This is a genomic window from Actinomadura formosensis, assembly GCF_050948385.1.
Lineage (GTDB): Bacteria > Actinomycetota > Actinomycetes > Streptosporangiales > Streptosporangiaceae > Spirillospora > Spirillospora formosensis.
The window spans coordinates 1,924,576-1,981,068 of sequence record NZ_CP192011.1; the positions used below are offsets into that span (position 1 = coordinate 1,924,576).

Annotated in this window: 50 protein-coding genes and 2 tRNA genes (2 of these 52 cut by a window edge); 27 read left to right on the forward strand and 25 right to left on the reverse strand. The window is 71.9% G+C overall.

Annotation, left to right across the window (positions count from 1 at the left end):
- Positions 1-243, forward strand: partial view of an NAD-dependent epimerase/dehydratase family protein gene (locus ACQP1N_RS09075; RefSeq protein ID WP_433230395.1) — the end only. The gene continues 840 nt to the left of window position 1, outside the view; the window shows 243 of its 1,083 coding nt (coding positions 841-1,083); its start codon lies beyond the left edge, outside the window; the stop codon is at positions 241-243.
- A 32-nt stretch (positions 244-275) separates the two neighbouring features.
- Here the strand turns inward: ACQP1N_RS09075 and ACQP1N_RS09080 are convergent, their stop codons facing one another.
- The gene (locus ACQP1N_RS09080; RefSeq protein ID WP_433230398.1) at positions 276-3,146 is read right to left on the reverse strand and encodes a UPF0182 family membrane protein; all 2,871 of its coding nucleotides are present in this window, start codon (positions 3,144-3,146) and stop codon (positions 276-278) included.
- Between the two features lie 176 nt (positions 3,147-3,322).
- Here ACQP1N_RS09080 and ACQP1N_RS09085 point away from each other — a divergent pair, with 176 nt between their 5' ends.
- From ACQP1N_RS09085 to ACQP1N_RS09105, 5 genes are all read left to right on the forward strand, one after another.
- Entirely contained in the window at positions 3,323-3,859 is a 537-nt protein-coding gene (locus tag ACQP1N_RS09085) for a PPA1309 family protein (protein ID WP_433230401.1), read from the forward strand.
- A 29-nt stretch (positions 3,860-3,888) separates the two neighbouring features.
- Positions 3,889-4,332 (forward strand): molybdenum cofactor biosynthesis protein MoaE, encoded by a 444-nt coding sequence (locus ACQP1N_RS09090; protein ID WP_433230403.1) that lies wholly within the window; start codon positions 3,889-3,891, stop codon positions 4,330-4,332.
- Positions 4,333-4,359: 27 nt separating this feature from the next.
- Entirely contained in the window at positions 4,360-5,409 is a 1,050-nt protein-coding gene (locus tag ACQP1N_RS09095) for a YlbL family protein (RefSeq protein ID WP_433230406.1), read from the forward strand.
- 48 nt (positions 5,410-5,457) lie between these two features.
- Positions 5,458-5,531, forward strand: a tRNA-Met gene (locus ACQP1N_RS09100).
- A gap of 275 nt (positions 5,532-5,806) precedes the next feature.
- Complete coding sequence (locus tag ACQP1N_RS09105; protein WP_433230408.1) at positions 5,807-7,384, forward strand: acyl-CoA synthetase; 1,578 nt, start codon at positions 5,807-5,809, stop codon at positions 7,382-7,384.
- Positions 7,385-7,423: 39 nt separating this feature from the next.
- Here ACQP1N_RS09105 and ACQP1N_RS09110 read toward each other — a convergent pair whose 3' ends face one another.
- The gene (locus tag ACQP1N_RS09110; protein WP_067807795.1) at positions 7,424-8,527 is read right to left on the reverse strand and encodes a PucR family transcriptional regulator; all 1,104 of its coding nucleotides are present in this window, start codon (positions 8,525-8,527) and stop codon (positions 7,424-7,426) included.
- 119 nt (positions 8,528-8,646) lie between these two features.
- Here ACQP1N_RS09110 and ACQP1N_RS09115 point away from each other — a divergent pair, with 119 nt between their 5' ends.
- From ACQP1N_RS09115 to ACQP1N_RS09145, 7 genes are all read left to right on the forward strand, one after another.
- Positions 8,647-9,555: a proline dehydrogenase family protein gene (locus ACQP1N_RS09115; RefSeq protein ID WP_067807792.1), complete on the forward strand. Its 909-nt coding sequence runs from the start codon at positions 8,647-8,649 to the stop codon at positions 9,553-9,555.
- A 15-nt stretch (positions 9,556-9,570) separates the two neighbouring features.
- Positions 9,571-11,202 carry an L-glutamate gamma-semialdehyde dehydrogenase gene (gene pruA, locus ACQP1N_RS09120; RefSeq protein WP_067807789.1) on the forward strand — a complete coding sequence of 544 codons (1,632 nt, stop codon included), beginning with the start codon at positions 9,571-9,573 and terminating at the stop codon, positions 11,200-11,202.
- A gap of 128 nt (positions 11,203-11,330) precedes the next feature.
- A tRNA-Met gene (locus ACQP1N_RS09125) sits at positions 11,331-11,404 on the forward strand.
- A 205-nt stretch (positions 11,405-11,609) separates the two neighbouring features.
- The gene (locus ACQP1N_RS09130) at positions 11,610-11,978 is read left to right on the forward strand and encodes a DUF3054 domain-containing protein (RefSeq protein ID WP_067806302.1); all 369 of its coding nucleotides are present in this window, start codon (positions 11,610-11,612) and stop codon (positions 11,976-11,978) included.
- A gap of 124 nt (positions 11,979-12,102) precedes the next feature.
- Positions 12,103-13,749: an AMP-binding protein gene (locus ACQP1N_RS09135; protein WP_067806300.1), complete on the forward strand. Its 1,647-nt coding sequence runs from the start codon at positions 12,103-12,105 to the stop codon at positions 13,747-13,749.
- A 56-nt stretch (positions 13,750-13,805) separates the two neighbouring features.
- Positions 13,806-16,796: an AMP-binding protein gene (locus ACQP1N_RS09140; protein WP_433230412.1), complete on the forward strand. Its 2,991-nt coding sequence runs from the start codon at positions 13,806-13,808 to the stop codon at positions 16,794-16,796.
- 108 nt (positions 16,797-16,904) lie between these two features.
- The gene (locus ACQP1N_RS09145) at positions 16,905-18,269 is read left to right on the forward strand and encodes a cytochrome P450 (protein ID WP_433230414.1); all 1,365 of its coding nucleotides are present in this window, start codon (positions 16,905-16,907) and stop codon (positions 18,267-18,269) included.
- Between the two features lie 54 nt (positions 18,270-18,323).
- Here ACQP1N_RS09145 and ACQP1N_RS09150 read toward each other — a convergent pair whose 3' ends face one another.
- Positions 18,324-19,184 (reverse strand): oxygenase MpaB family protein, encoded by an 861-nt coding sequence (locus tag ACQP1N_RS09150; protein WP_433232634.1) that lies wholly within the window; start codon positions 19,182-19,184, stop codon positions 18,324-18,326.
- A gap of 104 nt (positions 19,185-19,288) precedes the next feature.
- On the opposite strand from ACQP1N_RS09150, the gene ACQP1N_RS09155 reads away from it, so the two are divergent.
- Together ACQP1N_RS09155 and ACQP1N_RS09160 are read left to right on the forward strand one after the other, a co-directional pair.
- A complete protein-coding gene (locus ACQP1N_RS09155) occupies positions 19,289-19,924 on the forward strand; it encodes a TetR/AcrR family transcriptional regulator (protein ID WP_433230416.1) in 636 nt (211 codons plus the stop codon).
- Positions 19,925-20,001: 77 nt separating this feature from the next.
- A complete protein-coding gene (locus tag ACQP1N_RS09160; protein ID WP_433230418.1) occupies positions 20,002-21,468 on the forward strand; it encodes a carboxylesterase/lipase family protein in 1,467 nt (488 codons plus the stop codon).
- On the opposite strand, the gene lhgO is transcribed toward ACQP1N_RS09160, so the two are convergent.
- From lhgO to hisN, 3 genes are all read right to left on the reverse strand, one after another.
- Complete coding sequence (gene lhgO, locus ACQP1N_RS09165) at positions 21,465-22,652, reverse strand: L-2-hydroxyglutarate oxidase (protein ID WP_067806285.1); 1,188 nt, start codon at positions 22,650-22,652, stop codon at positions 21,465-21,467. The two genes, ACQP1N_RS09160 and lhgO, sit on opposite strands and share 4 nt — an antisense overlap.
- Before the next feature lie 63 nt (positions 22,653-22,715).
- A complete protein-coding gene (locus ACQP1N_RS09170; protein WP_067806283.1) occupies positions 22,716-22,907 on the reverse strand; it encodes a hypothetical protein in 192 nt (63 codons plus the stop codon).
- Positions 22,908-23,041: 134 nt separating this feature from the next.
- The gene (gene hisN, locus ACQP1N_RS09175) at positions 23,042-23,845 is read right to left on the reverse strand and encodes a histidinol-phosphatase (protein ID WP_067806280.1); all 804 of its coding nucleotides are present in this window, start codon (positions 23,843-23,845) and stop codon (positions 23,042-23,044) included.
- 132 nt (positions 23,846-23,977) lie between these two features.
- Between hisN and ACQP1N_RS09180 the strand changes: the two genes are divergently transcribed.
- On the forward strand, positions 23,978-24,817 hold the full coding sequence (locus ACQP1N_RS09180; RefSeq protein ID WP_067806277.1) for a hypothetical protein: 840 nt from the start codon (positions 23,978-23,980) through the stop codon (positions 24,815-24,817).
- A gap of 52 nt (positions 24,818-24,869) precedes the next feature.
- Here ACQP1N_RS09180 and ACQP1N_RS09185 read toward each other — a convergent pair whose 3' ends face one another.
- The 6 genes from ACQP1N_RS09185 to ACQP1N_RS09210 all read right to left on the reverse strand — a co-directional run bounded on the left by ACQP1N_RS09185 (position 24,870) and on the right by ACQP1N_RS09210 (position 31,271).
- Positions 24,870-26,441 carry a protein kinase domain-containing protein gene (locus ACQP1N_RS09185; protein ID WP_433230422.1) on the reverse strand — a complete coding sequence of 524 codons (1,572 nt, stop codon included), beginning with the start codon at positions 26,439-26,441 and terminating at the stop codon, positions 24,870-24,872.
- Between the two features lie 40 nt (positions 26,442-26,481).
- A complete protein-coding gene (gene rsgA, locus ACQP1N_RS09190) occupies positions 26,482-27,492 on the reverse strand; it encodes a ribosome small subunit-dependent GTPase A (RefSeq protein WP_433232637.1) in 1,011 nt (336 codons plus the stop codon).
- Positions 27,493-27,507: 15 nt separating this feature from the next.
- Positions 27,508-28,827 carry a 3-phosphoshikimate 1-carboxyvinyltransferase gene (gene aroA, locus ACQP1N_RS09195; RefSeq protein WP_433230425.1) on the reverse strand — a complete coding sequence of 440 codons (1,320 nt, stop codon included), beginning with the start codon at positions 28,825-28,827 and terminating at the stop codon, positions 27,508-27,510.
- Positions 28,828-28,854: 27 nt separating this feature from the next.
- Positions 28,855-29,577 (reverse strand): anti-sigma factor family protein, encoded by a 723-nt coding sequence (locus tag ACQP1N_RS09200; protein ID WP_433230428.1) that lies wholly within the window; start codon positions 29,575-29,577, stop codon positions 28,855-28,857.
- On the reverse strand, positions 29,574-30,182 hold the full coding sequence (locus tag ACQP1N_RS09205) for a sigma-70 family RNA polymerase sigma factor (protein WP_067794276.1): 609 nt from the start codon (positions 30,180-30,182) through the stop codon (positions 29,574-29,576). The genes ACQP1N_RS09200 and ACQP1N_RS09205 overlap by 4 nt, the downstream gene beginning before the upstream one ends.
- 111 nt (positions 30,183-30,293) lie before the next feature.
- A complete protein-coding gene (locus tag ACQP1N_RS09210) occupies positions 30,294-31,271 on the reverse strand; it encodes a DoxX family membrane protein (protein WP_433230431.1) in 978 nt (325 codons plus the stop codon).
- Here ACQP1N_RS09210 and ACQP1N_RS09215 point away from each other — a divergent pair.
- Together ACQP1N_RS09215 and ACQP1N_RS09220 are read left to right on the forward strand one after the other, a co-directional pair.
- Positions 31,270-32,154 carry an SOS response-associated peptidase gene (locus ACQP1N_RS09215; protein WP_242608732.1) on the forward strand — a complete coding sequence of 295 codons (885 nt, stop codon included), beginning with the start codon at positions 31,270-31,272 and terminating at the stop codon, positions 32,152-32,154. The two genes, ACQP1N_RS09210 and ACQP1N_RS09215, sit on opposite strands and share 2 nt — an antisense overlap.
- Positions 32,155-32,255: 101 nt before the next feature.
- Complete coding sequence (locus ACQP1N_RS09220) at positions 32,256-32,585, forward strand: TraR/DksA family transcriptional regulator (RefSeq protein WP_067794275.1); 330 nt, start codon at positions 32,256-32,258, stop codon at positions 32,583-32,585.
- On the opposite strand, the gene ACQP1N_RS09225 is transcribed toward ACQP1N_RS09220, so the two are convergent.
- Positions 32,582-33,379 carry a class I SAM-dependent methyltransferase gene (locus ACQP1N_RS09225; protein WP_306303154.1) on the reverse strand — a complete coding sequence of 266 codons (798 nt, stop codon included), beginning with the start codon at positions 33,377-33,379 and terminating at the stop codon, positions 32,582-32,584. The genes ACQP1N_RS09220 and ACQP1N_RS09225 overlap by 4 nt on opposite strands.
- 325 nt (positions 33,380-33,704) lie before the next feature.
- On the opposite strand from ACQP1N_RS09225, the gene ACQP1N_RS09230 reads away from it, so the two are divergent.
- From ACQP1N_RS09230 to ACQP1N_RS09250, 5 genes are all read left to right on the forward strand, one after another.
- Positions 33,705-34,310 (forward strand): sigma-70 family RNA polymerase sigma factor, encoded by a 606-nt coding sequence (locus ACQP1N_RS09230; RefSeq protein ID WP_067794288.1) that lies wholly within the window; start codon positions 33,705-33,707, stop codon positions 34,308-34,310.
- Complete coding sequence (rsrA, locus tag ACQP1N_RS09235; protein ID WP_067794274.1) at positions 34,307-34,603, forward strand: mycothiol system anti-sigma-R factor; 297 nt, start codon at positions 34,307-34,309, stop codon at positions 34,601-34,603. Before ACQP1N_RS09230 ends, rsrA begins: the two co-directional genes overlap by 4 nt.
- A gap of 21 nt (positions 34,604-34,624) precedes the next feature.
- The gene (locus ACQP1N_RS09240) at positions 34,625-35,551 is read left to right on the forward strand and encodes an NAD-dependent epimerase/dehydratase family protein (RefSeq protein ID WP_131732521.1); all 927 of its coding nucleotides are present in this window, start codon (positions 34,625-34,627) and stop codon (positions 35,549-35,551) included.
- 587 nt (positions 35,552-36,138) lie between these two features.
- A complete protein-coding gene (locus ACQP1N_RS09245) occupies positions 36,139-37,491 on the forward strand; it encodes an HD-GYP domain-containing protein (protein ID WP_067794273.1) in 1,353 nt (450 codons plus the stop codon).
- Positions 37,488-38,816, forward strand: a complete 1,329-nt coding sequence (locus ACQP1N_RS09250) for an HD-GYP domain-containing protein (RefSeq protein ID WP_433230437.1) — start codon at positions 37,488-37,490, stop codon at positions 38,814-38,816. The genes ACQP1N_RS09245 and ACQP1N_RS09250 overlap by 4 nt, the downstream gene beginning before the upstream one ends.
- A 10-nt stretch (positions 38,817-38,826) precedes the next feature.
- On the opposite strand, the gene ACQP1N_RS09255 is transcribed toward ACQP1N_RS09250, so the two are convergent.
- Genes ACQP1N_RS09255 through ACQP1N_RS09275 form a run of 5 tightly spaced genes read right to left on the reverse strand, consistent with a single transcriptional unit; the run spans position 38,827 to position 42,724 of the window.
- On the reverse strand, positions 38,827-40,020 hold the full coding sequence (locus tag ACQP1N_RS09255) for a cytochrome P450 (RefSeq protein ID WP_084262538.1): 1,194 nt from the start codon (positions 40,018-40,020) through the stop codon (positions 38,827-38,829).
- On the reverse strand, positions 40,017-40,613 hold the full coding sequence (locus tag ACQP1N_RS09260; RefSeq protein ID WP_067794272.1) for a GTP-binding protein: 597 nt from the start codon (positions 40,611-40,613) through the stop codon (positions 40,017-40,019). Before ACQP1N_RS09260 ends, ACQP1N_RS09255 begins: the two co-directional genes overlap by 4 nt.
- The gene (locus tag ACQP1N_RS09265; RefSeq protein ID WP_067794271.1) at positions 40,591-40,986 is read right to left on the reverse strand and encodes a DUF742 domain-containing protein; all 396 of its coding nucleotides are present in this window, start codon (positions 40,984-40,986) and stop codon (positions 40,591-40,593) included. Before ACQP1N_RS09265 ends, ACQP1N_RS09260 begins: the two co-directional genes overlap by 23 nt.
- Positions 40,983-41,417 (reverse strand): roadblock/LC7 domain-containing protein, encoded by a 435-nt coding sequence (locus ACQP1N_RS09270; protein ID WP_242608733.1) that lies wholly within the window; start codon positions 41,415-41,417, stop codon positions 40,983-40,985. The genes ACQP1N_RS09265 and ACQP1N_RS09270 overlap by 4 nt, the downstream gene beginning before the upstream one ends.
- Positions 41,414-42,724: an ATP-binding protein gene (locus ACQP1N_RS09275; protein ID WP_433230442.1), complete on the reverse strand. Its 1,311-nt coding sequence runs from the start codon at positions 42,722-42,724 to the stop codon at positions 41,414-41,416. The genes ACQP1N_RS09270 and ACQP1N_RS09275 overlap by 4 nt, the downstream gene beginning before the upstream one ends.
- A gap of 319 nt (positions 42,725-43,043) precedes the next feature.
- On the opposite strand from ACQP1N_RS09275, the gene ACQP1N_RS09280 reads away from it, so the two are divergent.
- Together ACQP1N_RS09280 and ACQP1N_RS09285 are read left to right on the forward strand one after the other, a co-directional pair.
- The gene (locus ACQP1N_RS09280; RefSeq protein WP_207393997.1) at positions 43,044-43,910 is read left to right on the forward strand and encodes a helix-turn-helix domain-containing protein; all 867 of its coding nucleotides are present in this window, start codon (positions 43,044-43,046) and stop codon (positions 43,908-43,910) included.
- 106 nt (positions 43,911-44,016) lie between these two features.
- Positions 44,017-44,994: a LysR family transcriptional regulator gene (locus ACQP1N_RS09285; protein WP_067794269.1), complete on the forward strand. Its 978-nt coding sequence runs from the start codon at positions 44,017-44,019 to the stop codon at positions 44,992-44,994.
- A gap of 54 nt (positions 44,995-45,048) precedes the next feature.
- Here ACQP1N_RS09285 and ACQP1N_RS09290 read toward each other — a convergent pair whose 3' ends face one another.
- Complete coding sequence (locus ACQP1N_RS09290; RefSeq protein WP_067794268.1) at positions 45,049-45,840, reverse strand: hypothetical protein; 792 nt, start codon at positions 45,838-45,840, stop codon at positions 45,049-45,051.
- Between the two features lies 1 nt (position 45,841).
- Positions 45,842-46,420: a papain-like cysteine protease family protein gene (locus tag ACQP1N_RS09295; protein ID WP_433230447.1), complete on the reverse strand. Its 579-nt coding sequence runs from the start codon at positions 46,418-46,420 to the stop codon at positions 45,842-45,844.
- A gap of 252 nt (positions 46,421-46,672) precedes the next feature.
- Between ACQP1N_RS09295 and ACQP1N_RS09300 the strand changes: the two genes are divergently transcribed.
- On the forward strand, positions 46,673-47,419 hold the full coding sequence (locus ACQP1N_RS09300; protein ID WP_433230449.1) for a hypothetical protein: 747 nt from the start codon (positions 46,673-46,675) through the stop codon (positions 47,417-47,419).
- Here the strand turns inward: ACQP1N_RS09300 and ACQP1N_RS09305 are convergent.
- The 5 genes from ACQP1N_RS09305 to ACQP1N_RS09325 form a co-directional block, all read right to left on the reverse strand.
- Positions 47,318-48,442: a phosphotransferase gene (locus tag ACQP1N_RS09305; protein ID WP_433230451.1), complete on the reverse strand. Its 1,125-nt coding sequence runs from the start codon at positions 48,440-48,442 to the stop codon at positions 47,318-47,320. The genes ACQP1N_RS09300 and ACQP1N_RS09305 overlap by 102 nt on opposite strands.
- 95 nt (positions 48,443-48,537) lie before the next feature.
- Positions 48,538-51,318, reverse strand: coding sequence for an ATP-binding protein (locus ACQP1N_RS09310; RefSeq protein ID WP_433230454.1), 2,781 nt, complete (start codon positions 51,316-51,318; stop codon positions 48,538-48,540).
- 165 nt (positions 51,319-51,483) lie between these two features.
- Positions 51,484-53,277, reverse strand: coding sequence for a choline/carnitine O-acyltransferase (locus tag ACQP1N_RS09315; protein WP_433230457.1), 1,794 nt, complete (start codon positions 53,275-53,277; stop codon positions 51,484-51,486).
- Positions 53,278-53,313: 36 nt separating this feature from the next.
- On the reverse strand, positions 53,314-54,147 hold the full coding sequence (locus ACQP1N_RS09320; RefSeq protein ID WP_433230459.1) for a class I SAM-dependent methyltransferase: 834 nt from the start codon (positions 54,145-54,147) through the stop codon (positions 53,314-53,316).
- A 9-nt stretch (positions 54,148-54,156) separates the two neighbouring features.
- Positions 54,157-55,020 (reverse strand): HalD/BesD family halogenase, encoded by an 864-nt coding sequence (locus tag ACQP1N_RS09325; RefSeq protein WP_433230461.1) that lies wholly within the window; start codon positions 55,018-55,020, stop codon positions 54,157-54,159.
- A gap of 392 nt (positions 55,021-55,412) precedes the next feature.
- On the opposite strand from ACQP1N_RS09325, the gene ACQP1N_RS09330 reads away from it, so the two are divergent.
- Positions 55,413-56,493: the 5' portion of a PP2C family protein-serine/threonine phosphatase gene (locus ACQP1N_RS09330; RefSeq protein ID WP_067794260.1), read on the forward strand. Its footprint extends 131 nt past the window's final position; 1,081 of the gene's 1,212 nt are visible here — the first part of the coding sequence; its start codon is at positions 55,413-55,415; the stop codon falls past the right edge of the window.

Genomic DNA, 56,493 nt, shown 5'->3' on the forward strand with positions numbered 1-56,493 from the left:
CTGCACTACGTCGCCTACCCGTGGGTCGTCGACTGCGCGCGGCTGCGCGCCGCCGGCTGGAAGCCGCTGTACGACAACGCCGCCGTGCTCCGCGTCCTGGTGGAGGAGACCGCGGGCCGGCACGCCGTCGTCGGCCGCCGCGTCGGCGGCAAGGAGGCCACGATGGCGACCGCCGCGGGCGCCACCGTCGCCGCGATCGGCGCGGCCGCCGCCATCCGGCGCGCCCGCCGGCGCCGCCGCTGAGCCGGGCCCGTCCCCGTACGGGGACGGGCCGGTCAGCCGGCCGGGGGATTCGTGCTCGGCGACGGGCTCGCCGACCCGGACGGTGCGGCCGACGGGGACGGCGACGGGCTCGGCGACGTCTTCGGCGCCGCCCGGCCCGCCGTCGCCAGCGCCGCCTGCGCGTCCTTGATCCGCTTCCAGGCGTCGCCCATGCCCGGGTAGTCGCCCTTCTTCTGGGCGTTCTCGTAGTCCGTCACGGCCTCGTTCAGGTCGCTGATCGCCTTCTGCGCCGCCGGGCTCAGCTGCCCGCCCGGCGTCGGCTGCGGCGAACCGGACTGCGCGGGCGAGCCCGCCCCGCCGAGGACCTGGTCCAGCGCGTCGTCGAAGGTTTCCGCGGCGGCGATGTTCTTGCCGTACTGGACCAGGACCTTCCCGAGAATCGGGTACGGCTGCTGCTCCTTGCCCCCCGCAGCCTTGGTGTACATCGGCTCGACGTACAGCAGGCTCCCGCCGAACGGGATCGTCAGCAGGTTGCCCGGCACGGTCTTCGTCCCGCCGAGCCGCAGGGCGTTGATGTCGCTCTTCACCTGCGAGTCGGTCTCGAACGAGTTCTGCACCTGGCCCGGGCCCGCCGGCTGCGCGTTCCGCGGCATCTGCAGGATCTGGATCTGCCCGTAGTCGCGTCCCGGGGTGGACCCCACCGCCATGAACGCCGCCAGCTGCGGGTTGCCGCGCGGGTTGAACACCGTCGTCAGCGAGAACGACGAGGCGTCCTGGCCGGGCATCCGCAGGCTCTGGTAGTAGGGCGGCTGCCGCTTGCCCTTCACCGTCGGGTCCTGCGGCACCTCCCAGAAGCCCTCGGCGTTGTAGAACGCCGACGGGTCGGTCACGTGGTAGTTGGTGAGGATCTTCCGCTGCACCTTGAACAGGTCCTGCGGGTAGCGGAAGTGGGACTCCAGCTCCGGCGGGATCGACGAACGCGGCTGGACGGTGTCCTTGAACACCTTCATCCACGTCTTCGTCACCGGGTCGTTCTCGTCCCACTGGTACAGGTGGACACTGCCGTCATAGGCGTCGACCGTGGCCTTCACGGAGTTCCGCATGTAGTTGATGTGGTCGTTCGCCTGCCGCGCCACCGCCGACCGCGTGTCGGTGATGGTGTCGCGGGTGGCCTCCCCGAGGCTCATCTGCTCCGAGTACGGGTAGCTGCTGGACGTCGTGTAGCCGTCCACGATCCACAGGATGCGGCCGTTCACCACCGCCGGGTACGGGTCGCCGTCCAGCGTCAGCCACGGCGCCGCCTTGTGCACCATCTCCCGCGGCGACCGGTCGTACATGATCTTGGCGCCCTTGTTGATCGCGCCCGACAGCAGCAGGTTCTTGTCCTGGAACTTGGTCGAGTACAGCAGCTTGCGGAAGAACGAATCGACGTAGACGCCGCCCTGCCCGTCATAGGTGCTGCTCCGCTGCCCCGCCTTGCTGTCGTCGGGATAGTTCAGCTCCTGCTGGCCGCGTCCGCCGACCACCGAGTACGCCGGCGGGCGCTCCCCGAAGTAGATCTCCGGCCGGGCCACCTTGATCTGCTGGTTCGAGGACGCCGGCATGTCCCGGGTGATGAAGTTCGGCTCCCGGGAGTCGAGCCGGTCACCGTACGCCGACACGAAGCCGTAGCCGTGCGTGTAGACCATGTGGTCCTTGATCCAGCTGCGCTGCCCCTCCGGCGCCCCGGACAGCTCGCGGAGCGCGACCACCGTGTCGACGAGCTCGCCGTTCACCGTGTAACGATCCATGTCCAGCGTGTCGGGGAACTTGTAGAACGGGCGGATCCGCTGAAGCTGCTGGAACGTCTCGCCCACCACATTCGGGTCGAGGACACGGACGCCGCTCTCCCTCAGCTTGGCGGCCTCCTCCCGGAGCTTCTTCTCGTCCGTCACGGGCGTCGACCCGTACGGGACGACCTTCGCCCCGTCCACGCCGTAGGCCGCGCGCGTGAACTTGATGTTGCGCTCGATGTACTGGCGCTCCTTGGCCAGCTCGTCCGGCTTCACCTGGAACTGCTGGATCAGCAGCGGATACACCCCGCCCAGCAGGATCGCCGACAGCACCAGCAGCGTGAACCCCACCCCGGGCAGCATCATCCCGCGCCGCAGCAGGTTGCCGAAGAACATCGCGGCGCACAGCAGCGCGATGACGGCGAGGATCGTCTTCGCCGGCAGCAGCGCGTTGACATCGGCGTAGGACGCGCCGGTCGCCACGCCGCGCTCCGAATGCACCAGGCCGTACCGGTCGAACCAGTACGCGACCGCCTTCAACAGGATGAACAGCCCGAACAGCACCGACAGGTGCGCCCGCGCGGGCGGGCTCGCCTTGTCGCCCGGCCCCTGCAGCCGCAGCCCCCCGTACAGGTAGTGCACGATCACCGCGGCCAGGATCGACAGGATCACCGTCGCGAAGATCACACCGAGCACGAGCCGCAGGAACGGATACGTGAAAACGTAGAACGAAACGTCCCGGTGGAACTGCGGATCCTTCACGTTGAACGGCGTCCGGTTCAGGAACGCCAGCCACACCGGCCACTGGCCCGCGACCGACGACCCCGTCAGCACCCCCAGCAGGCCCAGCAGCACACCGGAGATCAGCCGCCGCCGCGGATCGATCACCGAGCGGTACCGCTCCAGGCCCTGCTGCTCCACCGACAGCGGCCGGTACGCCGGACGCAGCCGGTACGCGATCACCACGTTCGCGCCCACCAGCAGCGTGATCAGCAGCCCCGCCCCGAAGAACAGGACGGCCTTCGCCTGCAGTTGCGTCGTGTAGACCGACGAAAAACGGATGGAGCGGTACCAGAGCAGGTTCGTGTATATCGCCGTGAAGACCAGGAACACGATCAGCAGCGCGGCCAGCGCCACCAGAACCGGCAGCACAAGCCGCGTCCGTCCGGTACCAAGCCGGCGCCCGAAAGCGGGAGTCCGGAAGGTCAAGTGGCCCCTCCGATCAAGATCTCGCCCACCGGCCGCCCGCCGGTGCTGTAGATGCAACTTACCGACAGGGAGGGGGGTTCCCGTCAGCACCTTGCGCCGATTGGGGGAAAGATGGTCCCGTGAGCCTTCTGGAAGAAGTCGTGCTGGACCTCGAACGTCATTCGGCCCAGGAGGGCTGGGACAGCGCGCCACGCCTCTACGCCCTCGTCCGGAGCACCGAACTCCGCCGCACGGAACCCGAACTCGCCGACCAGCTCGGCCTGACCTCCGACGCGGACACCCTCGCCGCCCTCGAACAACCCGCCCTCCCCGAAGAGGACGCCGTCGAGGACGCCCTCGCCTCCATCGCCTGGCCCGACACCGTCGAAGGCTGCGCCATCATCATGGAACGCGTCGTCCTCCCGCCCGAAGCCGAAGCGGACATCCCCGAGGACGAGGCCGAAGCCGCCGCCTACGCCGCATCCCACCCCAAGCGGGAAGACGTCCGCATGGTCGTCGGCGTCCTGCGCGACGGCGCCCGCCACTCCGCCCTCCGGCTCCGCCGGCACGACAGCGACGACGAAGTCCTCGCCGGGCCCGACCTCGTCCCCGCCCTCGCCGAAGCCCTCGCCGCCACCTTCGAACCCGACGAACCCGGAACCTCCCACGGCGAATAGGCCGCGCCCAGAGAGGTAGCCTGCGGAACGTGACCCAAAGCGTTGAAGCCGAGAACGTCATCCGGCTGATCGGCGTCCGCGACACCCCCCTGTCCGTCGACGAGGTGTACAACGCCGTCGGCGCCCCCGGCGCCGGCGGCATCGCCGTCTTCGCCGGAACCGTCCGCGACACCGACCACGCCCGTGCCGTCAGCGCCCTCGCCTACAGCGCCCACCCCACCGCCGAACGCGAACTCCGCGCCGTCATGGAGAAAGTCGCCGCCGACCTCCCCGTCCTCGGCCTCGCCGCCGTCCACCGCGTCGGCGACCTGGACATCGGCGACATCGCCGTCGTCGTCGCCGCGTCCTGCCCGCACCGCGCCGAAGCGTTCGCCGCCTGCCGGCGCCTCATCGACGACCTCAAAGCCACCGTCCCCATCTGGAAACACCAGACCTTCACCGACGGAGACGACGAGTGGGTCGGGGCCTGCTGAGCCCCCCGACCGCATAGAGTTTCCGACATGTCTCGTCGTGCCACCACGCTCACCGTCGCGAGCGTGCTCGTCCTCCTGCTCGCCGTCATCGGGTCCGTCATGAGCGTCCCCTACGTCGCGCTGATGCCCGGCCCCACGAGCAACACCCTCGGCACGAACGACAAAGGCCAACCCCTCATCCGCATCGAAGGGCGCCAAACCTACCCCGACCAGGGGCACCTCAACTTCACCACCGTCACCTACCGCGGCGGGCCCGGCGGCCGCATCGACCTCTTCACCGCCCTGCGCGGCTGGCTCGACGGCGACATCGCCGTCGTCCCCGAGGAGACGATCTTCCCCAAGAGCGAGTCGCCCAAAGAAGTCGACCAAGAGAACACACGCGCGATGCAGGACTCCCAGCAGAACGCCGAAGCCGCCGCCCTCCACGAACTCGGCGTCCCCGTCAGCACCCGCGTCATCGTCGACGGCGTCCAGAAAGGACGCCCCGCCGACGGCGTCCTGCGGCCCGGCGACGAGATCACCGCGCTCGACGGCACCGCCGTCACCAGCGTCTCCCAGGTCACCGGCCCCATGGCCAAGCGCAAAATCGGCGACACCGTCACCCTGACCTACAAGCGCGACGGCAAAGAGAACAAGGCCACCCTCAAGACCGTCGCCGACCCCACCGGCAAACGCGCCGTCGTCGGCATCGTCCTCTCCGAGCAGTACAAGTTCCCCTTCAAGATCGACATCAGCGTCGGCGACATCGGCGGCCCCTCCGCCGGCCTCATGTTCTCCCTCGCCATCTACGACAAACTCACCCCCGGCCCCCTCACCCAAGGCAAATTCATCGCCGGCACCGGCACCATCACCCCCGAAGGCGAAGTCGGCCCCATCGGCGGCATCCAGCAGAAAATGATCGCCGCCCGCAAAGCCGGCGCCACCGTCTTCCTCACCCCCCAGAAGAACTGCGCCGACGCCCTCGCCGCCCGCCCCGACGGCCTCCGCCTCGTCCGCGCCGACACCCTCCACGGCAGCATCCAAGCCATCAACGCCCTCAACACCGGCAAAGGCCAAGTCCCCGCCTGCACCAAATGACATCCCGTACCAACCACCCCTGCCGATGCCATAGACTTAACTCAACACCGCGGGGTGGAGCAGTTCGGTAGCTCGCTGGGCTCATAACCCAGAGGTCGCAGGTTCAAATCCTGCCCCCGCTACTGGTCCTAGGGTCCTCCTGGTCGCAGGCTTCGCCTGCTTCCCCAGGGGGACCCTTCGCATTTTGTCCGGGGGGCGACCCCCGGAGGCCCCCGTGCCTCCGCCATCCCCCGCCCGCCCGCCCCTGGGGCTCCGCCCCTAGACCCCCGACGCTGGGGCTGGGGTGGGGGGGTGTCCCTTGATCCCCCTTTTCGGGGGTGGTGGGGGGCTTGTCGTGTGTGCTTATGATCCGGCATTCACCGGTCTTACCTGGGGTTTTGTGGGGAAGGTGGCGGTTGTGGCTGAGTCGGTGGCTCGGGCTCGTCAGCACTCTGTGGGGGATCTGCTGCATCGGACGGCGCGGCGGTATCCGGCCAGGGTCGCCGTGGTCGACGGGGACCTGCGGGTCACGTACGCGGAGTTCGACGTCGCGGTCAACCGGGCCGCGCACGCGCTGGCGGCACGGGGACTCGGCAAGGGGGACCGGATCGCGCTGCTCAGCCATAACTGCTGGCAGTACGCGGTGCTGGCGTTCGCCACGGCCAAGCTCGGGGTGGTGCTCGTCCCGGTCAACTTCATGCTGAACGCCGACGAGATCGCCTACATCGTCGGGCATTCGGGGGCGTCCGGGATCATCGCGGAGGACGCGCTCGCGGCCACGGCCGAGAAGGCGCTCGCCACGGCCGGGGTCCGGGACGGTGTGCGCGGGTGGATCGGGCTCTCGGGCGCCGCGCCCGCCGAAGGGTGGGAGGACGTCGACCCCTGGTGGCGGGAAGGGCCCTCCTCGGCGCCTGACGTCCTCGTCGGGGACGACGACCCGCTGCGGCTCATGTACACGTCCGGCACCGAATCGCGGCCCAAGGGCGTCATGCTGACGAGCCGCTCGCTGATCAGCCAGTACGTGAGCTGCGTGATCGACGGGGAGATGAGCGCGGACGACGTCGAGGTCCACTCGCTGCCGATGTACCACTGCGCGCAGCTCGACTGCTTCTTCTCCGTCGACGTCTACCTGGGGGCCACCAGCATCATCCTGCCGGTGCCCGACCCGGCCGCGCTGCTGGAGACGATCGAACGGGAGAAGGTCACCAAGCTGTTCTGCCCGCCGACCGTCTGGATCTCCCTGCTGCACCACCCCGACTTCGACGAACGCGACCTGTCGAGCCTGCGGAAGGGGTACTACGGCGCCTCGCCGATGCCCGCGGAGGTCCTGCGGGAGCTGATGCGGCGGCTACCCGATGTGCGGTTGTGGAACTTCTACGGGCAGACCGAGATGGCGCCGCTCGCGACCATCCTGCGGCCCCACGAGCAACTGGAACGTGCCGGCGGCGCCGGGCGTGCGGCCATCAACGTCGAGACCATGCTCGTCGACGACGACGGGAACCCCGTGGCGGCGGGCGAGATCGGCGAGATCGTCCACCGCAGCCCGCACGCGACCCTGGGGTACTACCGCGACGAGGAGAAGACCGCCGAGGCGTTCCGGGGCGGCTGGTTCCACTCCGGTGACCTCGGGATCATGACCGAGGACGGCTATCTGTCCGTCGTCGACCGCAAGAAGGACATGATCAAGACCGGCGGCGAGAACGTCGCCAGCCGCGAGGTCGAAGAAGCCATCTACGAGCTGGAAGGCGTCGCCGAGGTGGCCGTCTTCGGGATCAGCCACCCCCACTGGATCGAGGCCGTCACCGCCGTGGTCGTCCCCAAGGCCGGCGTTGATCTGAGCGTTGCGGACGTGCATGCGCACGCTCGTGAACGGCTCGCCGGGTACAAACGCCCGAAGTACGTCGTGCTCGCCGACGCGCTGCCCAAGAACCCCAGCGGCAAGATCCTGAAGCGGGAACTCCGCGAGCACCATGCGGGACTGGCCGAGTCCCCGTGAGCGGTGGCCGGCCGTCGCGCTGAATGATCATGCTTCGGGTCAGCCGGTGTCCTGCTTGAGGTGGGGGGCGAGGGCTAGGGCCAGATGAAGGGTCAGGCGGTCCTGGCCGCTGGCCAGGGACAGGGACGTCAGTTCCTCTATGCGGCGCAGGCGGTGATAGAGGGTCTGGCGGTGGATGCTCAGGGTCTTGGCCGTCCGCTGGACGCTGCCTGCCAGGTCCAGGTAGGTGCGGGCCGTGTCGGTGAGATCCGGGTATTCGAGGAGGCGGTCGATCCCCCGGGTCCGGGTGGCCTGGATCAGGGCGTCGTCGCCGGCGGTGCGGAGAAGACGGAGGACGCCCAGCGACGTCCAGTCGCGGGTTTCGCCGGGGGCGGCGGTGCGGGCCGCCACGCGGGCGCGGAGCCAGCCTTCGTGGACGTCCTCCAGGGTCGGGCAAGGGGAGTACACACCTGCCCGGACGGAAACGTGGCGTTCCTCCAGGAGGCGGCGGGCCCTGGCGAGGGTCGTCGGGGTGGGGGTCGAGGCGGGGATCACGAGGATGTGGTCGCGTTGCCAGACCGTGGTCAGGACGGAGTGGGGGAGCTGCCAGGGGTTGAGTGGTTCCGGGCTCGGGGTGCGCAGGACGGCCACGGTGAGGGGTGTGTCGGGGGCCACGGCCTCGGCCACGTCGCTCGCCGCCCGGGTCCGGACGTCGGGGTGGGTGGAGAGCAGGCCGGCGACCTTCAGACCCAGGTCATCGCGTTCTCTGGCCTGGCGGGCCATGAGGAGGCCGGCCCGTTCGCAGAGGGGCATCGCGCGGGCCGCCTGAGCGTCCGTTATCCGCTGCTCGTCGTCCAGGAGCCACAGGTAGCCGTAGGTCACGTTGTTCCAGCGGACGGGCAGGCAGAGGCGGCCCAACTGGCCGAGGGACGTGTCGGCCGGGATGCGCACCGGGCCCGTCGCGCGCGCTATGCCGTGGCGTTCGAAGCGGGCGCGGACCGCGTCGGACGCGCGGCGGTGCAGGATCGAGTCCATCCGGACGGGATCGATGGTGTCGCCGTGGGCCGCGTAGGCGACGAGATGGAAATCGCGGTCCTCCAGGGTGGCGGGAGCACGGAGGAGATCGGCCGCCTGTTCCACGATCTCCTGGAGGTCCGGGGCCATGCGTCCTGCCTTCGTACATTCGTATGAAGTACCACGGGACTGAAAGTGGCATTTGACTATAGGGGGTACAGCGTGGCGCTTCTAACGTGCGGGGTGTTCCTTGACGTTGGAGGCTCCCTATGCTCAGCCCTGTTCTCCTCGCCGCCTCGCGCAGCGAGCGGATGCGCCATCTCGTCACGTCCGTGCCCCTGACCAGGGGAGTCGTCGACCGGTTCGTCGCCGGGGACGATCTGGAGGCCGCGATCGGGGTGACGCGGGACCTGCAGAACGCGGGGCTCAAGGTCACTCTCGACCACCTGGGCGAGGACACCCTGGAACCCGCGCAGGCCGAGGCGACCCGGGACGCCTATCTGCGGATGTTCGCGGCCTTCGAGGAGTACGGGCTCGCCGGCGGGGCGGACGCCTCGGTGAAGCTGTCGGCGCTGGGGCAGGCCCTGCCGGGAGACCTCGCACTTGACCATGCGCGGGAGATCTGCGACGCCGCCGGGCGGGTCGGCATGACCGTCACGCTCGACATGGAAGACCACACCACCGTTGACTCCACCCTGGAGATCCTCGGCAAGCTGCGGACGGACTTCCCCTGGGTGGGAGTCGCCATCCAGGCGATGTTGCGGCGCACCGAGGGCGACCTGCGTGACCTCGCAGGGGAGGGGTCGCGGGTCCGGCTGGTCAAGGGCGCCTATGCCGAGCCTGAGTCGGCGGCCTACCAGAGCAAGCCCGAGATCGACCGCGCCTACGTGCGGGGCCTCAAGCTGCTGATGAAGGGCGACGGCTACCCGATGATCGGCAGCCACGACCCGCGCATCATCGAGATCGCGCTGACACTGGCCGCGGGACGGTCGCCCGCGTCCTACGAGTTCCAGATGCTCTACGGAATCCGGACCGCAGAGCAGCGGCGGCTCGCCGAAGCCCACCAGATGCGCGTCTACGTCCCCTACGGGGCCGACTGGTACGGCTACTTCATGCGGCGCCTGGCCGAGCGGCCCGCCAACCTCGTCTTCTTTCTCCGTTCCTTCGTTTCCCGCTAGGAGGGTTTCCTTTCCATGGACGCCGTGACCAACGTTCCGCCGCCGACGAACGAGCCGGTGCGCGGGTATGCGCCGGGCAGCCCCGAGCGGGCCCGGCTGGAGGCGAAACTCGCCGAGCTGACCGCCGAGGCGCCGATCGACCTGCCCATGACGATCGGAGGCGAACGGCGCCTCGGCGGCGGCGCCAAGGTCGCCGTCGTGCAGCCGCACCGGCACGCGTCCGTCCTCGGCACCTTCGGGACCGCGACGCAGGACGACGCCCAAGACGCGATCCAGGCCGCGCTGAAGGCCGCGCCCGCCTGGCGGGCGCTGTCGTTCGACGACCGGGCCGCGATCTTCCTGCGCGCCGCCGACCTGCTCGCCGGGCCGTGGCGGGAGACGCTGCTGGCCGCGACGATGCTCGGGCAGTCCAAGACCGCCCAGCAGGCCGAGATCGACACCCCCTGCGAACTGGTCGACTTCTGGCGGTTCAACGTCCACTTCGCGCGGCGGATCCTCGCCGAGCAGCCGATCAGCAGCCCCGGCGTGTGGAACCGGTCCGACCACCGGCCGCTGGAGGGATTCGTCTACGCGATCACCCCGTTCAACTTCACCGCGATCGCCGCGAACCTGCCCACCGCCCCCGCCCTGATGGGCAACGTGGTGGTGTGGAAGCCGTCGCCGACGCAGACCTACTCCGCCGTGCTGCTCATGCGGCTGCTGGAAGAGGCCGGGCTGCCGCCGGGCGTCATCAACCTGGTGACCGGTGACGGGATCGCCGTGTCGGACGTGGCGCTCCAGCACCCCGACCTGGCCGGAATCCACTTCACGGGATCCACCGCGACGTTCCGGCACCTGTGGAAGACGGTCGGGAACAACATCGAGAAGTTCCGGAGCTACCCGCGGCTCGTGGGAGAGACGGGCGGCAAGGACTTCGTCGTCGCGCATCCGTCCGCCGACCCGGCCGTGCTCAAGACCGCGCTCGTGCGGGGCGCGTTCGAATACCAGGGGCAGAAGTGCTCCGCCGCGTCGCGCGCCTACATCCCGCGCTCCATCTGGGACGGGGGATTCAAGGAGGAACTGGTCGCCGAAGTCGACGGGCTCACCATGGGAGACGTCGCCGACCTGTCCAACTTCATCGGCGCCCTCATCGACGAGCGCGCGTTCGCCAAGAACAAGGCCGCGATCGACCGGGCCCACGCAGACCCGGACGTCGAAGTCGTCGCCGGCGGAACCTACGACGACTCGGCCGGATACTTCGTCCGGCCCACCCTGCTCGTGTCCGACGACCCCGAGAACGAAATCTTCCGGACCGAATACTTCGGCCCCATCCTCGGCATCCACGTCTACGAAGACGACCGGTACGAGGAAATGCTCGCGCAGATGGAGTCCGCGGCCGAATACGCGCTGACCGGCGCCGTCATCGCCAACGACCGGGCCGCCGCCGCGCACACCGCCGAAGTCCTCCGGTACGCGGCCGGCAACTTCTACATCAACGACAAGCCCACCGGTGCCGTCGTCGGGCAGCAGCCCTTCGGCGGAGGGCGCGCCTCCGGCACCAACGACAAGGCCGGCTCCGTGCTCAACCTGCTCCGCTGGACGTCGCCGCGCTCCATCAAGGAGACCTTCGTCCCGCCGACCGACTACCGGTACCCGCACATGCAGTAGCCGGCGAAGGCGCGGCACCTCCCCCGGAAGGCGCCGCCGGCCCCCGACGCCCGTGGCCGGAGAAAGCCCCGGCCACGGGCGAAAGGATTTGCCTAAGCCACCCCCGCCCAATACAGTTAACTCATCACCGCGGGGTGGAGCAGTTCGGTAGCTCGCTGGGCTCATAACCCAGAGGTCGCAGGTTCAAATCCTGCCCCCGCTACTGGTCTAGGGTCCGTGTGGTCGTGCGCTTTGGCGCACTTCCCCGCGGACCCTTCGCATTTTGTTCGGGGGACGATCCCCCGGAGCCCCCTGTGCCTCCGCCATCCCCCACCCGCCCGCCCCTGGGGCTCCGCCCCTAGACCCCCGCCTGGGCTGGGGCTTCGGGTCTGTCCTCTGCTCTTGGATCGGGCGTTTAGCCTGGGGGAATGCGGAATTCTGTGGCGGCTCTGGTGGACGTTTGTTGTGTGCTCGTCTTCGTGGCCATTGGACGGGCCTCGCATGAGGAGGCCGCCAGTTTGGCGGGGTTCGCCAATACCGCCTGGCCGTTTCTCGTGGGGCTCGGTGCCGGGTGGGGCGTGACGCGGGCCTGGCGTGGGGCGGACGCGCTGATGCCCGTCGGAGTCGGGGTCTGGGTTTGCGCCGTCGCGGTCGGAATGGTGCTGCGGGTCCTCGCCGGGCAGGGCACCGCCGTCGCGTTCGTGATCGTGGCCTCCAGTTTCCTCGGGCTCGCCCTGCTCGGGTGGCGGCTCCTCGCGCGGGTCGTGGGCGGGCGGAAGGTGTCCTCCGCCGGGTGACGGGACGTCACCCAAATGAGCGCTTGGTCACATTCGTTGATCGAACAGGTTGACGAGGGCGCCCCGTCCTGGTGAAGTTACCCGCGAGTCACGTGGGTGACCGGGATCATATGAAGGGGACACGATGGCATCTGCGCTGCGCGACTGGCTGGACAAGCCGCACACCGGACGCGGCGTGTACCTGGCGGCCGATGACGGCGGCTGGGAGTTCCGTGACTACGGTGCGCTGGCCTCCGCCGCGCGACGCACCGCCGGGGCGCTCATCGAGGAAGGCGTCCGGCCCGGCGACGTGGTGTGCCTCATCCTGCCGACGGACTTCACGTGCATCGAGACGTACTTCGGGGTCTGGGCGGCGGGGGGCACCGTCTGCCTGATCACGCCGCCGCTGTTCCAGGACGGGGACGACTACGTCGCCCACGTCGCGGCCATCCTGCGGCAGGCGTCGCCGGCGCTCGTCGTCGCCTCCAAGGACCTGGCCGAGTACGCCGGACGCGCCATGGACCAGGCCGGCCTGTGCGGCGAACCGTGGCAGCCCCGCCAGGCCGCGGAAACGGAGGTGCGGCCCGCCGGTGAGCTGGCGCTGCTGCAGTTCACCTCCGGGTCCAGCGGCGCGCCGCGCGGCGTCATGGTCACCTGGGCCAACCTGGAGGCCAACGCCGAGCTGATCGCCCGGATGGCCGGGTACGAGGACGGCGACGAGGTCGCGTCCTGGCTGCCGCTCTACCACGACATGGGGCTGATCGGCGCCTTCATCACCCCGATCGCGCGGCAGGGGACGCTCCGGCTGATGCGGCCGGACCACTTCATCCGCGACCCCGCGCGGTGGATCCGCTGCTTCACGGAGGCCGCGCACACGGCGGCGCCGCCGTTCGCGTACGCGTACTCCGCGCGGCGGGTCAAGCCCGAGCAGTTGGAGGGGCTCGACCTGTCGGGATGGAAGATGGCGCTGGTCGGCGCCGAGCCCATCGACCCCCATACGCTGGAGGTGTTCGCGCGGCTCGTGGAGCCGTTCGGGTTCTCGCGGTCGGTGTTCAAGCCCGCCTACGGGATGGCGGAGACGACGCTCCTGGTCACCATGGACAACAAAGGCCGTGCCCCGCTCGCCGTCCGGCCCGATCCGGAGACGCTGTCCTTCGGGTCGCCGGTGCGGATCCTGGAGCAGCATTCGCTCGGAGCCCAGTCGCTCGGTGCCAAGTCCGGGTGGGTCGTGGGGTGCGGGACGCCCGAGGAGGACGTGCCGGTCGTCATCGTGGACGACGACGGGAACGAACTGGCGGACGGGCTGCTCGGGGAGATCGTCGTGGGGGGCGCGTCGGCCTGCCCGGGATACTTCGCGGGCGCCGAGGCCAAGTCCACGCGGTTCATGGACGGGAAGGTCCACACCGGGGACGCCGGGTTCTTCCACGAAGGGCAGCTGTTCGTCCTCGGGCGCATGGGCGACAGCATCAAGGTCCGGGGCCGGTCCGTCTACGTCGAGGACCTCGAAGGCAAGATCGCCGAGGTCAGCGGGCTGGGGAAGGGACGCGTCGTCGTGGTCGGCGTGCCGGGGGCCGGGCGCAGGGGGCTCGCGCTGTTCGCCGAGACGCGGGGCGAGGAATGGGTCCCGGGAGTGCGCGAGATGCTCCGGCGGCGTGTCGGGGACGACGTGGAACTCACGATCGTCGTCGGCGCCGGGCTGATCCAGCGCACCTCCAGCGGCAAGCCCCGCCGCCGCTACATGTGGGAGCGCCTCCAGGCAGGTCACATGGACGGCGCACGCATCGTGCCCTGATTGCTAAAGGCGCTGATGACAGGACACCATGGCGTTGACGCTGCGAGAGGTCGACGATGCCGCCTGTTGCCAGAACGCTGTTCCGCCTGGGCGCCCGCCTGGGCTCCACCGCCCAGAACGCCCTGGAGGTCGCCCGGTTCGGGGGCTTCGACACGGGCGAGGACGCGTCCCCGTGCGAGGTGGTGACCGAGCAGCGCGTCTACCGGCTGCGGCACTACTTCCCCGGGTCGGCGGGCGGCCCGGTGATGCTGCTCGTGCCGCCGCTGATGATCACCGCGGAGGTGTACGACATCTCCTCGCGGGTCAGCGCCGTGAAAGTGCTGCACGATCTCGGCGTCGACCCGTGGGTGGTCGACTTCGGCGCGCCCGAGCGGGAGCCCGGCGGGCTGGAACGCACCATCAGCGACCATGTCCTGGCGGTCAGCGACGCCGTGGACCGGATCCGGAAGGCGACGGGGAGGGACGTCCATCTCGCCGGATACTCGCAAGGCGGCATGTTCGTCTACCAGGCCGCCGCCTACCGGCGCAGTGAGGGCATCGAGTCGGTCGTGACGTTCGGCAGCCCGTCCGACATCAGCCGGGGGCTGCCGTTCGGGCTGCCGAGCTGGCTCGCCTCGGAGGGGGTCGAGCGGATACCCGACCGGGTGCTCGGCGCGTTCGCCGTGCCCGGGTGGGTGACACGGTTCGGGTTCCAGGCGCTCAGCCCCGTCAAGTCGGTCCGGTCGAGGGTCGAGTTCATCCTCCAGTTGCACGACCGGGAACGGCTCGCGGCGCGGGAACGGCAGCGGCGGTTCCTGGAGCGGGACGGCTGGGTCTCCTGGCCCGGCCCCGCGCTCGCGGAGTTCCTCCGCCAGTTCATCCAGCACAACCGGATGCTGACCGGCGGGTTCGTCATCGGGGACCGGCTCGTCACGCTCGCCGACCTCACCTGCCCCGTGCTCACGTTCGTGGGCGAGGTCGACGAGATCGCGCCGCCGCCGATGGTGCGCGGCATCAGGCGGGCCGCGCCGCGCGCCCAGGTGTACGAGGCGTCCCTGAGCGCCGGGCACTTCGGGCTCGTCGTCGGCGGCCTCGCGATCGCGCAGACCTGGCCCGCCGTCGTGTCCTGGGCGATGTGGCGGGAGGGAAAGGACGACCTTCCGGAGATCGTCGTTCCGGTGGCGGGGGACGAGGAGGCCGAACCCGCCGGTCTGCCCGGCGGACCGGCGGGTTACGGGCTCCAGCTGGCGATGGGCATCGGGGCGAGTGCCGCGCGGTCGGTGCTCCGGACGGCCGCGCAGGTGGTGCGGGGGAGCGGGCAGCTGGGCGGAGAAGCGGCGCAGAACCTGCCCCGGCTGGCGCGGCTGGAGCGCCTCCAGTCCGACACGCGCATGTCCATGGGGCTGCTGCTGGACGAGCAGGCCCGGCGCAGGCCCGGAGAGGTCTTCTTCCTCTACCGCGGGCGTGCGCACACGCATGACGCGGCCAAGCGGCGTATCGACGCCGTGGTGCGCGGGCTGATCCACATCGGGGTCCGGCGCGGTGACGCCGTCGGTGTGCTGATGGGCACGCGGCCGACCGCGCTCGCGCTCGTGGCGGCTTTGAGCCGGCTCGGCGCGGTCGCCGTCCTGCTGCGTCCCGACGGTGATCCGGCCGCGGAGGTGCGGCTCAGCCAGGTGACCCGGGTGATCGCCGATCCGGAGCACGCCGCGCGGGCCGGGAGGCTGGAGGGCGTCCGGGCCTATCTGCTCGGTGGCGCCGGACGCGGCGACCGCGGATCGCTGATGGACATGGAGACCATCGACCCGGACCAGGTCGAGCTGCCGGGGTGGTACCGGCCGAACCCGGGGCGGGCGGGCGATCTCGCGTTCGTGGTGTTCCGCGGGGCGGGGGAGCAGCTGCGGGCCGGCCGGATCACGAACCGGCGCTGGGCCCTGTCCGCGTTCGGGACCGCGTCGTCGGCGGCGCTCTCATCGTCCGACACCGTGTACAGCATCACGCCGATCCAGCATCCCTCCGCGCTGCTGATGAGCCTCGGCGGCGCCGTCGCGGGCGGTGCCCGGCTCGCGCTCGCCGGCGGGTACGACCCGGAGACGTTCTGGGACGAGGCGCGCCGCTACGGCGTGACCGTCGCGTCCTACACCTGGATGCTGCTGCGCGACCTCGTGAACGCGCCCCCGAACCCGGCGGAACGGCACCACGCCGTCCGGCTGTTCATCGGGTCCGGGATGCCGCGCGGGCTGTGGCGGCGGGTCGAGGAACGGTTCGCGCCCGCCCGCGTCCTGGAGTTCTACGCCTCGACGGAGGGTGAGGCGGTCCTGGTCAACCTGAGCGGCAAGAAACCCGGATCGCTCGGGCGTCCGCTGCCCGGCAGCGCCGAGGTCCGGCTCGCCCGGTACGACCTGGAGAACGGGCACCTCGCCGAGGGGGCCGGCGGGTTCGCGATCGAGTGCGAGCCCGGCGAGATCGGCATGCTGCTGGCCCGGGTGCGGCCCTCGGCCATCGGCGCCGCGGCCCGGCCGGTGCGGGGCGTGTTCCGGGCCGAGGACGCGTGGACGATCACCGGTGACCTGTTCCGCCGGGACGCCGCCGGCGACTTCTGGCTCCTCGGGCGGGAGGGCGAGCTCATCCGCACCGCCGACGGCATCGTCCCGCCCGGGCCGATCAGGGACGCTCTCGGCGATCTGCCCTATGTCGACACCGTCGCCGTCTACGGCATCCCGGTGGGGGAGACGGAGCTCGCGGCGGCGGCCGTGAGCCTGCGCGATGCCGAGGGGTTCGCCCGGCGGCTCCGGGCGCCCTCGGAGGAGACACTGAAACCCATCGACCTGTCGGAGGCGCTGCTGCGGGTGGAGCCGGGGCTGCGGCCCGCGCTCGTCCGGGTGGTGGACGAGGTGCCCGTCACGGCGGGAGGGCGGCTGGTCACGGCGCCGCTGCGGGACGAGGGCGTCCCCGCCGCGGGCGACGGCCGCACCTACTACCGGGACAAGGCGGGCGCGTACCGGCCGCTCACGGACACGGCGCGGCGGCGGCTGCTCCGGGCGCCCGCGGCCCGCGAAGCGCGCTGACGGCGGAGGCTCAAGTCACCGCGGATAAGTCTGGACTTACGGGCGGGCGCTACGTTAGAACAAAGCAACAGATTCCGGTTATTTGTTGCAGTGTTCCCCGGAGGGGTCATGACGAGCGTCCTCGCGCCGCCGCCGCAGGGCAGCGGCCTGAAACCGGTCCCCGGAGTGCCCGGCGTCCCCTACATCGGCAACACGCTCGCCGTGATGCGCGACCCGATCGGGATGGCCCGCAAACGGTACGAACAGTACGGTCCCGTCGCCTGGGGCTGGCTGCTCGGGCAGCGGACCTGCACCGTCCAGGGCCCGGAGGCCGCCGAGGTCGTCCTGGTCAACCGGGACAAGGCGTTCGCGAACGGCCCCGCCTGGAGCTACTACATCGGGCCGTTCTTCAAACGCGGCATCATGCTGCTCGACTTCGAGGAGCACCTGCACCACCGCCGCATCATGCAGCAGGCGTTCACCCCCGCCCGGCTGCGCGCCTACATGGAGGCGATGGCACCCGGCATCGTCAAGGGCGTCGAGGCATGGGAACCCGGATCAGGCTTCAAGGTCTACGACCACGTCAAGCAGCTCACGCTCGACCTCGCCGTGGACGTGTTCATGGGCGTCGAACTGGACGGCGCCGAGCGCGCGCGGATCAACGGCGCGTTCATCGACGCGGTCCGGGCGGGGACGGCCTACGTCCGGTTCCCCGTCCCCGGGCTGCGCTGGCACCGGGGTCTGCGGGCCCGCAAGACGCTGGAGGAGTTCTTCTACCGGCACCTGCCCGCCAAGCGCCGCGAGGGGAGTGCCGGCGGTAGCGACCTGTTCGCCGCCCTGTGCGCGGCCGAGACCGACGACGGGCAGCGGTTCGGCGACGAGGACGTCGTCAACCACATGATCTTCGCGCTGATGGCGGCGCACGACACCACCACCATCACGCTGACGGCGATGGCCTACTACCTGGCCAAGTTCCCCGAATGGCAGGAGCGGCTGCGCGAGGAGTCGCTGGCCCTCGGCAAGGCGCGGCCCTCCTACGACGACCTGGACTCCCTCACCGGCATCGACATGGTGATGAAGGAGTCGCTGCGGATGCTGCCGCCCGTCCCGGCGCTGCCCCGCAAGGTCGTCAAGGACACCTCCATCCTCGGCTACCACGTCCCCGCCGGGACGATGGTCGTGGTGCCGATGCTCAGCAACCACCACATGGCCGACTGGTGGCCGGACCCGGACCGGTTCGACCCCGAGCGGTTCTCCCCGGAGCGCCGCGAGGACAAGATCCACAAGTACGCGTGGGCCCCGTTCGGCGGCGGCGCGCACAAGTGCATCGGGCTGTACTTCGCCGGGATGCAGGTCAGGACGATCCTGCACCAGGTGCTGCAGCGCTACCGGTGGAGCGTCCCCGCGCGGTACGAATGGCCCCTCGACACCACGTCCCTGCCGTCGCCGAAGGACGGGCTGCCCGTCCGGCTCGACCGGCTGGAACGGCCATGAGCAAGGTCATCGCCATCACCGGGGCCGTCCGGGGGACCGGCCCCGTGGTCGACGTCACCTTCCGCGAGTCGTTCGGGCCTTCCGGAAGGCGCGGCGGGCCGGGGGCAGGTAGCGGACGGACTCGGGCAGCAGCGGCCACAGCCGGTTCCCCGCCCGGACGGCCGCCGCGAACCGCCGGTGGCGGCGCTCGTCGGCGGCGCTCCACGGCAGGTCCAGCAGCTCGCGCATCCGCGGGTGCAGCCCGCCGACCGTGATGAACCGGGCGGCCGCGTTCAGCGGCGGTGACACCGCCCGCCATACCGGTGCGGGGACCGGCCGGGGCCTCGGCAGGCCCTTCCTGACGTAGCCGACGCCGTACCGGGCGGTCTTGTGCGGCTCGATCACCTCGTCCAGCATCCGCTTCCAGTACGCCTGGAAGGCTTCCCAGTCCTGCGGCATGGCCCGGTCGCTGACCCCGTACATCCGGAACCACGTCTTGGACTCCTCGTAGATCCGGTGTTTCTCCGCCTCGCCGAGCGGCCTGATGAACGTCTCGATCCCGTACAGCATGGTGTCGAGGAAGGTCGCGTGCGCCCAGTAGTACGTCTCGGGGTCGAGCGCGTGGTAGCGGGTGCCGTCCGGCATCGTCCCCTTGATGTCGCGGTGGTAGTCGCGCACCTTCCGGCCCGTCTCGGCGGACCGTTCCGCGCCGTACACGGTGTCCATGATCGGCCCGGCGGACCGCTTCACCCGCGCGAACGTCTCGGTGAAGAACACCGAGTGGTCGAGGACGCCCTGGCCGAGCGCGGGGAGCATGTTCTGCAGGACGGCCGCCCGCGGCCCGACCAGGATCATCCGGGTGTCGCCGAAGTAGCGCCAGGTCAGCGAGCCCGGCCCGAGCGGAGCCGGCGTCTGCGTGTCGGCCTGGTCCGTCATGTGCACCGCCGCAAGTGTGAGACAGAACTACAGGTTGACGATTATTGTAGCTATGTTGCGTCCGGTGGTACGAGCCGGGCGTCCGATCCGGCTAAGGTGCGGGCATGACGATGGACGCGACCGCAGGCGGGCTGCTCGCGCGGCTGGTCATGCCGGAGGACGGCGCCGACGATCTCGACACCCGCATCCTGGACGCGGCGCTCGCCGAGTTCGAGAGCTACGGGCTGCGCCGGGTCAGCGTGGAGGACGTCGCCAAGCGGGCGGGGGTCGCGCGCACCACCATCTACCGGCGGTTCACCAACAAGGAGCAGCTCCTCCAGGCGGTGATCCTGCGCGAGTGCCGCCGGTTCCTCACCGCGATCGCCGAGGCCACCGAGGACCTTCCGTCCCCCGAGGACGCCGTCGTGGAGGGGTTCGTCGTCGGGTTGCGCAGCGCCCGCACGCATCCGCTGATGACGCGCGTGCTGGAGAGCGAGCCCGAGGCGGTCCTGCCGCAGCTCAGCATGAACGGCGGCGCGGTCATGCTCGCCGCCCGCGACATCCTCGCCGACCGGCTGCGCCGCGCCCGTCCCGGCGACGCGGAGGACCACAACACCGTTGCCGAGGTGCTGCTGCGGCTCGCGTTGTCGCTGCTCCTCGTCCCGGGTGGCGGGCTGAAGCTGGACGGCGAGGACGCCATCCGCGCGTTCGCCCGCGACTACCTCACCCGGATGCTCCGCCCCGGCGCGCAGGCGGGTTGATCAGGGCGTTCCGCCCGGCGCCGTCCGTCCCGTACCCTCTGGTTCATTGAATTTCGTTCTAGAACCGGAGGCGCGGCATGGAGGCGGTCGTCGAGACGTCCTATGGGAAGGTTCGGGGGACGACGCGGGACGGCGTCACCGCGTTCCTCGGCATCCCCTACGCCGCGCCGCCGTTCGGGCCGAACCGCTTCCGGGCGCCGCGCCCGCCCCGGCCGTGGGACGGCGTCCGCCCCGCCGTCGAGTACGGGCCGACCGCACCCAAGCCCGGCTACCCGAAGCCGTTCGACGCGCTGCTTCCCGACCCGGACATCCCGGGTGAGGACTGCCTGAACCTGAACGTGTGGACGCCCGACCCCGGGGGGTCGGGGCTGCCCGTCATGGTGTGGATCCACGGCGGCGCGTTCCGGAACGGGTCCGGCGCGGTGCCCCTCTACAGCGGCCACGCCTTCGCCCGCGACGGCGTCGTCTGCGTGACGATCAACTACCGGCTCGGCGTGGAGGGCTTCGCGAATCTGCCCGGCGCGCCGCTCAACCGGGGGCTGCTCGACCAGATCGCCGCGCTGGAGTGGGTCCGCGACAACATCGCGGGCTTCGGCGGCGACCCCGGCCGCGTCACCGTGTTCGGCGAGTCCGCCGGGGGCATGAGCGTCACCACCCTGCTCTCCCTCGATCTCGGGCTGTTCCGGCGCGCGATCGCGCAGAGCGGTGCCGGCGGCATCGCGCAGGATCCGGACGACGCCATGCTCGTCACCAAGGAGATGGCCGCCCGGCTCGGCGTCGAGCCGACCGCGGAGGCGTTCGCCGCGCTCGACCCGGCCGCGATCATCCCCGCGCAGGCGTCCGTCGCCGCCGAGGTCGCGATGCTGCCCGACCCCGGCCGCTGGGGCGCCACCACCGCGGCGGGCGGCATGTCCCTCACCCCGGTGCTGGACGGCGAGCTGCTCACCCGCCGCCCCGAGGACGCCATCGCCGCCGGGGCCGGCCGCGACGTGGACCTGCTCATCGGCTACACGTCCGAGGAGTTCCGGCTGTTCCTGATGCCGACCGGCCTCGCGGCCCAGCTCACCGACGAGGCCGTGGGCGTCGTCGCCGCCGGGATGGGCGTCCCGTCCGGGCTGCCCGCCGCCTACCGTGACCGGTACCCGGACATGACGGCCGGCGAGCTGATGGCGACGATCATCACCGACAGCCTGTTCCGCGTTCCGGCGAACCGCGCCGCCGCCGGACACGCCGCATCCGGCGGGCGGACGTGGATGTACGAGTTCGGATGGCGGTCGCCGAACCACGACCTCGGCGCCTGCCACGCACTGGAGTTGGGCTTCGTGTTCGACAACCTGTCCGCCGGGACCGGGGGCATGGCCGGCCCGAACCCGCCGCAGGCGCTCGCCGACCGGATGCACCGCGCCTGGGCCGGCTTCGCCGGCACCGGCGACCCCGGCTGGGAGCGGTTCGACCCGTCCACGCGGGCGGTGCGGATGTTCGGCGAACCGGACGGCGGGGTCGCCGGCGACCCGCGCGGCGGCGACCGCGCGCTCTGGGACTAGAGCAGCTCGGCGATGTGCTCGGCGATGGCCAGGGAGGACGTCGCCGCGGGGGACGGGGCGTTGCGGACGGTCACGACCGGGCCGACGCGTCCGATCCGGAAGTCGTCGACGAGCGAGCCGTCGGGGTCCACCGCCTGCGCGCGGACCCCGGCAGGCGCCGCGACGACGTCCGCCGCCCGCAGGGACGGGACGAAGCCGCGCGCCTCGGCGACGAAGGCCCGCCTGACCGCCGAGCCGTAGAGTTCCTTCGCGCCCGTCCGCCAGTGCCGTCGTGCCAGGTGCCGGAAGCCCGGCCAGCGGATCGTCTCCCACAGGTCACGAGGGCGGATGTCGCGGCGCCGGTAGCCCTCCCTGGCCAGGGCCAGGACGGCGTTGGGGCCGACGTCCACGCCACCGTCCACGCGGCGCGTGAAGTGCACGCCGAGGAACGGGTAGCGGGGGTCGGGCACCGGGTAGATGAGGCCGCGGACAAGATCCGTCCGGGACGGGACGAGCCGGTAGTACTCGCCGCGGAACGGGATGATCGCCGGGGCGGGGGAGTCGCCGGCCAGCCGCGCCACCCGGTCGGAGTGCAGGCCCGCGCACACCACGAGCCTGTCGAACGTCAGTTCCTCGCGCGGGGACGCGACCGTGACGCGGTCCCCGGCCCGGCCCAGCCGGACGACCTCGAAGCCGAGCCTGACCTCGCCGCCGCCCCCGGCCACGTCGTCGGCGAACGCGCGGGCGACCGCCGGGAAGTCGACGATCGCGGTGGTGGGGGAGTGCAGGGCGGCCACCCCGGCGGCGTGCGGCTCGATCTCGCGCAGCTCACCGCCCGTCAGCCGCCGCAGCCCCGGAACACCGTTGGCCGCCGCGCGGTGCTCGATCTCCTCCAGCGCGGCCAGTTCCGACGCGTCCCGCGCCACGACGACCTTGCCGCACTCCTCGTAGGGCAGGTTCCGGTCGGTGCAGTATTCCTTGAGCAGGCCGATGCCGCGCCTGCACAGCGCCGCCTTCAGCGAGCCCGGCGCGTAGTACAGGCCCGCGTGGGCGACGCCGCTGTTGTGGCCGGTCTGGTGGGCCGCGACGCGGTCCTCCTTGTCGAGGACCGTCACCGTCACGCCGGGGCGCGTCTCGGTCAGCCGCCGCGCGATCGCCAGCCCGACAATGCCCGCGCCGACCACCCCGACCTTCGTCTCCGCCACATCCCGCACCCTAACGGGGCGGGCCCGGCGGGGGGCGAACCCCCGGCCCCGCAGCCGCCCGGATCAGCTCCCGAGCCGCTTGCGGCCCTGCGCCCGCACCCGCTTGCGCTGGGACGGGTCGAGCATCAGGTACCCGACGAGCGGTGCGCCGAGGACGCCGAGGATGATCAGCGCGCTCAGCCACCAGGGGAAGACGAACAGGGTCAGGAAGCCGACGATGACGCCGCCGATCACTACCTTGGTCTGGGTCGACATCTGAAACCTCCGTTTTGCGGACCGCCCATCTGGGACAACGACCGCCCCGCGACCGCTGTTCCACGATATGTCGCGAGTCGGCCGGATGGCCATGATGATCTGGCCCCGCAGCAGGTATGCCCGGCACTCGCCGGTCAGATGCGCAGCGAGAGCTGCCCGCCGCCCAGCGTGCGCAGGACGTCGGCGTGCAGCTTGCCGTTCGTGCAGACGACGCTGCCGCCGTCCGGGCCCGGCACCCCGGACAGGTCGGTGAACATCCCGCCGGCCTCCTCCACGATGACCTGGAGCGCGGCGAGGTCCCACAGCGAGACCTCCGGCTCGGCGGAGATGTCGATCACGCCCTCGGCGACCATCATGTGCGACCAGAAATCGCCGAACGCCCGCGTCCGCCACACCTCGCGCGTCAGATCCAGGAACCGGTCGAGCCGGCCCTGCTCCTCCCACCCGCTGAGGCTGGAGAACGACAGGGACGCATCCGGCAGGCCGCCGACCGACGACACGTTCATCCGGGTGGCGCGGGTGAGGCTGCGCCCCGTCCAGGCGCCGCCGCCCCGGGCCGCCCACCAGCGCCGGTTCAGCGCCGGCGCCGACACCACCCCGACGACGATCTCGTCGTTCTCCATCAGCGCGATCAGCGTCGCCCACACCGGGACGCCGCGGACGAAGTTCTTCGTCGCGTCGATCGGGTCGATGATCCAGCAGCGGTTCCCGTACCCGGTCTTGCCGTACTCCTCGCCGAGCACCGCGTCGCGCGGGCGCGCCCGCTTCAGCGTGCCGCGGATCTGCTCCTCCACGCTGCGGTCGGCGTCGCTGACCGGCGTCAGGTCCGGCTTGGTCTCGACGTCGAGATCGAGGGCGCGGAAACGCCTGGTCGTGATGTCGTCGGCCCCGTCCGCCAGCACATGCGCGAGACGCAGGTCATCGGAATAGCCCGCCACGGCGTGCCACGCTACCCTGCTCACCCCCTGGCCAGACACACCTACCCGCGGTTCCGGCTTTTCGGTCGTCCCGCGCGGCGCGGCGGGGCGCGGCGGCCGGTTTCGCGGGACGGGTGGTGGCACCATGGGGCCATGGCGCACGACCTTCCCCCGTGGGTTGCCGAGCTGACCGACCCGCGCCGGGCGGAGACGCTCGACCAGCTCGCCGACCGTCTCGTCCCCCTGGCCGACCACGCCATCGACGTGTCCCGTCGATTGCAGGCACAGCTCAACGAGCTCAACGACCCGTTCGACCGCGACGCGCTCCACGGGCGCGTGGAACGGCTGAAGGCCAGGGTGGGCGAGGCCCTGGACGAGATCACCGCGCAGATCGCCGCGTCCGGGCAGGAGCGCATCGAGCGCGTCTGGGCGGACCTCGCCGGGCGCGCCGTGCCCGGCGAGCGGGAGCGCGAGCTGCGCCGCCTGCTGGACCGTGACGTCGTCCCGGTGCTGTCCCGGCGGCAGCGGGACGCCGCCGAACGCGTCGCCGAACGCACCTCCGCGGCGCTGGAGGAGGCGACGCGGACGCTGCTCACCCGGGTGGAGGAGCTGGCGAAGGCGGTCACCGACCTGATCCACGAGGTGCTGCCCCACGCCCGCGAGGGCCTGACCCTGGCCGGCCGCCTCTCGGCCCTGTCGAGCCGGGCGCGGAAGGCGGGCCGGGGCCCGATCCCGGGCGAGCTGAAGAGCGCGGGAGACGAGGCGTCCCGGGCGTTCGACGAGGCCGTCGCGCGGCTGGAGCTGGAATGGGCCGCGCTCGGCGCCCGGTCGGCGAGCGTGCGGGCGGCGCTGCGCGGCGCCGAGGAGAGCGCGTTCAGCCACGTCACCGAGGAGATGACCCGGTGCGTGGCGGAACTCGCGCCTCAGCACGTCAAGGCGCTGGACGAGGCCGAGGCCAAGGCGCGCGCCCTGCTGGAGGAGCCGCGCGGCTAGCCCGCCGGGACGCGGCGGCGCCGCTGCCTGCGCGGGCCCCGTCCGCGCCGCGTCAGGAGGTGCTGCGCAGCGTCTTCAGGAACGTCTCATAGTGGGGGAGGGCGCCCTCCCAGTGCTTCTGGTCGGAGATCAGCAGGACCTGGTAGAGGGCGTTGCCGAACACGAACACCCGCACGCGCGCGCGGCCCAGGATGCCGTTCTTGGTGAAGGTGAACTGAAGTTCGGCCGCCTGCCCGCCCAGGAAGGGGACGTTCCGGTCGAACATCTCCTGTTCGAAGCCGGGATAGGCGCTGGAGTCGTTCCTCATCTTGTCGATCGCGGAGGCGAGGCCGTCCCCCGGATCGCTCTGGGAGGCCGAGCCGAGCCGCTGGATCACCACGGCCCGCTTCACGCCCTTGGTCTGGTCGGTGAACGTCACGTCGTCGCCCTGGGCCTCGTCCGTCCAGCCCTGGGGGACGGCCGCGACGAACGCCGACCCCCGGTACACGCGGTATCCGTCGGGGGCGGCGACCTGCGAGGGCGGCGACGAGGTACCCGGCCGCCGGTCCCCGCCCCCGTTCCCGCCCTCGGCCTTGTCCTTGGCCCCGCCGTTGTCGCTGAACACCACGACCGCGACGACGGCGACGGCGATCATGGCGGCGACGATCCCGGCGGGCACCAGCAGCGGCCACGGCATCCGCCTCCGCTGCGAGGGGGAGTGCGGAGGCGCCGTCTCGACCGCCGGTCCGGCCGGGGGCGGCGGCAGCGTCACGTTGTGCGGCGGCCGGGCGGGCGCGAGGACCGGCTGCGGCGCGCCGGGCGTGCGGGGCGGCCGCGGCGCGCCGTGCGCGACCCGGCGGAGCAGCCGCCCGGCCTCCTCGGGCCCCATCCGCTGCGCGGGGTCCTTGCGGAGCAGCCCGTGCAGGACGGGCGTCAGGGGACCGGCGTGCTGGAGCGGATCCGGATCGTCCGACAGGACGGCGGCCATCACGCCCCACACGTCCTCGCGCCGGAACGGCGGCCGGCCCTCGACCGCCGCGTACAGCGTCCCGCCCAGCGACCAGAGATCGGACGCCGGAGTCGCCTTCTGGTGCCGCGCCTGCTCGGGCGCCAGATAGGCGGGCGACCCGACGATCGCGCCGGCCTGGGTGAGCGTCTCGTCACCCGCCACGGTCGCGATCCCGAAGTCGGTGAGGACGGCCCGGCCCCGCGGCAGCAGCACGTTCCCCGGCTTGACGTCGCGGTGCACGACCCCGGACGCGTGCGCCGCGCCCAGCGCGTCCAGCAGGTCGAGCCCGATCGCCGCGACCCGCGCCGGCGGCAGCGGCCCCTCCCGCGCGATGACCCGGTCGAGCCCCTCGGCCCGGACGAGCTGCATCACGATCCAGGGCCGGCCGTCCTCCTCGCCGACGTCGTAGACGGTCACGATGCCCGGATGGTCGAGCCGCGCCGCCGACCGCGCCTCCCGGAACGTCCGCGCGTACAGCCGCTCGACCTGCGCGTCGTCCAGCCCCTGCGGCAGCGACACCTCCTTGACCGCCACCTCGCGGCCGAGCGTCCGGTCGCGGGCCCGCCACACCGCGCCCATCCCACCCCGGCCGAGCACCTCCACGAGCTCGTACCGCGCAGCGATCATCTGAGGCATGTAAGGGACCATAGCGACGCGTAACGCCGTCCGTCGCGGGCTATTCGACGGTGTCGGAGTCGCGGGCGCCGAGAAGGCGGCGCAGGGAGTCCAGCCGGGCCCGGGAGGCGTGGCCTTCGGCGACCCACCCGTTCAGGCCGCAGTCGTCCTGGAAGTGGTCGCAGTGCGGCGGGCAGCGTTCGGCGGCGCCCTCGGCGAGGTCCTCGAACGCGTTGATCACGTTCTCCGGATCGACGTGGGCCAGGCCGAAGCTGCGGACGCCCGGGGTGTCGATGATCCAGCCGTCCGCGCCGGGCAGCTCCAGCGCGATCGCCGACGACGAGGTGTGCCGGCCGCGGCCGGTGACGACGTTGACGTGGCTGACCGTGCGTTCGGCGTCCGGGACCAGTGAGTTCACCAGCGTCGACTTGCCGACGCCCGAATGGCCCACGAGGACGCTCGCGCGGCCGGACAGGTGGGCGCGCAGCTCGTCCAGGCCGCCGCCGCGCCGCGTCACCACGTACGGGACGCCGAGCGGCGCGTACTCGGCGACCAGGGCGTCCGGGGCGGCGAGGTCGGCCTTGGTCAGGCAGAGCAGCGGATCCATCCCGGCGTCGTAGGCGGCGACGAGCTGCCGGTCGATCAGCCGGGGGCGGGGCTCGGGGGAGGCGAGCGCCGTGACGATGACCAGCTGGTCGGCGTTCGCGACGATGATCCGCTCGAACGGGTCGGTGTCGTCGGCGGTGCGGCGCAGCGAGGACGTGCGGGGCTCCACCCGGACGATGCGGGCCAGGGTGTCGGGGGCGCCGGACACGTCCCCGACCAGCGCCACCCGGTCGCCGACGACGACGCCCTTGCGGCCCAGCTCGCGGGCGCGCATCGCGATGACGCCGCGCTCGTCCCCGGTGCCGGGATCGACCAGGCAGCGGTAGCGGCCCCGGTCCACCGCGGTCACGAGCCCGGGCGAGGCGCCCTCGTGTGCGGGACGGCGGCGGGTGCGCGGCCGCGATCCCCGGCGGCCGGGCCGTACCCGGACGTCGTCCTCGTCGTAGTCATGTACGCGTCGAGCCAGTGTCCGCCCCTGACGTCAGGCGGGCGTCAGCATCGACGCCCACTGCCGGGTGAAGTTCGGAAGAGTCTTGCCCACGGTGCCCGGATTCTCCACATCGATGCCGGGAACGGCCAGGCCGAGCACCGCCGCCGCCATCACCATCCGATGGTCGTCGTAGGTGTGGAAGACGCCGCCGTGCAGCGGACGCGGGCGGATCTCCAGCCCGTCCGGCAGTTCGGTGGCGTCGCCGCCCAGCCCGTTGATCTCGGCGACCAGCGCGGCGAGCCGGTCGGTCTCGTGGCCGCGCAGGTGCGCGATGCCCGTCAGCCGGGACGGGGAGTCCGCAAGCGCGCAGAGAGCCGCGAGCACCGGGGTGAGCTCGCCCACCGCGTGCAGGTCCGCGTCCAGGCCGCCGAACCCGCCGCGGCCCCGCACGGTCAGCCCGTCCGGGCCGTGCGACACCTCGGCGCCCATCGCGCCGAGCAGCCCGCGCAGCGCGTCGCCCGGCTGCGTCGTCTCGGCCGGCCAGCCCGGCACGGTCACCCGCCCGCCCGTGACGAGCGCGGCGCCGAGGAACTGCGCCGCGTTCGACAGATCCGGCTCGATCACCCAGTCCCGGCCCCGCAGCGGGCCCGGCGCGACACGCCAGACCTTCTGCCCGGTCTCCACCGTCGCACCCGCCGCGCGCAGCATCTCAACGGTCATGGTCAGGTGCGCCGCCGACGGCACGGGCGGGCCCTCGTGCCGGATCTCGACGCCCTTGTCGAAGCGCGGCGCGGCCAGCAGCAGCCCCGACACCAGCTGGGACGATCCAGAGGCGTCGATCACGACCTCCCCGCCGTTCACCGCGCCCGTCCCGCGCACGGTGAACGGGAGCGCGCCCCGCCCGCCGTCGTCGATGTCGGCGCCGAGCGCCCGCAGCGCGGTGATGATCGGGCCCATCGGCCGCTCCCGGGCGCGCGGATCGCCGTCCACGAACACCTCGCCGGACGCCAGTGCCGCGACCGGCGGCAGGAACCGCATCACCGTCCCGGCCAGGCCCGTGTCGACGGTCGCCGGACCCGTCAGCTCACCGGGGACGACCCGCCAGTCCGTGCCCGTCCCGGGGGCCGGCCCTCCGGGGCCGCCCGCGGCGGCCCCATCGCCGCCCTCATCGACCCCGACGCCGAGCGCGCGCAGCGCGGCGGCCATCAGGTCGGTGTCGCGGCTGCGCAGTGGGCGGACGACCCGGCCCGGCGCGGCGGCGAGCGCGGCCAGGATCAGCGCCCGGTTGGTCATCGACTTCGAGCCGGGCAGCGGGACGGTGGCGTCCACCGGGACACGCGCGACCGGGGCGGGCCAGTGCGGAGAGGGCATGACCCAAGGTTATCGGGCCGGAACGAGTCAGAGCGGAATGGTGAGCAGCGTCCCGCCGCCGTCGAGGCGTACCACGAAACTGCTGATCTCCGGCCGGGTCAGCCCCGTACCGCCCTGCATGACCAGCGGCTTCGGCTGGCCCGGCACGCCGTAGCCCTTGTCGGGGACGCGCCAGCCCGCGACGGTGCTGCGCTCGCCGTTGCGCGACACGGCCTCCAGGTGGCACCGCAGCGGCCCCTTGATGCCGCGCAGTTCCAGGCTCACCTGCGTGCCCCAGCCCTTGTCGACCAGGCCGACCGTCCCGGACGCGCCCGTGCTCGCGTTCGCCGCGTGGAACCGCTCGCCGACGATCGACTGCGCCGTGGGCGGCGGCCTGTAGTGGCCCTCCTCGTTCAGCGTCGTCCCCACCGCGACACCCGCGCCCAGCGCCACCGCCGCGGCGGCGGAGGCGATCGCGTACGTGCCGCGCCGGAACCGCCGGTCGGCCCGCCGCCTGCGGCGCATCATGTCGATCACGGGCGCCGGGGCCGCGGGCGGCTCGTCCTCCTCCGGCGCCGGCTCGGCGGCGGGCTCGGCGGCGGCTCCCGGCGCCGACTCGAAGAGGGCCCCGGCCGCCCCGGCCAGCTCTCCCAGCTCGGTCTGGCAGCGGCCGCACCCGTGCAGATGCGCCTCGAAGGCCCGGCGATCGCCGTCTTCGAGAAGCCCCAGCGCGTAGGCGCCGACATCGGTGTGCTCGACCGGGGTACTCATGAGGTCACCCCCCTCTCCTCCAGGGCGACGCGCAACGCGCGCAGTGCGTAGTACACGCGGGACTTGACCGTCCCCACCGGGATGCCCAGGTACTCGGCGGCCTGGTTCACCGTCCGGTCGCGCAGCACCGTCTCCATGAGCACCTGCCGGTGCGCGGGGGACAGCGACTTCAGCGCCTCCGTCACGACGACCTTGCGCAGCAGGCCGTCCATCTCGTCCGCCATCGGGAGGTTCTCCAGGGGGCCGTCGCCGACCTCCGGCGGCCGGACCTCGCGCTGCCGCCGGTGGTCGATCACGATACGCCGGGAGACCGTGGCCAGCCACGGCATCAGCGAGGACGTCCGGTCGTCCAGCCGGTCCGCGCTGCGCCACGCCCTGATCATGGTCTCCTGCACCACGTCCTCGGCCCACTGGCGGTCACCGCCGGTCAGCCGGAGAACGAACGCGAGGAGCGGCCGATGGTACTCGCGGTAGAGCTCCGTGACGATGTCCTCGTCGTCTTTTCCGGGCTCGCGCGCGGCCGATACCGGCCGTGCCGTGCCGGGGCGGCGGAGCAGGCTCCGCAACCCGCCGGGCCGGCGGCCGGACGATCCGGGAAGGGCCATGGCCGGGGCGTCTCCGTCGTGGTGGAATGCGGGCGGTCACCCGGCAGTACGGGACCGCCTCACCTCCCGGTTCAATGGTTTTGAGGTTCTTTTAAGGTTCTCTTCGGGAAATCAGCGTTTGACCGCCTCAAGAACCTTGCCCGCCTGGACGGCCGTACCCGTCTTGACCGTCCGGCCCGCCTTCATGGCCTTCGCGGCCTGGGTGGCGGTGCCCGCCTTGACCGTCTGCCCCGCCCGCGCGGCCCGGTTCGGCTTGGACGCGCGTCCGAGCCGGAACGCGCCACCCGCCCCCTTGGCGTTCTTGAACATGCCGCCCTTGAACATGCCGCCGGCCTTGCCGGCCTTGAACACGCCGCCGTACCCGATGTTCTTCAGCGCGCCGCCCGCCTTGCCCGCCTTGAAGGCACCGCCGGCGCCGATCTTGGCCAGCGCGCCGCCGGCCCCGCCGGCCCGCCGGCCGCCCTTGCGCGCGGTCTTCGCGGGCTTCGTGATCTTCGCCGCCTTCGCCGCCTTCGCGGTCCGCCTGGCGGCCTCGCGTCCGGCCTCCGCGCGGGCGACGCGCACCTGCCGGGCCGCCTTCCGGCGAGCGTCCCGCAGCGTGGCGGCGGCCTCCCGGCGCATGGCCTTCGCCTCGGCGCCGGTCTTGATCTGCGTCTCGCGCATCGCGCGCCGCAGCTGCGCGGTGCGCGGCGGGCGCCGCGGCTCGGTCGCCGACATGAGCAGCGCGCCGAACAGGGCGGCGTTCTTCAGCAGGTGCGAGCGCTCGTTCGCGCGGCGCTCGGGGTCGTGCTCGGTCCAGTAGTGGTGCTCGGTCGCCAGCGCGGGGACCAGCTGCGCGGCGAGCAGCAGTGTCGCCAGCCGCCGGAACTTCCCGGTCAGCAGCAGCGCGCCCGTGCCGAGGCTGAGCGCGCCCTCCATCCGGACGAGGGTCTCGGGGTCCTTCGGCATCCAGTCGATCCGGTCGGCGACCGGCTTGACGGCCGGGCCGACCCGCTCAGCGCGCTCGCGCGGATCGCGGATGGCGTCCAGGCCGGTCATGATGTAGGGCGCCGCCACGAAGGGGCGGGCCAGGGTCGTGAAGGGTCGCATGACCCGCTACATGCCCAGCGTGTCGCACCTCAAGCGCGGCAGGATGGGAGCCATGTGCGGACGTTATGCAACCACCCGGGCGCGTCAGGAGCTGCTGGACGAGTTCCAGGTACAGCTCGACGCCGTCGACGGGGACATCCAGCCCGACTACAACGTCGCTCCGACGAAACAGGTACCGGCCATCCTGACCAGGGCCCCGAAGGGCGCACCCGAGGAGGCCGCCGCCGTCCGGCAGCTGCGGACGGTGCGATGGGGCCTCGTCCCGTCCTGGGCCAAGGACCTGTCCATCGGCTCCCGCATGATCAACGCGCGGTTCGAGACCGTGCACGAGAAGCCGTCGTACCGCCGGGCGTTCGCCCGGCGCCGCTGCCTGCTGCCCGCCGACGGCTACTTCGAGTGGTACACGATCCAGGACCGGGACGGCGCGCCGGACCCGGCCGAGGGCGAGAAGAAGGCCAAGAAGAAGCCGCAGAAGCAGCCGTATTTCATCCGCCCGAAAGACGGCGCGATCATGGCGATGGCCGGACTCTATGAACTGTGGAGGTCGCCCGAAGGCGGTTCCGGGGGGTCGGCCCCCCAGACCGAAGAGGGCGAGTGGGTGTGGACGTGCACGGTCATCACGACCGACGCGCCGGACGACCTCGGGCGGATCCACGACCGGATGCCGATGATCGTCGAGCCGGACCGCTGGGACGCCTGGCTCGACCCCGAGCTGACCGGCACCGAGCAGGTCCGCGGCCTCCTGGTGCCCGCCATGGCCGGGACAATGGACGCCTACCCGGTGTCAAAAGCGGTCAACAGCGTGAAGAACAACGGGCCGGAGCTCATAGAACCGGTGATTTCCGGGGATAGTCCCGGTAACCATTCCGACAGCCTGTTCTGACCGCCGCCGCCCCGCGTGCCGCCGCCCCGGCCCGTCCCGGCGGGGCGGCCGGGGCGAAATCCCCTTCGCCGGGGAGCCCAGCGGGAGGAGTTCGCACGATCGTGGACACCGCCGTCGCCCGTTCCCGCCTCACGGCCATGCTCGCGGATCTGGATCGTTCCATTGCCATTCTCCGCGGCGAGACCCCCGAACGCGACAATTCCGCCGCGGACGCCGGGGCCGGCCTCACCGCCCACGACCGGGTGGAGGCCGCGCTGGAATCACTGGAACGCCATCGCGCCGGCGTGGCCGCGGCCCTGGAGCGGATCGGCGCCGGTACCTACGGCCGCTGTGTCGACTGCGCAGAGCCCGTCCCCGAGGGCCGCTTGGAGGCCCGTCCCGACGCCGCCCGCTGCATCACCTGCCAGGCCGGGCACGACCGCAGGCGTTAGCCCGCCCTGCGGGCGCTGGCGAGGAGATGGATTCCCAGGGACTCGTCCGCCTGCCGGGCGTTCAGTTCGGTGCGGATCAGGCGGGGCAGGGCGCGCGGCGACTCGGCGAGGACGTGCTCGACCGTTGACGGGGAGAGCACCGTGCGGGGCCTGATCCATTCGACGTCGAGGCCGGCGTCGGTGAGCAGTTCGCGGAGTTGGTGGGACGAGAACGAGCGGGTGATCGTCCCGTCCGGCCAGGGGACGAGGACGACCTCGGCGCTCGGCACGTCCGAAAGGTGCGCCCAGTAGTTCCGCTCGGCGAGCAGCGCCATCCCGAGGGTGAGGGAGTCGACGCAGAGCAGGACGCGGCCGCCGGGACGCAGCACGCGGGCGATCTCGGCGATGGTGGCCTCGGTGGCGAGGTGGCGGGACAGCACGCGGTTCTCGGCGATCACGGCGTCCACGCAGGCGTCGGTGAGGTAGGAGAGTGTGCCGGAGTCGGCGATCAGCGGGGTCGTGCCGCGCACCGGACGGCCCGGCTCGCCGGACGCGCGGGCCCGGTGCTCGGGGTCGCGCACCTCCAGCACCGCGTGCCCGGCGCCGGCGGCGAGGCCCGCGCTGTGCCCGTGGCCGCCCGAAACGTCCAGCACGCGGGACCGCCGGCGCGGCAGCCAGCGCGTGAGCTGGGCGTCCGCCACCGCCCGGTAGAAGGTCCAGTAGCGCGCCAGGGAGTCTCCGGCGCCGTCTCCGGAGGTGTCGCGCAGGCTGGCGATGGTGGGCTCGGAAGGTCGCGCCGAATGCACGGAGTGCACCTATTGCTCCTGTTCTCGCCGTGTACGTCACTTCTTTCCCCGTCCGGGGCCGGACTTCACCCTGAGTGACCCGGTGTTCGGGCGCGTCGCCCCATACAGGGAATCGGCGGGGCCGTTGCGGTGTTGCACCGTCTCATAGCGAACAACACGGAGGTGCTGACCGATGACCACGGCCGTCGCCGATCCGCAGCGGAGAGCCGGTGCGGCGGCGCCGAGCGGCGATGCGCGGGCACCCGTCCGCGTTGTCAGGCCGCGCGGACCGATATCGTCTGTGGGATACGACGCCGCCGGCCCAGTCGCGGCCACGGGCGCCACAGCCGAGGAGGTGGGTCAGGTACCGGGCACCACGGAGACCGTGGAGCAGCGCCAGGAGCGGTTCCAGCGCGACGTGCTCCCGTTCTTGGACCAGCTGTATTCGGCCGCGCTGCGCATGACGCGCAACCCGGCCGACGCCGAGGACCTCGTCCAGGAGACGTTCGCCAAGGCGTTCGCGTCCTTCCACCAGTTCAAGGAAGGCACCAACCTCAAGGCGTGGCTCTACCGCATCCTGACCAACACGTTCATCAACTCCTACCGCAAGAAGCAGCGCCAGCCCCAGCAGGCCGCCACCGAGGACATCGAGGACTGGCAGCTCGCGCGCGCCGAGTCGCACACCTCCAGCGGCCTGAAGTCCGCCGAGGCCGAGGCGCTGGAGCACCTGCCCGACAGCGATGTGAAGCGGGCGCTGCAGGACCTGCCGGAGGAATTCCGCATCGCGGTCTATCTCGCCGATGTCGAGGGCTTCGCCTACAAGGAGATCGCCGAGATCATGGGCACGCCCATCGGTACGGTGATGTCCCGGCTGCACCGCGGCCGGCGCCAGCTGCGCGGCATGCTGGAGGACTACGCTGAGGAGCGCGGGCTCACCCGCGCCGGCAGGGGGTCGACATGAGCTGCGGGAACCACCATGACACGCCCTGTGACGAGGTACTGGCGCGGGTTTACACCTACCTCGACGGCGAACTCGACCAGGGCGGGTGCGGAGAGGTCCGCCAGCACCTGGACGAGTGCGGGCCGTGCCTGCGCGAGTACGGGCTCGAAGAGGCCGTCAAGAAACTGGTGAGCAAGTCGTGCGGGTGCGAGCAGGCCCCGACCGACCTGCGCGCCAAGGTGCTCGGCCGGATCGAGGAGATCTGCGGCGAGATCAAGGCGTCCGGAGGCGCCGACAAGCCCGCGGGCACCTGAACCGCCGGTATCGTGCTGCGGGTGCTCGCACTCGTCACCGGCGCGGCCGGATTCATCGGATCCCATCTCGTCGACCGGCTTGTCGCGGACGGTCATGAGGTCATCGGCGTGGACGACATGTCGTCCGGCGCCAACTCCCGTCCAGGCGTGGAGCTGTGGGAGATGGACGTCGCCGACCCGGCGCTCGCGGAGAAGGCCGCGGTGCGGCGTCCCGAGGTGATCTGCCATCTGGCCGCGCAGGTCAGCGTCCGCGCCAGCGTGGCCGACCCGCTGGGCGACGCCCGCACGAACGTGATGGGCACCGCCAACGTGCTGGAGACCGCGCGCGCGGCCGGCGCGCGCAAGGTGGTGTTCACCTCCAGTTGCGCGGTGTACGGGGTGCCGGACGCCCTGCCCGTCCCGGCGGACGCCGAGCTGCGGCCCGCCTCGCCGTACGCGGCATCGAAGGTCTCCGGCGAGGTCTACGCGGGCATGTACCGGCAGCTGCACGGCATCGACTTCACGACGCTCACCCTGGCCAACGTCTACGGGCCGAGGCAGACGCCCGAGGGCGAGGCGGGCGTCATCTCCATCTTCACGGACGCGCTGCTGTCCGGCCGCCCGACCAGGGTGTTCGGCGACGGCACGCAGACCCGCGACTACGTCTACGTCCTGGACGTGGTGGACGCGTTCGCCCGCGCGGCCGGCGACGCGGGCGGCGGGCGGCGCTTCAACGTGGGCACCGGGCTCGAGACGAGCGACCGGGAGCTGCACACGCTGGTCGCCGAGGCGGCGGGCGCGCCGGACGACCCGGAGTTCGCGCCGCCGCGGCTGGGCGATCTGCCCGCGATGGCGGTCGACCCGCGGGCCACCCGGGAGGCGCTCGGCTGGGAGCCGGAGGTCGGCCTGCGCGAGGGACTCGCCGAGACGGTCGCCTGGGTGCGCGAGCGGAACGCTGCGCACGGCTGAATTCGGCTGCATCCCCCAAAACACGGTCTTGTCGCATTGTGGCCATTTCCATGGGGTGAGTCTTTTTGTTCCGGGGTAGGGTGGGACGTACCGATCCGGATACCCGGATGGAAGAAACCCCGGGCGCAGAGCAGCCGCGGATGCACGTGCATTCTGGCGTGCAGCCGCATTGTGCGCTTACGTTGAGTGCATTCACCGGGGCAATTGATCACTTATGGTGACGATCAGTTCACGCTTTGCTCAGTTTTTCCCCCATCCGTGTGTGGCCTGCGCAGCGCGCGTTAGGCTTGTGCCGAAATCAGCGACGGGAGCACGTGCGCGCCGGTGCAATTCGGGGTATGTGCTCGCCCGGGAAGCCGGGCCCGCGCCCGGCCCTGGTAGGTCGGCCGCGAGGCCGGGACGGTCCGGTTCGGCGGGGGGAGGCAAGGAGCCATGCTCAAGCGTGTGTCGCCGGTGGGTCACGGCCGGTGCCCGAGCGCCTCGGCGTCGTCGCTGACGCTGACCAAGGGCGTGTCCTGGGTCTAGGTGCCGGCAGGCACGAAACCCCGGCGGCGGCCCGCCATCTCGTCACTCCCCGAGGGGCGGCAATGCGTGGACTACCTCTCGCTGCCTGGGCGTACGTCTGCGGTGTGGTCGCCCTGGCGGCCGGCCTCATCGCGGCGTCGTCCTTCGCGGAGCTGGACTGGAACAAGCTGGCCGTACTGGCACTGCTCTTCCTGGTCTGCGACTCGGCGCCGGCACGGCTGAACGTCGCGCGCGCCCGGGTGTCGCTCAGCTTCGCCGCGAGCCTGGCCTCGGTCGTGCTGCTCGGCCCGGTCGGCGCCGCGCTGCTCGGCCTGGTCGCCGTCGTCACCGGCCAGCGGTTCTTCGCCCCGATCAAGCGGATCTTCAACGGCGCGCAGTTCGCGCTCAGCGGGTTCACCGCCGGGACGGTCTTCGACCTGCTCGGCGGCGCCCGCTTCCATCCCGAGCAGGCCCGCTGGGTGGGCAATGTCATCGGGCCGTTCCTCGGCGCGCTGGTCACCTTCGTCGTGGTCAACCTGCTGCTCACCGCCGGGGTGCTGCTGCTCAGCCGGCAGGCCGCGCCGCGCGAGCTGCTGCGCGAGAGCGGCCAGCTCGCCGTCGGCTGCCTCGGCTACGGCATGGTCGGGCTGCTCATCGCCGGGCTGTGGCCGCGGGTCGGGCCGTTCGCCGCCGTCCTCGTCCTGCTCCCGCTGTTCATCGCCCGCTGGGCCATGGACCAGGCGTATGCGCAGCAGCAGGCGCATGCCGCGACCCTCGCCGCGCTGTGCCAGGCCGTCGAGACCAAGGACTTCTACACCCGCGGCCACTCCGAGCGGGTCTCCCGCGGCTCGGTGATGATCGCGCAGGAGATCGGGATGCGCGCCGACCGGATCGAGGCGATCCGCTACGCCGGAATGCTGCACGACGTCGGCAAGCTCGGCGTCCCCACCAAGGTGCTGCAGAAGACCGGCACCCTGACCGAGGAGGAGTTCGCCGCGATCCAGCTGCACCCGATGCGCGGGCTGGAGATCGTCCGCAATATCGGGTTCCTGGACGAGGCGCTCGCCGGCATCATGCACCACCACGAGAAGGTGAACGGCCGCGGCTACCCAATGGGCCTCGCCGGGGACGAGATCCCCGAGTTCGCCCGGGTCATCTCCGTCGCGGACGCGTTCGACTCGATGACCTCGACCCGCTCCTACCGCGCGGCCCGCAGCATCGAGGAGGCCGTGCGGGAACTGCGCCGCGGGATGGGCGACCACTTCGACCCGCAGATGGTCGAGGCGTTCCTGCGCGCGCTCGACCGCGAGGGGTGGGAGCCGCCGAACCCGGTCGTCCTGCCGGACGACGACGTCGTCGAGACCACCCAGCAGGATCACGACGACCCGAGCGCCCCGCTGCGCGTCGCCGGCGGTGACGGGGTGCGGCACCGGTGACCGGCCGGGTCCCCGCCCGGGAACGGGCCGCGTGGCGGCTGATCGACTCCGGCCAGCTGCTGCTGATCGCGACCGCCGGGCTGTTCGTCGTCGTCGCGGTCACGCAGGTCGCGGCGGTCGGCCTCCGGCAGCCCAACGTCGCGATCATCTTCGGTGTGCTGATCGCGCTGGGCGAGCTGTTCCGCATGGTGATGCCCGGCAACCGGGAGGTCGCGCCGGTCGCCGCCGCGGGCGCGATGGGCTACGCGCTGCTGGTCGGCGTCGGCCCCGAGGGCGCCCCGCCGGGCGCGCCGCTCGGCGTCGTCGCGGCCGAGCACTCGGCGCTGCAGGTCGTCGCGGTCACCGCGGTCGGCATGCTGGTCGGGTCGCTGCCGCACCTCGCGGTCGGCCGGGTCCCGCGGCCGGACGCGATGGCGCGCCGGCTGTTCACCGTCGCGCTCACCGCGCTGTGCTTCCGGCCGATGCTCTTCCTCGGCCTCGCCTGGTACCTGCTGCTGGCCGTGATGGGCGTCGTGGTGATCGCGGCCTGCTTCACCGACATGCTGATCGCCGCGACGATCCGGGCGGAGGCCGTCCGGGCCCGGTTCGGCATCACGCTGCGGGACGAGGCCGACGCGACGATGGCGCTGTGCGCGGCGACCGGCGCGACCGCCATGCTGATCGCGGTCGCGACGACCGCGATGGGCGAGGCCGCGCTGCTGATCTTCACGGTGCCGATCCTGGTGACGCAGTTCGCGTTCCGCCGGTACGCCGGCATCCGGGCCACCTACCTGGAGACCGTCCGGTCGCTGTCGCGGGTCACCGAGGTCGGAGGCTACGTGGAGGCGGGGCATTCGGGACGGGTGGCGCGGCTGGCGGTGGCGATGGGCCGCGAACTCGGCATGGCCGAGGAGGAACTGCTCGAACTGGAGTACGCGGCGCTCATGCACGACATCGGGCAGCTGTCGCTCGGCGACCCGATCCCGGGCGGGGCGACCGTGCTGGCGTCCCCGGCCGAGCAGCGCCGCATCACCGAGCTGGGCGCCGAGGTGATCAAGGAGACCGGGGTGCTGGACCGGGTGGCCTACATCGTGCGGCTCTCCTCGCACCCGTACCGGACGGGCCGCGAGCCCGCGGGCGACTCGGGGGAGCGGCCGATCCCGCCGCCGCTCGCGAGCCGCGTCATCAAGGCCGCCAACGCCTACGACGACCTGGTCGGCGACTCCGCCGACCGCGACCGGGGCGCGGCCGTCCTGGAGCGGCTGCGGCTCGACTCGGCGGCCGAGTACGACCCGGCGGTCGTGGAGGCGCTCAGCCGCGTCGTGGACCGGCGTCCCCGCCAGTAGCGGCCGGGGTTCACCGCGCTCCGGCCGGCGGGAACGTGACGGGCAGCGCGGCCAGCGCGCGGTGGAACGGGCCGGGCCGCCACTCCAGCGCGTCCCCCGGGACGGCCAGGTCCAGGTCGGGCAGCCGGTCGAGGAGCACCTCGATGGCGGCGGACGCGATCAGCCGGGAGTGGCTCTTGGCCGGGCAGGTGTGCGGCCCGCCGGCGAAGGACAGGTGCGCGCGGTTGCCCTTCCGGTCGGCCGCCGCGCGGGACGGGTCGGTGTTCGCGGCGGCGTAGCTGATCAGGACCGGCTGGTGGGCGGGCAGCCGGTGCCCGCGGAAGTCCAGGTCCCGGCGGGGGAACGTCGTCCCGTAGTTGGCCATCGGCGGGTCGGTCCACAGGATCTCGTCCAGCGCGTCCTCGACCGGCATGCTGCCACCGGACAGGTCGCCGCCGAACCGGTCGTCCGACAGCAGGAGCAGGATGCCGTTGGCGATGAGGTTCTGCTCCGGCTCGGTGCCGGCGCCGACGAGCAGCGTGAGCTGGTGGGCCATCTCGTGGTCGTCGAGCCCCGCGGGATGCCGCATCATCCATGACGTCACGTCCGCGCCCGGCTTCCGCCGCTTGCAGGCGACCAGTTCGCCGGTGGCCTCGGTGAGCAGCGCGTTGCCCTCCTCGGCGGACACGGCGTCGAAGATCGCGCTCATGCCGCGGACGAGCTTGTCGCCGATGTCGCGGGGGCAGCCGAACATCTCGTTGAACACCAGCAGCGGCAGCGTGCGCGCGTACTGGCCGATGAGGTCGGCCTTGCCGTCGGCCGCGAACCGGTCGATGAGGGTGTCCGCGCTGGTCTCGACGTGGTCGCGCAACCACGCCGGGTCGACGCGGTCCAGGCTGTCGACGATCACCGACCGGAGCCGCGCGTGGACGGAGCCGTTGGTGAACAGCGCGTTCGGCCGGGCCATCATCATCGGCAGCACGGGGCAGCCCGGGCCGACCTCCTCCTCCCACACCTCGCTGCAGCGCGGGAACGTCTCCGGGTCGCGCAGGATCTCCAGCGCCGCCTCGTACCCGATGACCAGCGTCGCGGGGACGCCGGGGGCGAGTTCGACGGGCGCGAGGTCGCCGTGGGCGCGCATGCGGGCGTAGGCGGCGCGCGGGTCCCGGGCGAAGTCCGGGCCGTACAGGGGGATGCGCTCCGGCGCGGTGTGCTCGGTGGTCATGCGGTCTCCCCGCCCAGGGTCAGGAGGTGGTCGACGAGCGAGATCAGCGCCTCGGTGGACGATCTGCGGTCCCGGGCGTCACAGGTGACGAGCGGCGTCGTGGGCGCGAGGTCGAGGGCCTCGCGGACCTCGGCGTCGGGGAAGACGGGCGAGCCGTCGAAGTGGTTGACGGCGACCGCGTACGGCAGTCCCCGCTTCTCCACGATGTCCATGACGGCGAACGACTCCTTGAGCCGGGCGGTGTCCACCAGGACCAGCGCGCCGAGGGCGCCGCGCGCCAGGTCGTCCCACAGCCGGGTGAAGCGCTGCTGGCCGGGCGCGCCGAACAGGTAGAGGACGAGGTCGTCGCTGAGGGTGAGACGGCCGAAGTCCAGCGCGACCGTGGTGGTCGTCTTGTCGCGGATACCGGCGAGGTCGTCCACGGTCGCGCCGGCCTGCGTCATCAGCTCCTCGGTGCGCAGCGGACGGATCTCCGACAGCGTCCCGACGTAGGTGGTCTTGCCGACGGCGAAGTGCCCCACGATGAGGATCTTGACGGCGGTACGGACGCTGGCGCGGACGTAGGACGTGTCAGAGGCGAGCGCGGAGTCCATCGAGCACCTCCTGGAGAAGCCGGACCTCCGGCTGCCGGACGGTGGGCGCGGCGCCCCGGGTGGCGAGGTGCCCGCTGTCGACGAGGTCGGAGAGCAGCACCTTGGTGACCCCGACGGGCAGGTTCAGATGCCCGGCGATCTCGACGACCGACAGCGCGCCGCCGCGGCACAGTTCGACGATGCGGAGCTTCTCGGGGGACAGGCCGGTGGTCCGAAGCGGGGTGCGGGGGGTCGTCCCCCCGGGGTGAAGCGGCGGGTCGCCGGTGGCGATCACGAGGGTGACGAGGTCGAACACGTTACGGGTCGGGTGCGCCCGGCCGCCGGTGACGACGTGCGGGCGCACCAGCGCGCGCCCGTTCCCGCGCCGGGTCATGCGGGGCTGCCCGCGCCCGGACGCGGCGGGCTGGTCATCTCCTTGCCCAGCCGCTGCACGAGTTCCTGCAGCCGGAACGACACGGTCTCCATGTCGACGCGCTGCGTCGCCGACACCGCGAGGTAGGCGCCGGGCCCGGCGGCGACGAGGAACACATAGCCGTCGTCGAACTCGTTCACCGTCTGCCGCCATGTGCTGCCCGCATCGCCGCAGAACTCGGCGGTGCTGCGGGCGAGCGACTGCAGGCCCGCCATGCCGGCGGCCTGCCGTTCCGCCTCGTCCCGGCTGATCCGCTCGGAGTGCGCCATGAGCAGCCCGTCGGCCGACAGCAGGATCGCATAGCGGGTCTCCGGCATCCGCAGCGCGTCGTCCAGCATCCAGCCGAGCCGGTTCGTCCCGTCGTCCATCGCGCTGTTCCCTCCCTCGTTCATGGCCGCAGATCCTTGCTCTCGGCGCCCGGTCCGCCGGCGTCGGGCGGCGTGCGGGCGCGGCCGGACCGCGTCCCGCGCTGCCAGGCGCCGAGGCCGGCGGCGGTCTCCCGCGCGGGCCGGGCCGGGGGCCGCTCCCCGGTATCCGGTGCGCCGGGCTCCTCGTCACCGTCCGGCGCCGCGGGAGGTTCGGCGACCGCGACGCGGTTGCGCTTGGGCAGCCCGCTCGCGGTGGACGTGCCGTCCGCGGGCGCGGTGTTCTCCGCGGCGCGGGCCGGGACCGCCCGGGCGGGGCCGCGCTCGTCCGGGACGGTGGTCAGCAGCGCGCTCGGCAGGAACACCACGGCCCGCACGCCGCCGTAGGGGGAGTGGCTGTCGACCGACACCCGGAACCCGTACCGGGCGGCGAGCACGCCCGCGACCGCGAACCCGACGCGGGGCGGGTCGCCGAGCCGGTGGATGTCCACCGACACCTCGCCGGACAGCAGTTCGGACGCATGCTGCAGTTCGTCGGCGTCCATCGCGACGCCCGCGTCGTCGATCGTGATCGCGACGCCGTTGTGGACGGAGCGGAAGTTGACCTCGACGGTGGTGTCCGGGCGGGAGTGCCGCGCGGCGTTGTCGAGCAGCTCGGCGAGGGTCAGCACGACCGGCTCCACGGCGCGGCTCGTCACCGCGCTGCTGGGCGACCCCTCCAGGTTGACGCGCAGGTAGTCGCGGATGCGGGAGGTCGCGCCGCGCACCACGTCGGTCAGCGAGGATGCCGAGCGCTGCTGCCCCGGCCACGACCCGCACAGCACGGCGGTGGCCTGGGCGCGCCGTCCGATCTGGGCGTTCATGTGGTCGACGCGGAGCAGGCCCTCCAGAACGTCCGGGTCGTCGTGGCGTTCCTGCATGTGCGAGATGGCGAGCTGCTGCTCGTTGGCGAGGCTCTGCACGGCGCGCATCATCGCGCGCAGCGTCGACTTCGCCGACCGGTCGGCGCGTTCGCGGACACGCGCGGCGGACCCGGCGAACAGGTCCATCACGGTCTGCAGCGCCTGCTCGAAGGCGGGCGCCTCGCGGTCCAGGTCGTGCAGCGGGCCGGCGACGCGCACGGCGGGGTTGGTCAGGGACTCCATGAGCTCGGGCAGCCGGACGTCGGCGAGGTGCCGCAGCTCCTTCTCGCGCAGATCCAGCCCGTGGGCGAGCACGGCGTTCTGCCGGCGGAGCTCGGCCGCCACCCGCCGCTGGCGGACCAGCAGGACGGCGGCGGCGATGCCGGCGCCCGCCACGAGGACGAACGCCGCCGCCAAGAGGAATTGCTCCATCAGATCCTCGGTGCGCAGAGGGCTCGGGCGAGGTGGACCGGCCCGTTGCGCAGCGCCGGGACCGCCTCAGAGACCGGGGTTTCGGGTGGCGCAGAACACGCCCCAGGTTCGGCACCGTAGGACGGTTCGCGGAGGCGCGCTTGTGCTCGCGCGCAAGGAACTTGCCGGCGGGCGCATGGCAAGATCACCCACAGTCTGAATCGCGTTACTTTGCGCTTGATTCGGCTGATTTGGCGACGGTGATCGTACTAACCTCGGGCGACGAACGATCAACGTGCCGGCACCGCCGGGTACGGATGGAACGGCGGAAGGGCCTGCGGTGGACGATCTCCTCGGCGGTCCTGTCCGGCCGAGTGAGACCGATTCGAACGGGGCCGTCCCCGCCGTCCCCGCCTACCGGATCGTCCAGTACCGGGCGGACCGTGCCGACTGCGTGCGCACCGCCGGGCAGGCCCGCCGCGACACCCGCGGCGGCTACCGGTTCCTGCTGCCGCTGCACGGCGAGCTGCTCATGCTGCAGGACGGCCGGGAGGCGCGGCTGTGCCCGCGGACGGGCGGCCTCGTCCCGCCGGCCGCGCCGCTGCGGATCGTCCAGCGGGGCCCCGCCCGCGCGCTCGTCATGACGATCCCCGCCCGCGAGGTGGACGGGCGGCTGAACCTCCCGTCCCTGCCGGTGACGGGCGTCGATCTGACCGCCGGCCTCGGCCGTGTCGTCGCCGGCATGGTGCGGGCCGTCGGCGAGGAACGCGACACCCTCACCGGGCCGGAGTTCGACGCCGCCTGCGACCGGATCACCGAACTGCTGTGCCTCGCCGTCGCGGGCACGCGGTGCCCGGACGTGTCCGGCCCGCTCGCCGAGGTGGAGGCGGTCGTGCGCCGCTACGTCCGCGCGCACGCCACCGACCCCGGCCTCACCGGCACCGCGATGGCGCAGGACCTCGGCTGGTCGCTGCGGCAGATCCAGCTCGCGCTGCAACGGGCCGGCACGACACCCCGCGAGCTGATCCGCGAGGAGCGGCTCCGGCTCGTCCGGGACCGGCTGCGCGACCCGCTCTACCGGCACGTCACCATCACCGACCTCGCCCACACGACCGGGTTCTCCTCGGCGAGCGCGCTCAGTCACGCGTTCCGGCAGCGGTTCGGGGTGAGCCCCCGGGAACTGCGGCGGACCGGCGATCCCCGCTGACCTGGGGGCGAACCGGCCCCGCCCGCATTTCCCTCCACGGCGGGCCGATCCGGGGTTACTATGCGGCTGACATACCGGACGGGGCAGAGACAAGTCAGGAGTAAACGTGGATCTCGGCCCCCACCATCTCCGGATGATCGAGGCGATCGCCGCGACCGGCAGCATCAGCAAGGCCGCCGCCCGGCTCGGCCTCACCCAGCCCGCGGTCAGCACGATGCTCCGCCGTGTCGAGGGGCATCTCGGCGTGCAACTGTTCGTACGCTCCCCCGAGGGCGTGAGACCGACGCCGGTCGGGGCGGAGGTCGCGACCCGCGCCCGCGCCGCCCTCTCCGGCATCGACGACCTGAACGCCGCGCTCGCGCAGCGCCGCCATCCCTCGGCCATGCCGCTGCTGCGAGTCGGGGTGCAGGCGTGCCCCGCGCTCACCCGGCTCGGCGACCATCTCGGCTCGCTGTCGCCCGAGGCGCGGCTGCACCTGCGCGTCGATCCGGGCGGCGGGTGCATCCCCGTCCTGCTGGCGTCCGGCGCGCTCGACATCGGCCTGTTCCAGGAACCGGTCGACTACGACCCGTGTCCGCGTGACGGGCTGCGGCGGCTCGTGCTGGTGGAGCGCGAGCCGGTGCTCGTCGGGATGTCGTCGTCCAGCCCGCTCGCGGCCCGCACCACCGTCGGATTGGGCGAGCTCGCCGACGAGGACTGGCTGGACGACCCGCTCGACGACGGCCCGTGGCCCGCGTACTTCCGGGCCGTGTGCGCGGCGGCCGGATTCCAGCCGCGGGTGCGGTACTGGTCGTCGGACTGGCAGGTCTCCTCCTCGCTCATCCGGTCGGGACACGCCGTCGCCGTCTACCACCCGACCGCGGCACCCCGCGACGGGGTGACGTTCCGGCGCATCACCGGAGACCCGCTCGGGCAGCGCGTCGTGCTGGGGTGGCGGCCCGAGGCGGAGGAGGCGGCGGGCCGGCTGCGCGGCGTCTTCAACGACGTCTACCTCGATCTCGTCCGGGCGCAGCCCGTCTACCGCGAATGGTGGGACGCGCACCCCGAGGCGCATCCGGCGCTGCCCGTCCCGGTCCGCGGGTGACCGACGCGCGGGTTCCGGGGCGGGGGGTAGTTCCCGGAACCCGCGCGAGGGTCGCTAGTGGTCGCCCTGGCGGCGGCGCCGCACGAGGGTGACGCCCGCGGCCATCACCACGCCGCCCGCGCCGAGCGCGACCAGAGTGGGCGCCGGGCCCCTGTCCGGCGCCGGTTTGCGCACGCCGGTCGTGGGCGAGAAGCCGCCGTACAACCCGGACCGCTGGTAGGCCGTGCCGGGCAGCTTGTCGGCGTACCGGGTGTGGACGAGCCGCTGGTACTCGGCCAGCGACACGCCGTTGCCCACGGACGTCTTCGCCGTGTTGTTGAGGGCGGTGACCCGGCCGTCCTTCAGCCGGTACCAGGCGCGGATCTGCGGCTCGGTGAACACCGTGCCGCCCTGCGCCTGCGCCGGGTAGGCGGACTCGTCCGACCCGGAGATCACGTTCATGACCTTCCAGCTCTTGCCGGACCTGGTCAGCCACATCGTGGCGTGCTGCCCGCTCGCCGACCGCGCGCCGATCGCCATGTAGGCGAACGTCGCGACCGGCGCGCCGCCCGTGCCCTTCACGAACGCGGGGTTCAGCGAGTTGACGGACTGCGCGGCCCCTTCGAGCCGGGGCGCCTTCGCGGCGGCCGCGGACGCCGGGACGTCCTGCTTAGTCAGCTGACCGCGCTGGTGCTGGTCGAGGTGGACGAAGAATTCGCCGAGGCGCTGCTGCGCCGCCGGGGACGCGGCGACCTTCGCGGCGGCGGCCGCGTCCGGCGACGGGCCGGCGGCCATCGCCGCGGTGCCGCTCAGGAGGACCGTCCCGCCGATCACGGCGCCGGTCGCGAGTTTCGCGGTGTATCGCATATCAACCCCCGATCCCGGACAGGGCCTGGCCCCACTGGAACTCGTAGTTGTTGACGTAGTCGCTGTACGACATCTCCGAGTACCGGGGGCTGTACGGCCACGGGTCGCCGTACGCGATCGTCTGGCTGCCCGACTGGTAGCCGTAGATGACCTGGGCGTGGCCGCCGCCGGCCGACCAGTAGATGCCGGTCAGGATCGGCCGCTGCGCGTTGATCTCGCCCGTGACCGACTGGAACGACAGCGGGCCGGTGACCTGGCCGGGGGAGAGCCCGAGCGCCTGGTACGCGCGCTGGTCGTACTCCAGGTAGCCGGCCTGGTTCGGGCAGGCGCTCCCTCGCGGGTAGCCCTGCGCGATGTTGCAGAAGTCGTTCTGGCTGACGTTGCCCCTTCCGTGGAACTTGGCGATCGTCAGCCCGCTGGCGACCCAGCACCAGGAGTCCTGCTCCTGGACCTGCTGGGTGATTGGCAGATTCTGTGCCGAGGCGACTCCGGCCGAGGCCGTGAGGGCGGCCGCGGCCACCCCCGCGGCACCGACCGCGAGCCACCGGCGTGCCCGGGCGGGTCGGGTACGCGTTCTCATTCACTTCCGCCTGTCTCCCGGCGCCGTGGGACACCTCTCGCGTCACTCCCGTCCGGTGCCGGGGGGATTCCGGCCGGGAACTTCTGCGCAAGAGACCCAAGGAACGCCATAAAAGTCGCACCGCCCACCGGACCCTGGGAAATGCCAACAGGTCATAACGCCCCGGCATACCCGGCCTCTGCGCCCGGTGACATGGGCGGTTCTGTGTCCGGTGACCTGGACGACCGGCCGCCCGGGGCGTTCACTCGTACCGTGGAGGCACCACTCGACCGCGCGCCCTCCGGCGCCCTCGCGCCCTGGTCGGGGCTGAACTGTTCCGTCCTGTTCTGCGACGTCGCGGGGTTCGGTGACCCGTCCCGCGACGACGAGGACCGTCAGGTCGTCCGGGACGTCACCTACGGCATCCTGCTGTCGGCATTGGCGGCCTCGGACGTCCCGCCCGCCGACACCTACCGCGAGGACCGCGGCGACGGCGCCCTGGTGATCGTGTCGCCCGCCGTCCCCACCGCGTCCCTCATCGACCCCCTCGCCGGGCACCTCGCCGTCGCGCTGCGCCGGCACAACCACCGCGCGAGCACCGCCGTCCGCGTCCAGTTGCGGGCCGCCCTGCACGTCGGCCCCGTCACACCGGACACCGAGGGCCTGAACGGCCAGGTCATCATCCAGACGGCCCGCCTCATGGAGGCCCCCGTCCTCAAGACCGCCCTCGCCGAGACCGGCGCCGACCTGGGCTTCATCGTCTCGTCGTTCGTCTACGATGCCTACGTCGCCCACCTGCACGGCCCCATCGACCCGCGAGCCTTCGAACGCGTGACGCTCACCGTCAAGGAGACCACCACCGAAGCCTGGATGTACCTGGCCGGCACGGCGAACCGGCCCGCGGCCCCGGCGCCCCGCTCACCCGACCCCGACGGCCCCCAGGGAACCACCGTCTTCAGCGGGGACGTTCAGGTCCGCGGCGACCTGGTCCTCGGCAACAAGATCACCCACAATCGCTGACGGCATCCCGCCCCAGCGGTTCTCGACGCCGCGCACCAGCCGCGCCCACTTCGCGGGCGACCGCGAGACCGCGAGATTGCGCACCGCCGTGAACCGGAACAACCAGGCCAGCGCGTCCGGCTTGAGTTCGTGCTCCGTTTCCTCCTGATAGGCCGCGATAAAGGCATCGGCCAGGTCCCAGCGCAGATTCACCGGCTCCAGATAGGCCAGGTGCAGCCCGGCAAGTGTGACGTCATACCACTGGACGTCCCAGTGCGCCCGGTCCCAGTCGACGATCTCGACGACCCGGCCGTCCTCGACCAGAAGGTTCTCGGTCCGCAGATCATGGTGGGTGACCCCCTTGGGGCCGAGGTACAACCCGACTCGCTCCTTGCTCAGCCTGGCCAGCCCCGTGCTGACGACCTTGATGTGCTCCAGGCTGCGTCCCCTCGACACCATGTCGGCGATGAGCGGATCGGCCTGCCTGAGAACGCGGGCCATCGGCCAGTCGTAGACGTTCAGGTCGGATTCCGAGGCGTCCAGCGCCGCTCGTTCGATGGCGGCCGTGTTCCGGTGCACCAGTGCGAGTTTCCGTGCGGCGTCCTCGACCAGTGAGACCGCCAGCCAGTCGGGGGCCGGGTCGTGCCCGGTATAGGAGCGGACGAACCAGTGGTCCCGGAAAACCGTCACCCAGAAATGGCCGTGCCGGGTCGGGACCGGGGGCCGCACCACGGATCCCGCCCCCGTATCCGCCAGTGTTTGCATAATGGCGAATTGCCAGCCGAAAGGGACCCGCCCCGGTTCCCTGCGCACCTGGGAGATCAGGTACGTTCGGTCGTCGTGCTTGTACGTATAGTGCAGGCTGTAGTGGCGGCGTGGGGCGCCCAGGAATACGGGCCGGCAGTGCCCGTAATACATTCTGAGAATCTCACCACAAGCGAGAAAACGGTCATTCGGGAGCAAGGTACGTCCCTGGGTGAAGAACCGGGCCTCACTTAGGCCCCAGATTGCAAATTGCACCACAGAAGAGCGCCCGAAACTCATGAATGGGAAATCAACACGGAGTTGAGGGTGGATTTTGGTGGCGGCCGCGGACCGCGGGCGGCCGCGGTGCCCTGATCTGCGTGAAGGAGATCGACTCAGGGGTCGCCCAGGAGCTGTTTCAGCTCTTGGTCGATCGCGTCCGCTTCGGTACGGGCGGCCCCGGCCGCGGCGGCGTCGGCCGCGGTGTCGCAGATCAGGGCGAGCAGGCGGAGGGCCTTGATCTCCTCGTGCTGGACGCCGATCTGCGCCGCCAGGCGGCGCGCCAAGCGCACCTGGACCATGGCGTCGGCGGGACGGTTCAGGCGGAGGAGGATCTCGCCCAGGTTGCGCAGGGTGACGACCTTGCCGTAGCTGTGGCCGACATCGTCCTCCAGGCCCAGGCCCCTCTCCGCCGTGCGCAGTGCTTTCTCCGCCAGGCCCATCTGCAGGTACACCTTGCTGAGCAGGTCGAGGGAGCCGGCGACGCCGCGCCTGTCGTCGATCAGGTGGCACAGCCGCAGTGATCGCTTCGCCGCGTGCCGGGCCCGGCCGAGCCGCCCGGCGTTGAGTTCGATGAGGCCGAGGGCGTTCAGGACGTTCGCCTCCCCGTGCCGGTCCCCGATGGAGCGGCGGATGACGAGCGAGCGGTTCGCGTCCTGCCTGGCCCGTTCGTACACGCCCATCCGGCGGTAGCAGCGGCTCAGGCTGTCCAGGGCCTCCGCCTCCCCGTGCCGGTCGCGGAGTTCCTGGAGTATGTCGAGCGCTTCGAGCCCGGCCTCCACGGCCTTCTCGTGCCAGCCGAGCCGCCGCCTGATCGTGGAGAGGTACACCAGGGCGTGGCCCTCGCCCTGCCGGTCGGTGATCTTGCGGCGGATGCTGAGCGCCTCCTCGGCGTACGCGCGGGCCTGGAGATGGCGGCCGATCCGCATGTAGAGGTAGCCGAGGAACGCGAGCGTCTCGCCCTCGCCGTGCCGGTCTCCGATCTCCCTGCGGATCCGCAATGCCTGCTCGGTGGCGTCCTGGGATTCGCTGATCCGGCCCCAGCCGTAGTAGATGCGGGCCATGTTGTCGAGGGTTTCGGCTTCGCCGCGCAGGTCCTCGATCTCCTTGCGGATCTCCAGGGCGTCCGCGGCGCACTCGTACGCCCTGTCGTACTTGCTGAGGCCCTGGTAGCCGCGGGCGAGGGTGTCGAGCGTGGTCGCCTCGGCGTGCCGGTCGCTGATCTCGCGCCGGATCGCGAGGGCCTGCTTGCCCAGTTCCAGCGCCATCCGGTAGTCGCTGAGCTGGAGGTGCGTCCGGGCCATGTTGTCCAGGACGGCCGCCTCCCCGTAGCGGTCCTCGACCTGGAGGCTCAGCCGAAGGGCCGACGCCGCTTCGAGCAGGGCCTCCTGTGTCTGGCCCAGCTCGCGGTAGATGACGGAGATGTGGTGGTGCATGAAGAAGCGGGCGACGGGGTTGGCGCCCCGCTGCGCCGCCTCCAGGCCGACCCGGTGGACCTCCAGGTTCTCGTGGCAGTAGCGGCGCAGCTCGAAGAAGTCGTAGACGGCGTCGGCCAGTTCCCAGGCGAGCTGGTCCCAGTGCAGGCGGGCGACCTGCCGGGTGAGCTCGGTGAGGTTCTGCTGTTCGGCGGCGAACCATTCGAGGTGCCGGGCCCGTTCGGCGGGGTCGGGGTTCACCGGCGGCGCGGTGAGCTCCTGGCGGATCGTCCGGCGGTACCGGTCGAGGAACCGTCCCGCCTGCTGGGCGGTGGTGAGGTACCACATCGCGAGCCGCTGGATGGCGGCGGTGCGGACGACGGAGGAGTCCTCGCGGAGCGCACGGCCCTGCGCGTACTCGCGGAGCAGTTCGTGCAGGTGGTAGCGGCCGCCCCCGATCGCCTGGACGAGCCCGGCCGTCTCCAGTTCGTCGAGGAGGCGCCGGGCGGCCTCCGGCGTCGTCCCGAGGAGGGCCCCCACGGCCGCCGGCGCGACGTTCTGCCCTTCGAAGAGCCCGAGGAGCCGGAACGCGCGGCGGCGGTCCGGTGCGAGGCCCCGGTAGGACAGGTCGAACGCGGCGCCGACCGCCTCGCCCGGGTCCTCGCCCGCCGCCAGCTTCGACAGCCGGTCGCCCTCGGCGAGCGCCTCCACGGTGGCGGCGACCGACTGGTGCGGACGGGTGGCGAGGTTCGCGGCGGCCACGCGCAGCGCCAGCGGGAGCCGCGCGCACATCTGCACGAGTTCGGCGGTGGCGTCGGGCTCGCGCTGCGTCCGCTCCCGCCCGGCGACCTCGCCGACCAGGTCGCGCGCCTCCGCCGGGGACAGCAGGTCGAGTGCCGTCGCCTTGGCGCCGCACCGCGCGACCAGCGCGGTGAGCCTGCGGCGGGCCGTGACGACGACCACGCAGGACGAGGTGCCGGGTAGCAGCGGATACACCTGCTGTGCGGACGCGGCGTCGTCCAGGACGATCAGGGCCCGTTTGCCGGCGAGCCGGGACCGGTAGAGCGCGGCGAGCTCGTCCTCCTCGACCGGCAGCCGGCTGGAGGGGACCCGCAGCGTCCGCAGCGCCTGGCCGAGGGCTTCGCGCGGGGAGACCGGGCCCCGTTTCGTGTAGCCGCGCAGATCGATGAAGAGCTGCCCGTCGGGGAAGTGGTCCGCCATCAGATGCGCCCAGTGCACCGCCAGCGCGGTCTTCCCGATGCCGGGCATCCCGGTCAGCGCGATGATGACCGGGGCCGGGCCGGCGTCCGCGACGAGGGCGTCGAGCCGGTCGAGGACGTCCCGCCGTCCGGTGAACCCGGGAACGTCCAGGGGAAGCTGCCGGGGAGGTGCCTCCGCCTCCGGCGCGGGCGCGAGGTGGACATGCTTGTCGCCGGAGACCAGATCCCCCTTGGCGTTCGCTTCGCCGAACAAGGCCGTCATGCCGGGCCTCCACGGTTGGCTCGACCTGAGATCACCGTAACGCCGGATTCGTCGGAAAAATATGGACGAATACACAAGTAGCGGTCTTGGTCGTCCGGGTGCCGAAGGGAAGTACGCCGCCGCCCGATCGGGCGGATCCACCGGCCCGCCCGGCCGGGCCGCTGATCAGGAGAGGAGGTCGCGCAGCTCGCGGACGGCCTCGCGGAGCCTGTCCGCGAACATGTGCATCGCGCCGGCGACGGGCTCCGGGGTGCTCAGGTAGACGTTGAAGCGGTCCGGGAGGAGGACGTAGGCGACCCCGATGCACTGCCGGCTGGTGGAGCCGAACCCGAAGTACCGGATGTTGACCGACGGTGCCGAGCTGGTGCTCAGATAGTCGTCCCGCATCGTGACCCAGCCCGGCGTGTCGAAGAGGGGGAGCGGTTCGGTGACGCCGAGTTCGGCGCCGCGCCGCTTCTGGATCAGCTGCAGCTCCCAGAGATGCTGCTCGGGCGCCTGCCCGGCCTGGCACTGCTTCGCGCGGCGGACATGGGCGTCGGCGGCGGCGCGGAACGCGTCCCGGCGGGCCTCGCGGTCGGCCGCGGGATCGTCCATGACCTCGACGAAGCGGAGCACCTCGGGGGTGACGACGCGCATCGCCTCGGTGCGTCCGTGCCGGTACTGGCGGGTCGCGATCGACTCGTAGGTGGTGCCCGTGAGGCCCTTCGCGCGCCGATGGGCGAGCTGGTAGGCCATCTGGGCGAACGCGTCCGGGGACGTCTTCAGCCGTTTCGCCTCGGCGGAGCCGAAGTCGTCGAACGACACCGTGGCCGTGGCGGTCGCGGCGGCGTAGGCGGCGAAGGAGGCCGCGGCGTCCCGGACGTCCCGCCGCAGGTCGTCGTCCAGGACGAACTCGATCGGCTCGATGACGGGAAGCCCCTGCGGCGCGGCGCCCGACCGCCGGGACAGCTCCTCGGCGGGCGTGCCGAGCAGCGCGTCCACGAAGGTGAGGACCGTGGTGCCGTCCAGGCCGCAGTGTTCGACGTTGATCCCCGCGGTGCCGTCGCCGAACACGATGAAGGACACGGCCTTGTCGAACCAGCGGTTGCCGCTGTCGCCGTGGAGCAGATGGTCGCAGGCGTCAAGGGCGCTCGCGGGGGTGAAGTCCTCCAGGCAGACGCAGAACAGCGCGGTCTCGACGGCGTCGAGCGCCTTGCCGTTGCCGAGGGCGAGGAGCGCGTCGCGGCTCGCCGCCCACGCGGCGCGGGCCTTGGTGGTGAGGTGCCCCGGGGACGGCTCCACCGCGGCCTCCGCCTTCACGATCGTATCGAGGCCCGCGCGCAGTTCCTCCAGGGTGTGCGGGTGCCCGTCCGGGCCCACCACGTCCATCCGGATCATGTTGCCGCGGTAGAACACGACGATGTGCCGGGCGTCGGACGGGCCGGGCCACGCGTCGGTGTAGGGCGCGCGGACGGTGTCCTGCTCCACGCCGGGGATGCGCGTCGTGGAGAACAGGAACCGGTTCTGCACCATCGACAGGGGACGGCCGCGCTGCACGGCCGGCGGGAGCCGCTCCTCGTCCAGCCGCAGCTTGTAGTCGAGCGCCCCGGCGATCAGGCCGGCCGCACGCTCCACCTGGTCCTCGGGCGACTCCTTGAACAGGAAGAAGAAGTTGGCGTTCAGCGCGATGCGGTCGCGGCGGCCGAGGTACCGGTACGGCCAGAACGTGTCGAGCCAGCTGTGCACGCCCTCGGACGCTTCGTAGCGTTCGAGCGCCGCGTGCAGCGCGCGGCCGGGGCCGTCCGGGCGGGCGAACTCGGCCAGCGCCGCCTCCGTCCGCGCCCGCTCGTCGGCGGTGAGCAGCGGCCCGCACCACTCCATGAACCGCTCGCAGGTTTCGTCGAGCGTCGGCAAGGGCACGCGCGGCAGGCTCGCTTCGTTGCCGAAGGTGCGGGACGAGAGTTCTTCGCTGGCGTTCACTTCGTTCCTCGTGTCGTTGTCTCCGCCGGGGCTCCGCTACGGTCGCCGGTCGGCGGGGCGGGAAATGTAGAGCTGCGCGTAGAACCAGCCGTCGGTCTCCAGGCCGGACGGGTCGACGCCGACGTCCGCGAGCCGCTCCAGGACGAGCGCCTGTTCCTCCGGTGTCGCGAATCGCCGCTGCCTGAACAGTCCGTCATGGCGGACGGTCTCGTAGCCGGCGGCGGTGAGGGTGTCGGCGATGGGGCCGAACGGGAACATGCGCAGGATGAAATGCGCCATCCAGGGCAGAGGGCCCTCATGGGCGTCGATGATCCGGGAAAGGGTGCGTTCGGTGACGTAGCCGAGGCAGCCCGTGGAGATGGCCAGGTCCGTTCCCGCGAGCTGGGCGCGCTGCCCGTCGGTCGGCTCGCCGTTCTCCAGGTCGGCGTGGACGGCGCCGTCCAGGAAACCCGCGTCGAGTGCGTAGGAAAGGGCGTTGTCCGAGGTGTCCAGCCCGAGGAAACGGACACGGCCCGCATGGTCACCGAAGGCATGTTCACGGGAATGGACCAGCTCCCGGTCGCGGGTCAGCAATGTGGCGCGCGTGTGCCGGTGGGCGTCGCGGCCGCCGTAGCGATCGTACAGCTCGCCCATCGTGGCGCCGTGCTTCACCAGGGCCGCGTTGATCCCGTACGAGCAGCCGATGTCCAGCACGGTCGGGACCGCGATCCCGCGCGCCTCCCGGTATTCGGCGATGAGCCGGAGAAAGTGCGGTTTCGCCAGCTCCGGGATGTTGTAGTGGAGATCGCGGAGTGTGCTGAAGTAGGCGCGGGGATCAGGCCGCGTATAGATGTGGTCGAGCGAGATCTTCCCCGTCGTGTCGACGCGCAACACGCCCTCCTAGTCGAGCAACCGGTCGACCCGGACGGCGCGCCCCTCCGCCGCCAGGTGCTCGGGCAGGACACGGCCGAAGAGCTGCCTCGTGCGCGCGACGCTGCCGATGACCCCCGGGCGCTCGCTGTAGGCGAAGATCGCGGTGTGCCGCGCCGTGTCCCCGCGGACCGTGCTCACCCGGTGCAGCGAGTACCGTCCTTTGAACAGCTGCAGGTCGCCGGGGCGCAGCGTGAGCCGGCGGACGAGGTGCTCGCCGCGCCCGGTCAGCACGTCCCGGACGTCGCCGAAGTTCTCCCGCTCCGCCGTCCTGATGTTCGGGCAGTACTCGAAGACGCCCCCGTCCTCGGACTCCTGCGTCAGCAGGCTCACGGTGAACTCGTTGGTGTCGAAATGCCAGGGATGCTCCATCCCCGGGTTGACGACGTTGAGGCAGAGCCCCGACAGCGGATCGGCCAGCTCGTGCACACGCGGCAGCCCGAAGCAGCTCGCCACGAACCGCTGGAAGAGCCCGCTCGCATAAAGCCGGTGGATGATGAAGTCGGCGGGGACGCGGTCACGCGCGACGAACGCGTTGCCCCGCTGGAATCTGATGCGCCCCGGGTGATCGTCCGGCAATGGCGTATCGACATCGATGTTGTAGGCGTTCACCGTTTCGACGTCATAATGGGCGGACGGCGAGATCGTCGCGCATTCCGCCCGCAGCGCGTCCTGCAATGCGGGGCGAATGAAGTCGGGCAGCACGCAGCATCCGGATCGCTCCAGCTCGTCCCGTGTCCGGGAAACGACGGCGCGCCAGCCGGTGCCGTCCGGATCGGTCAGCGGATAGCGTTCCGTGTCGGCCACCTGTGCGAGAGCCTCCGCCGCGCCCATGATGATCCTTCCGCGTCGCCGAACCTCAGACGGGTTTTAGCACATTCCTTCAGTTAATTCATGGTCGTGTTTTTCCGGCATGATTTGTCAGAAAACGATAAACCCGGCCCGTGACCTGTGCCTTCGGCCGGTCCGGCGCGGGTGCGGCCGGCCCCCCGGTGTGTCCCACCTCACCCGCCCCTCCGCCGCCGGTACGGCCGGGAGATCCGCGGCGGCCGGTGCGCCCCGGTGCCGCCCCGGCCGGACGGCGTACCGGCCGGACGGCCGTATGCCCGGCCCGCCTTGGACCGGGTGTCACATGGGAAAAGACACGAAGGGTAAACCCCTCCCAGGAGGATGGCGAGCGGCGTGGGATGAGCCGTGGAGAGCCGAGAGCGTAGGGCGGCGAGCCGATGCTGAGAGAGCTGGTGACGGCCAGTCACCTGATGTCCATGGAGCAGTTGCCGGACGCGGTGGCCCGCTACGCCGCCGACGAGGGGCTCCACGACGTGGCGATCTACGTCGTCGACCTGCAGCAGACGGTGCTGCGGCTGCTGACCGGCAGGGGGCCGGACGCCGGGCGGGCCCCGGGGGCGGAGGCCGCGGAGCTCAGGATCGAGGGAACGATCGGGGGCCGGGTGTTCCAGATGATGGAGCCGACGACCGGGCAGGTGTTCGACGACGGGACCTGCCATTACTGGCTGCCGATCCTCAACGGGGCCGAGCGGATCGGGGTGATCAGGGTGACCATCGGCCGGGACGACGCCCGAGCCAGGGAGGACGCCGAGTACCTCGCCGCGACGGTCGCGCTGATCATCGTCAGCAAGGGGCCGTACAGCGACTCCTTCTCCCGGCTGGTGCGGACCCGGGACATGGCGGTGTCGGCGGAGATGCAGTGGCGGCTGATGCCCCCGAAGACCTTCGCCAACGACCAGGTGGTCATCAGTGCCGCCCTGGAGCCGGCCTACATGCTGGGCGGCGACACCTTCGACTACGCGCTGGCCGGCGACACGGTACATCTGGCGATCTTCGACGCGATGGGGCATGACACCGCCGCCGGGCTGACGGCCAACCTGGCCGTCGCGGCGTTCCGCAACAGCCGGCTGCAAGGGGCCGGTCTGATCGAGGCGGGGCGGGCGATCGAGGAGGCGCTGCTCGAACAGGACGGGAGCGGGCGTTTCGTCACGGCGATCCTGGCGGAGCTCGACCTCCGGTCGGGCCTGCTGTCGTGGATCTCGCACGGTCATCCCGCGCCCGTGGTCATCCGCAAGTCGCACTGGGTGACCACACTGGAGTGCGAGCCGGGCACACCGCTGGGGACGGGCCTCGGCATCGTTCCCAGGCTGTGCAGCGAGCAACTCGAACCGGATGACCGCCTCCTGCTGTACAGCGACGGCATCGTGGAGGCCCGCGACCCGGCCAAACGCGAGTTCGGGCTGCGCCGGTTCGTCGACTTCGTCATCAAGCGCGAGGCCGACGGGCTGTCGGTGCCCG

What these genes read in the sequence shown, in the direction of transcription:
- ACQP1N_RS09095 (WP_433230406.1), top strand. Translation starts at nt 4,360, where the DNA reads ATGTCTCGTCGTGCCACCACGCTCACCGTCGCGAGCGTGCTCGTCCTC.
- ACQP1N_RS09110 (WP_067807795.1), bottom strand. Translation starts at nt 8,527, where the DNA reads ATGGCCCCGGACCTCCAGGAGATCGTGGAACAGGCGGCCGATCTCCTC.
- ACQP1N_RS09115 (WP_067807792.1), top strand. Translation starts at nt 8,647, where the DNA reads ATGCTCAGCCCTGTTCTCCTCGCCGCCTCGCGCAGCGAGCGGATGCGC.
- pruA (WP_067807789.1), top strand. Translation starts at nt 9,571, where the DNA reads ATGGACGCCGTGACCAACGTTCCGCCGCCGACGAACGAGCCGGTGCGC.
- ACQP1N_RS09130 (WP_067806302.1), top strand. Translation starts at nt 11,610, where the DNA reads ATGCGGAATTCTGTGGCGGCTCTGGTGGACGTTTGTTGTGTGCTCGTC.
- ACQP1N_RS09135 (WP_067806300.1), top strand. Translation starts at nt 12,103, where the DNA reads ATGGCATCTGCGCTGCGCGACTGGCTGGACAAGCCGCACACCGGACGC.
- ACQP1N_RS09140 (WP_433230412.1), top strand. Translation starts at nt 13,806, where the DNA reads ATGCCGCCTGTTGCCAGAACGCTGTTCCGCCTGGGCGCCCGCCTGGGC.
- ACQP1N_RS09145 (WP_433230414.1), top strand. Translation starts at nt 16,905, where the DNA reads ATGACGAGCGTCCTCGCGCCGCCGCCGCAGGGCAGCGGCCTGAAACCG.
- ACQP1N_RS09150 (WP_433232634.1), bottom strand. Translation starts at nt 19,184, where the DNA reads ATGACGGACCAGGCCGACACGCAGACGCCGGCTCCGCTCGGGCCGGGC.
- ACQP1N_RS09155 (WP_433230416.1), top strand. Translation starts at nt 19,289, where the DNA reads ATGACGATGGACGCGACCGCAGGCGGGCTGCTCGCGCGGCTGGTCATG.
- ACQP1N_RS09160 (WP_433230418.1), top strand. Translation starts at nt 20,002, where the DNA reads ATGGAGGCGGTCGTCGAGACGTCCTATGGGAAGGTTCGGGGGACGACG.
- ACQP1N_RS09170 (WP_067806283.1), bottom strand. Translation starts at nt 22,907, where the DNA reads ATGTCGACCCAGACCAAGGTAGTGATCGGCGGCGTCATCGTCGGCTTC.
- ACQP1N_RS09180 (WP_067806277.1), top strand. Translation starts at nt 23,978, where the DNA reads ATGGCGCACGACCTTCCCCCGTGGGTTGCCGAGCTGACCGACCCGCGC.
- ACQP1N_RS09185 (WP_433230422.1), bottom strand. Translation starts at nt 26,441, where the DNA reads ATGCCTCAGATGATCGCTGCGCGGTACGAGCTCGTGGAGGTGCTCGGC.
- aroA (WP_433230425.1), bottom strand. Translation starts at nt 28,827, where the DNA reads ATGCCCTCTCCGCACTGGCCCGCCCCGGTCGCGCGTGTCCCGGTGGAC.
- ACQP1N_RS09200 (WP_433230428.1), bottom strand. Translation starts at nt 29,577, where the DNA reads ATGAGTACCCCGGTCGAGCACACCGATGTCGGCGCCTACGCGCTGGGG.
- ACQP1N_RS09205 (WP_067794276.1), bottom strand. Translation starts at nt 30,182, where the DNA reads ATGGCCCTTCCCGGATCGTCCGGCCGCCGGCCCGGCGGGTTGCGGAGC.
- ACQP1N_RS09215 (WP_242608732.1), top strand. Translation starts at nt 31,270, where the DNA reads ATGACCCGCTACATGCCCAGCGTGTCGCACCTCAAGCGCGGCAGGATG.
- ACQP1N_RS09210 (WP_433230431.1), bottom strand. Translation starts at nt 31,271, where the DNA reads ATGCGACCCTTCACGACCCTGGCCCGCCCCTTCGTGGCGGCGCCCTAC.
- rsrA (WP_067794274.1), top strand. Translation starts at nt 34,307, where the DNA reads ATGAGCTGCGGGAACCACCATGACACGCCCTGTGACGAGGTACTGGCG.
- ACQP1N_RS09245 (WP_067794273.1), top strand. Translation starts at nt 36,139, where the DNA reads ATGCGTGGACTACCTCTCGCTGCCTGGGCGTACGTCTGCGGTGTGGTC.
- ACQP1N_RS09255 (WP_084262538.1), bottom strand. Translation starts at nt 40,020, where the DNA reads ATGACCACCGAGCACACCGCGCCGGAGCGCATCCCCCTGTACGGCCCG.
- ACQP1N_RS09260 (WP_067794272.1), bottom strand. Translation starts at nt 40,613, where the DNA reads ATGGACTCCGCGCTCGCCTCTGACACGTCCTACGTCCGCGCCAGCGTC.
- ACQP1N_RS09265 (WP_067794271.1), bottom strand. Translation starts at nt 40,986, where the DNA reads ATGACCCGGCGCGGGAACGGGCGCGCGCTGGTGCGCCCGCACGTCGTC.
- ACQP1N_RS09270 (WP_242608733.1), bottom strand. Translation starts at nt 41,417, where the DNA reads ATGAACGAGGGAGGGAACAGCGCGATGGACGACGGGACGAACCGGCTC.
- ACQP1N_RS09275 (WP_433230442.1), bottom strand. Translation starts at nt 42,724, where the DNA reads ATGGAGCAATTCCTCTTGGCGGCGGCGTTCGTCCTCGTGGCGGGCGCC.
- ACQP1N_RS09290 (WP_067794268.1), bottom strand. Translation starts at nt 45,840, where the DNA reads ATGCGATACACCGCGAAACTCGCGACCGGCGCCGTGATCGGCGGGACG.
- ACQP1N_RS09295 (WP_433230447.1), bottom strand. Translation starts at nt 46,420, where the DNA reads ATGAGAACGCGTACCCGACCCGCCCGGGCACGCCGGTGGCTCGCGGTC.
- ACQP1N_RS09305 (WP_433230451.1), bottom strand. Translation starts at nt 48,442, where the DNA reads ATGAGTTTCGGGCGCTCTTCTGTGGTGCAATTTGCAATCTGGGGCCTA.
- ACQP1N_RS09310 (WP_433230454.1), bottom strand. Translation starts at nt 51,318, where the DNA reads ATGACGGCCTTGTTCGGCGAAGCGAACGCCAAGGGGGATCTGGTCTCC.
- ACQP1N_RS09325 (WP_433230461.1), bottom strand. Translation starts at nt 55,020, where the DNA reads ATGGGCGCGGCGGAGGCTCTCGCACAGGTGGCCGACACGGAACGCTAT.